Below are 54,429 nucleotides of genomic sequence, written 5' to 3'. Positions count from 1 at the left end.
CGATGCCAACACTTATCTGCTGATGACCAAGGCGCTCGACTACTTCGACCCGGCCGCCGATTACGGCCACAACCTCACGCGTGCCGTAGAGAATGTGCAGGCCAAATTTTTTGTTGCCAGCTTTAGCACTGACTGGCGCTTCTCGCCGCAACGTTCGCATGAATTGGTCAAGGCATTAATCGCCGCGCAAAAATCCGTGCAGTACATCGAAGTCAAATCCAATCACGGCCATGATGCTTTCTTGATGGAAGACGAAGCCTATATCCGCGCTGTTGCCGCTTATATGAACAACGTTTACAAGGACTGCCAAAAATGAATCTGCGCGATGATTTGCAACTCATTTACGATTGGATACCCGAAGGCAGCCGCGTACTCGATTTAGGTTGCGGCGACGGCGAGCTGCTGGCCGCGTTGGTGGCGCATAAAAACTGCGCCGGTTACGGTATTGAAATCGATACCGACAGCGTGATTGCCGCCATGACCCGCGGTGTAAACGTTATTCAGGCCGACTTGGAAGAGGGCTTGGCGGCGTTTGGCGATCAAAGCTTTGATGTGATTGTCTTGAGCCAAACCATTCAAGCCATGCAGAACACGGAAAAAATCCTGCGCTGCCTGATGCGCGTGGCCAAACAGGCTATCGTCAGCTTCCCTAACTTCGGCTACTGGCGCAACCGTTTTCAAATCGCCGTCGGCGGCCATATGCCGGTTTCCGAGCGTATGCCGTATCATTGGTACGATACGCCCAATATCCATTGGTGTACCCTCAAAGATTTTGATTTGCTGTGTGCCAAAAACAAAATCCGCGTGCTTGAGCGTGCGGTCATGACGGGCAACCGACAGGTCAAACATCTGCCGAATTTATTGGGTAGCCTGGCGTTTTACCGCGTAGGTTGATGTGGTGATTAATAAAGGCCGTCTGAACAGGTCATCACGAAAGCATGGCTTTTGCGGATACCTGTTCAGACGGCCTTTTATTGTTCCAGCCGGTTTAAGCCTGTTTCAATTTTTCCAACAAGGCCAAACTGCCGGCATCGACCAGGCGGTAGGTTTCGTCAAAGTCGCCTGTGTACCACGGATCGGGAACGTGGTTATAACCTGAGTCGGGGATAAGGTCGGTCAGTTTGAAGATTTTGCCGGGGTGGAAACCGAGCTGTTTTTCGGTTTCTCTGAGGTTGTTGTCGTCCATCACGATGATGTAGTCGAAATGTTCGGCATCGCTGGGTTTGATTTTGCTGCTGGTAAAACCTGACGGGTCGATGCCGTGTTGTTTGAGCACGCGGCGCGTGCCTTCGTGCATGTTTTCGCCGTCGTGCCAGCCTGATGTGCCTGCGCTGGATGTCATGACGGCATTGCCCATGCCTGCTTCGTGGGCGCGGTGGCGCAGGACGTATTCGGCCATGGGGGAGCGGCAGATGTTGCCGAGGCAGACGAAAAGGATTTTGTGGGTTTTCATGTTTGTGAAAATGAGCGGTAAGGTTTGAAAATCAATGCAACACGCTGAACCGTTTTCAGATGGCCTTGCGTGTTGCATTTTCAATTTAGTTTACATTGCTGAAGAAAGGATTGTGGCCTTCCAGTTTCAACGCTTGGGCATAAGTCGGGATGTTTTCGTTTTCACCCAGTGGGTTGTGCAGCAGGTAGAGGTGCTCGATGCGGCATTCGGCCATCAGGTCGAGGAAGTTTTGCTGCACGATGGCGATATTGTCGGTTGAGGCCAGCTCCCAAGTGAAGGTCTGCGGAACGATTTCAAACGCGCTGTCGGTCGCGTTGAAGCTAAACTGGAGCTTGCCGTCCGCCTTGGCTGCGGCAACAACGCCGACGCGCGGGCTTTGCATACGGATGGCGCGGATGGCGTTGGTGGCAAAAACGTCCATGGCCATGCGTTGGCGGGTATGGCTGCCTTCGGTCAGGGTGTCAAGCGGCGTATTGGGCGAGAGCGGGTTGGTAAAGAGGGTAACGCCGTCGAGGGCGAGATGCTCTTGCCAAACCTGCATCAGCGGCAGGCCTGCCTGTTGCAGGTTGAGGCCCAAGGCCGTCTGAATGCTTTTATCGCCGTAGCCCAGCGCGTAAACAACATGGACGGATTGGCCTTCGGGCAGCACCAATGGTTTGTATTCGAATTTTTGCAGGAATGCGCCTGCCGCTTCATCGTTTTGCTTGGCTTGGAACCATTCGCCCGGGGTAACGCTGCTCAAATCGGTCGATTGAACGAGGTAGGGCAGCCATTGCGTGTTTTGCGTGAGGGCGCGCAGGTTGGGGTAGTTTTGCAGGCAGGCGAAGAGGGCTTCGGTAGGCAGCGTGAGCGGTAGGGTTTGTTCTTTTTTGCAACCGGCAACCAAAACGACAGGCAGGGCAAACCATTGGGCTTCGTTATCGTTTTCTGCCTTCAGGACTTCGCCCACGCTTTGAATCAGGCTGGTGTAAGTGCCGACATCGGGCGCCATGGTCATTGCCAATGAAAGGTTGATGTAATGGTTTTGGCTGAGCATGGTGCGGATTTCGGTTTGCAGTTGGCCGGCCGAAAGTTTGCGTGATGCGGAGGAGGAGTTGTGCGCCAGCTGATAGGCATTGAGCAGAAGGTGGTTTTTGATAGGGCTTTGCGGATAAGGGCGGGTATCGGGAAGAACAAAGGTTTTCATGACGGTTTGAAGTGTTGTGTTGTAAGTGTGGCGATTATAGCAATTTAGTCGGTTGGTGTGCTTGTTAATACATGAAATTCAAATGACGGCAGGGTGTACGCTTCATTTTTACGCAGTTTCAGTGTCGGTATTTTGAGGCTGAAGAGGATGGAACCCGATGTGTTATAATTCATGACCAAACATAATTCAGAAAGGAACAAAATCATGCGTTTGCTTCATACTATGCTGCGTGTCGGCAATCTCGAACGCTCTTTGGATTTCTATCAAAACGTATTGAATATGCAACTGCTGCGCCGCCGCGATTATCCTGAAGGCCGTTTTACTTTGGCTTTTGTCGGTTATGGCGATGAGGCGGACCATACTGTTTTGGAGCTGACCCACAACTGGGATACGGAGTCTTACGACTTGGGCGATGCTTACGGCCATATCGCGATTGAAGTCGATGATGCTTACGCCGCGTGCGAACGTGTCAAAGAAAAGGGCGGCAAAGTGGTACGCGAAGCCGGTCCGATGAAACACGGCACGACTGTGATTGCGTTTGTCGAAGATCCGGACGGCTACAAAATCGAATTTATTCAAAAGAAAAGCGGTAGCGATTCGGTACAATATTCATCTTAAGACATAAGATAATGGAAAAGGCCGTCTGAATATTCAGACGGCCTTTTGTTTGATCAGCCCAACTGTTTTTGCTTTTCACTCAACAGGGCGTGTACTTGAAGCGCGGTGGCATAGCGGTCTTCTCCCGCTTCAATCGGATCGAGGAAATGCAGCTCGACCGTGCTGGAAGGCTGGCTGATGACCATGCAGATAGATTGCCAGAGGCTGATGTCGCCGTAGTAGGCGGTGTGCGGATTGGGGCTGCTGCCGTCCGGATTCGGATAGCGGCAGAGTGCCGGAATAATCGGTACGCCTGCATCGTAGGCCGTCTGAAAAAAGCTGGGTTTGAACGGCAGGATTTCACGGCCTTCGGTACTGGTGCCTTCGGGGAAAATGGTGACGGTATCGCCGTTTTTCAGCGCTTCGGTTACGCCGGCGATTTTGGCGGAATTGCCTTTGATGCCGCGGTTGCGCGAGACGTAAACCGTTTGTGCCTGTGTAGCGAGATAACCGACCGCCGGCCATTTGGCCACATCGTCTTTAGCCACGAAACGGCCGGGGAAAGCGCCGTTGACCGCCATAATGTCCAACCATGAAATATGGTTGCTGATAAGCATTTGGCCGCGGCCTTCTTGCGGCGGCGTGCCGAAAGTTTGCAGTTTCATGCCGCAGGAAGCAAGCACGCGCAGCGACCATAATTGGATCGCACGCAGTTTGCGTTTGCTGCTGTAAAAGGGAAACAGAAAAAACATTTCGGCCATGCCGTACAAAAGGCAGCCGGCAATGCAGAGAAGACGGAAGATAAAACGGATTTTGGCAGTCATTGTGTGTGTTTTTATAAAAGATGAGGCAGGCCGTCTGAAGTTTCAGACGGCCTTTTATTATGAATCGGTTTTAGGGGCAAAACGTTGCAAGTAGCGGTCGGAAAGATGGCTGATGTCCATCATGATCAGCACATCCGCGCAGTTGAACGCTTCATCGACGCAAGGTTCGCCGCAAAACCACGCGCCTGCTTTGAGATAGCCTTTGATCAGTGCGGGCACGGGCGGGTTTTCAGACGGCGTGATGCTGTCCCATTTGAGCGGGTTGAGCGGTTTGACGCGCCATTGTTCCGGAGCAAGGTATTTGCCTTTCAAGGCATGATACAGACCGGCCGCATCGCTGCCGCCGTCGCGCATTTCGATACTGCCGCAACCAATCATAAAGCGCAGATTTTCGTCTTTCATGAATTTGACCAAACCGGTCCACAACAGCATGACCAAGCCGCCGTTGCGGTAGTCCGGGTGGGTGCAGGCGCGGCCGAGTTCGACGGTTTGCGGCAGGATGTCTTTCAAAGGCTTAAGGTCGAATTCATGCTCGCTGTACCAGCCGCCGACTTTTTTTGCGGTTTCTTCGGTAATCAGGCGGTAGCAGCCGATAACTTCGCCGGTTGCATCGTCAAACGCGAGCAGGTGGTGGCAATGCTCATCATAAGGATCGACATCGCGGCCGTCATTGCTTTCGATTTCCGCACCCAATTCTTGGGCAAAAACCTGATAGCGCAATCTTTGGGCGGCTTCGATTTCAGCTTGGGTTTCTGCAAGGCGTACGCTCAGGCCGATTTTGGGGCCCGTTTGATTGAAACGGCTGGGGGACATGATGTTTCCTGTTTGAAGAAAATGGCTGATTATAGCGGATATACGGACAGATTTATATTGGTTTGCTTTGCGGTAGGGCAAATTATGTCGGGTTGTTGGAAAAAGGCTTCAGGCCGTCTGAATTTGGCATGCCAAGCGGTAGAAGCGTAAAATCAATGTTTTTGCCGCTTTTTTTGTTATGGAAACCTCTTTTCTGCTTGCCGGAAAAATTACCGAGCTGACGCTGATTGTTTTGATGGGCGTGGCTTTGGTGAAGGCCGGGCTGTTGAAATCGGAAAACAGCTACACGCTCTCCGTCATCGCGCTTTACCTAATCAGCCCGTCTGTCATGATTCATGCTTTTCAGATGGACAATACGCCGCAGATTATCGAAGGGCTGAAGCTTTCCGTTATGCTGGCGGTGTTTTTCCATGTGGTGTTGATTGTTTTGGGCAGGGTGTTTAAACACTTGTTCAAACTCGATGCGCTCGAACACGCGGCGACGGTGTACAGCAATTCGGGCAACCTGATTATCCCTTTGGTAATGTCGGTATTTGGGCCGGAATGGGTGATTTACACCACTGGTTTTATCTTGGTGCAGACGTTTTTGTTTTGGACGCATCTGCGCCTGTTAATTTGCGGTCGAGGCAATGTGGCTTGGAAAACCATTTTCACCAATATCAACATCTTATCCATGTTGGTCGGGCTGCTGATGTTTGCCTTTCAAATCAAGCTGCCGCACATTGTCGATAATACTTTGGCGACGGTGGGCAGTATGATTGGCCCAGTTGCCATGTTGGTGGCAGGTATGCTGCTGGCCTCTTTGCCGTTGCGTTCGATTGTGTGGATGCCGAGGCTTTATCTCGTTGCTTTTTTAAGGCTGATTTTGATTCCGGTATTATTGCTTTTTGCCGTTAAAGCCTGCGGTTTTGCCCATCATGATGCGCATGCGGATACGGTTGTGTTAATCAGCTTTTTGGCAACGACTTCGCCTGCCGCTTCGACAGTTACCCAAATGGCGGTTGTTTACGGCAAAAATGCCCAAAAAGCCAGTGCGATTTATGGGTTGACGACCTTGCTTTGCGTGGTAACCATGCCGGTAATGATTGCCTTATATCGTTGGATTATTTAAGAAAAGGGCAGGCCGTCTGAAACTTTGACTTTATGTTTCAGACGGCCTGTTTGGTATTTTAATTTTGAAAATAACTTTTATTATCAATTAATTAAGCAATTAAAAAAACTATACAAAGCCTCAAGCAGCGTGTATCCTTATGCCTAACATTCATCCAATATCAATCTTTAAAGGAACACAGCCATGACCGACTTTACCGTTTGGGAAACCGCACCTTTCAATTCCACCATCGACCATATCCTGCAGCGTTACCACAATGTCCACCGCGCCCAGTTTGAAGAGTTGGTTCCGCTGGCGCAAAAAGTGGCGCAGGTTCATGCCGACACTTTTCCTGCCGAAGTACCTGATTTGTTGGCCTATATGCAAAACGAGCTGTTGATGCACATGATGAAAGAGGAGCGCATGTTGTTCCCGATGATTAATCAGGGTGTGGGTCGCGGCGCGGCCATGCCCATCAGCGTGATGATGCATGAACACGAAGACCACGATCAGGCCATCGCGCGTTTGGAAGAATTGACCAATAATTTTGAGCTTCCCGAAGGCGCTTGCGGCAGCTGGACCCGTTTGTACACTTTGGCCAAAGAGATGGTGGATGATTTGAAAGACCATATCCATTTGGAAAATGAGATTTTGTTCCACCGCGTTTTGGCTTCTTAAAATTTGAGCTTAATCAAGGCCGTCTGAATGTTCATACGGCCTGTTCTTTAATCCCTTGCTAAGTTAGTATAATAGTTCTAAAATTTTAATAAAGAAACAAAATTAGGCAGTAAAGGCACACATCCGTTCTTTTGTTTACTTGAGAAGGAGTTTATGAATGAAACATTCTAAAGTTTTACTATCGGGTATTCTGTTTGTTGCTCTGACTGCATGCGCCCAAACGACGGACGGCAGCTGGAGCGCCCTGCAGGATACGAAAACAGGTGTGCAGTCGCGACCTTATTATGAATTTGGCAATGTGGTTCAGAAGATTTCTTTTAAGAAAACTGGCAATCCGGAAAATGGTCTGAAAAAGCCTGTCTTGACGGTGTATCGCCAAGGCAAGCTGTTGGGCGAAGCATATAATTTGGAAGCCTCTCATGGCAGCCCCTTGTTGCCAACCCTGTTTCTGGTAAACGGCAAGTCATTAAATGTAAATGACGGCAACGATAGAAAACAATTGGCTTCTGCGAAGAGAATCGATTTTTACGATTTCGGCCACGGCCGTATCGGCCACGCAGTCTTTACCGCGCCTAACGGCATCTGTCAGGATATGAAACACGGCAAAGGCGTTTCCTATAAGCTGATTACCAACTATATTGATTTTCCGGATTATCCTTCGCCTGAAAATATCTTGATTATTACTGCACAAGGTAAATATCTGCAGGACGAGTTTATATTGGATTCTACCGAGTCAAGGGTGACCAGTGCCAATAAAGAATTTGCCAGAAAATATGGCGAAGCCCTGAAATCCAAGAATGGCCCTGAGACCAGACAGGTAAATATGGCTAATGCAGCCAGTGCGGAAAAAGGCAGACTGTTGGCTGATTATGTATGTAGGTGATGAAATCAAAGGCCGTCTGAAATTCAGACGGCTTTTTTGAATCATGAATGCATCTCTTGTTCAAACGACAGCAGAATCTGTTTTACTTCATCCGCTTCTTTGACGGCACGGATACGGTCGAACAATACCTGCGCCTGTTCAAACTCTTTTTTCATCATGCCCAGCCATTGTTTCAAACGGGCAACCGGATATTTGTTGTTGGCCTCTTTGGTAAGGCATAAGTCGAAGAACTGGACTATCCATGAGGAGACTTCGGCAAAGTCAGTGTCTTTCACTGTTTCGCCGTTTTCATATTGCTTGATTTGCCGCGCCAAGTCTGGACGGATAACCGCTCCGCGCCCGAGCATCACGCTGTCGCAGCCGCTGACGGTTTTAATGTCGAGATAGTCTTGAAGGCTGAACACATCGCCGTTGGCAGTAACGGGAATACTGACTGCATCGCGGATTTTGCGCACCCATTCCCAATGAGCCGGCGGTTCGTAGCCTTCGACTTTGGTGCGCGCGTGGACGGTCAACGCGCATGCGCCGCCGTTTTCAATCGCGGAAGCGCATTCCAATGCCAGACTTTTGTCTTCGTAACCGAGCCGCATTTTGGCCGTCAGCGGAATGTGTTGCGGCAGGCGTTGGCGCAGGGTGCGGACGATGTGGTAAATCAAGTCCGGCTCTTTGAGCAAGACCGCACCGCCTTTGTGTTTGTTGACCGTCGGCGCGGGGCAGCCGAAGTTGAGGTCGATTTTGTCCGCACCGAAACGCACGGCTTCCAAAGCATTGACGGCCATGTTTTCCGCATCGCTGCCCAAAAGCTGGACAGTACAGGGCGTGCCAGCCGGCGTGCGGTTGGCATGGGCGATTTCGGGAACATATTTAAGCCAAGTGGCGCGTGAGTGGACCGTGTGCGTAATGCGGACAAATTCGCTGACGCATTCGTCAAATCCGCCGATGCGTGTCAACAGGTCGCGCATCACATCGTCCACCAGCCCCTGCATGGGGGCAAGAATAAGCTGCATGAGTCAGGCCGTCTGAAAAAAGGAGGACATATTGTAGCGGTATATCGGTTAAAATACAGCTTCCTTTTTCAGACGGCCTTTTTATGATGCACACAATTCCGGCAACCGCCGCCATGTTGGTAAAAAATTCAGAACGTTATCTTTCAGAAGTTTTGAGTGCGCTGAAAGACTTTGACGAAGTCCTGCTGTTGGACAACGGCTCGACCGACCGTACTTTTGAAATTGCCAAGGGCTTTCCCAATGTCAGCTATTACAAGCATGAGTTTATCGGGTTTGGCCCGATGAAAAATCTGGCGGCCAGGCTGGCGCAAAACGATTGGATTTTCAGCATAGACAGCGATGAAGTGGCGGATAAGGCTTTAATTGAATCCATTCGTGCGGCCGTTTTGGAAAATGAGAAGGAACATATTTTTTCGCTTTCCCGTCTGAACCATTACCACGGCCGCTTGATTAAAGGCTGCGGCTGGTATCCGGATATTATTCCGCGTCTTTACCATCGCAGATTTACCCGTTTTTCCAACCGTCAGGTGCATGAGTCTTTGGTGTTGCCACAGGAAGCCAAGGTTAAACAACTCGATGGCCGTCTGAAACATTATTCTTTTGAAAACGCCGAAGGGTTGATTCAAAAAATGCAGCAGTACAGCTCGCTGTATGCGGAAGAAAACCGCTTCAAGAAAGACAGTTCGCCGTTTAAGGCTTTGTTGCATGGCGGCGTATCGTTTGTGAAAAATTACCTGCTCAAACGGGGTTTTGCCTATGGCGCGGACGGGCTGACGATTTCGGTGTCCAACGCGCAAGGTTCGTATTACAAATATGTCAAACTTTACGAGCGCAACCGCACGATAACCGTCTCCCTCATCATCACTACCTATAATCGTCCCGATGCTCTGGAGCTGGTGTTGAAATCGGCTTTATCGCAAACCCGTCTGCCGGATGAGATTATTGTCGCGGATGACGGCTCAAGACAGGAAACCGCCGAAGTGGTTGATTTTATCCGCCGCAGGGCAAGTATTCCGGTCAAACATTCATGGCAGCCGGATAGAGGCTTTCGTGCCGCAGAATCGCGCAACCGTGCACTGGCGCAGGCGAAAAGCGATTATATTGTGTTGATTGACGGCGATATGGTCTTGGATCCGTCTTTTATCGCCGATCATTTGAAGATTGCCCGCAAAGGCCGTCTGATACAGGGTTCCCGCGTGATTTTGACTGAGGACAAAACGCAGGATATTTTGGACGAAGGCGATTTGCCTGCCTTGTCTATGTTCAGCTCGGGAATAGAAAAACGGCTTTCAGCCCTGCGCTGCCGTTGTTTGGCCAAATTGGCAGGCCGCAAAGGTAACCGCAAACACAAAGGCATCAAAACTTGCAATATGGGCTTTTTCCGCAGCGATGCGCTGGCCGTTAACGGGTTTGACAATAGCTTTGTCGGTTGGGGCAGGGAGGACAGTGAATTTGTCGCCCGTTGCTATCATAATGGGATGAAACGCCATAATTTGAAATTTGCCGGCATTGCGTACCACCTCTGGCACAATGAGGCGGAACGCGATTCCTTGCCGCAAAACGATGCTTTGTTGGAGGCAACCTTGTCGGAACGCAAAATCCGCTGTGTCCATGGCGTATCGGATTTTATAAAAGATGAAGAAGTAGCCGGAAAATAGCCTTATCATTTCATCTGAATCATAGAGGCCGTCTGAAAATCTTCAGACGGCCTTTTTTATGCTTTTGATGAGTCTATTGGTTAAATGAGAATATTATTTATTTGATGTAGATCAGTATGTATAATTAGGTAAAGTATGGTTAGGAAAGAGAGTTTACTCTATAATCCAACCGTTTGTAATTTTATTTCGGCGAAGGCCGGATTTTGGGAGTTGTGATGTCAACTATGTTTTTTATCCAGTTTGCCGTTGTGCTGCTGTGTATCCTGATTGGTGCGCAGGTTGGCGGTATTGGTTTGGGCGTGCTCGGCGGTATCGGCTTGGCCGTATTGTCTTTTGGTTTCCATCTTCAGCCGACCAGCCCGCCGATTGATGTGATGCTGATGATTATGGCGGTAGTGTCTGCCGCGGCGGCCATGCAGGCCAGCGGCGGTTTGGACTATATGATTAAAATTGCTACGCGCGTGTTGCACCGCAATCCGAAATACATCACCTTTATCGCGCCGGCGGTAACGTACATCTTTACCGTGTTGGCAGGTACGGGCCATGTGGCTTACTCGGTCTTGCCCGTGATTGCCGAAGTCAGCCGCCGTAATGGCATCCGTCCTTCCCGTCCTTTGACAATGGCGGTTATCGCTTCCCAATTTGCGATTGTCGCCAGCCCGATTGCCGCTGCCGTTGTTGCCTGTGTCTCCATGCTTGAGCCGCAGCACATCACGATGGCGGATGTGTTGAAAGTCACCGTTCCGTCTACGATTTTGGGTATCGGTTTGGCTTGCGTGTTCGTAAACAAACTGGGCAAAGAATTGAAAGACGATCCGCATTATCAGGCTTTGTTGCAAGACCCGAACTATGTGAAAGAATACATCGATGTGGAGGAACAACAAACCGATGTTGCCATTTCGCCGAAAGCCAAATTGTCGGTCGGTATTTTCTTGACTGCGGCATTGCTGGTGGTCGTGATGGGTGCGCTGCCTGAGTTGCGTCCGGCTTTTGAACACGATGGCGCGATCAAGCCTATGGGCATGGCGCATACGATTGAAATCGTGATGCTGTCTGCTTCTGCGCTGATTATTTTGGCGTGTAAACCCAATGGCGATGCGATTACCCGAGGTTCGGTATTCCACGCCGGTATGCGTGCCGTGATTGCAGTGTTTGGTGTGGCTTGGTTGGGCGATACCTTGATGAACGGCCACTTAACAGAAGTGGAATCGACCGTCAGCCATTTGGTTGAATCTGCACCATGGACCTTTGCCTTTGCCTTGTTTATCTTGTCGGTATTGGTCAACAGCCAAGGCGCGACAGTGGCAACGCTGTTCCCAATCGCTATCAAACTGGGTATTCCTGCGCCCATCATTATTGGCACATTTGTCGCGGTAAACGGCTATTTCTTCATTCCAAACTACGGTCCGATTATTGCCGCTATCGACTTCGATACAACCGGCTCAACCAAAATCGGCAAATTCATCTTCAACCACAGCTTCATGATTCCGGGCTTGTTGAGTATGGCATTTAGTCTGGTTTTCGGTTTGTTGTTGGTTCAACTGTATTATTGATGGACTGAAAAATGAAGGCCGTCTGAAATTAAATTTCAGACGGCCTTTTTGATATTGTCATTTGAGAGCTTAATTGCAGTATTTATTGACGTCGTTTTGGTATTGCTTAATTAGGCTGTCGCGATTGGCCAAGCGTGCGCTTTCGGCGACTTGGCGGTTGATTTTGGCGATTTTGCAGTTTTCCAGCTTGTTTTGGCGGTTTTGTTCTTCGATTTTTTTATTGCGCTCTTCGATTTGTTTGTTTTGTTCCGCAACCTGTTCGTTGGGCTGCTCGGCAACCGGTTCAGATGCCGCAACAGCAGGTGCAACGGCAGGTTTAACGTTGTGCGTGCGGATGTTGACCACGCCGGAACGCTTCGGTTGCAGGCGGTTTGGCGTATCGGAATAGCTGTTGCCCGATGAGCCTTTCCAAGTGTAAACCTTGGCCGCGCCGGTCAGAGCGGCGGAAGAGAGAAGGGCTGCTATCAGACAGGTTTTGAGTACGGAAGATTTCATGGGTTTCCCTTATGTAAATGATGTTCTCATGCGGCTTATTTTACTTGAAACTGCAATGCGTTGGCATATTTTTGTACGCCAAATCAAATCATGTAAAAAAATAACGTTAAAACGTGTATTGCCAATGTTAGCATCAAGCCGGTGTGATATAATGCCGTGCATCTTGCACAAACTGAAAGACCGAGCATCATGCGTATTGTAGAAAAAGCCTATACTTTCGACGACGTTTTGTTGGTTCCAGCGCACTCAAACGTGCTGCCTCGAGATGTCAAACTTCAAACCAAACTCACCCGCGATATCACGCTCAACCTCCCTCTACTTTCTGCTGCAATGGATACCGTTACCGAAGCGCGTCTGGCTATCTCTATGGCTCAAGAAGGCGGCATCGGCATCATCCATAAAAACATGACGCCGGAGTTGCAAGCGCGTGCCGTTTCCAAAGTGAAGCGCCATGAGAGCGGCGTGGTGAAAGATCCCGTTACCGTTGCGCCGACCGCATTGATCCGCGACGTATTGGAAATGCGCGCACAACGCAAACGCAAAATGTCCGGTCTGCCTGTTGTTGAAAACGGCAAAGTGGTCGGTATCGTGACCAACCGCGACCTGCGTTTTGAAAACCGTGTCGATTTGCCGGTTTCTGCCATCATGACCCCCCGCGACCGTTTGGTTACCGTTCCTGAAGGTACCAGCATCGATGAAGCCCGCGAAATCATGCATGCGCACAAAGTTGAGCGCGTTTTGGTATTGAACGACCAAGACGAACTCAAAGGTCTGATTACCGTTAAAGATATTCTGAAAACAACCGAATTCCCTAATGCTAACAAAGATGCCGAAGGCCGTCTGCGCGTCGGTGCTGCGGTGGGTACCGGCGGCGATACCGAAGAGCGTGTCAAAGCATTAGTGGAAGCAGGCGTGGACGTGATTGTGGTCGATACTGCCCACGGTCATAGCCAAGGCGTTATCGATCGTGTGCGCTGGGTCAAAGAAACTTACCCGCACATTCAAGTCATCGGCGGCAATATCGCGACTGCCCAAGCCGCTTTGGATTTGGTGGCCGCCGGTGCGGATGCCGTTAAAGTCGGTATCGGCCCGGGCTCGATTTGTACGACCCGTATCGTGGCAGGCGTGGGCGTGCCTCAACTGACTGCGATTCACAATGTTTCCGAAGCCTTGAAAGGTACAGGCGTTCCCCTGATTGCCGACGGCGGTATCCGCTTCTCCGGCGATATTGCTAAAGCTCTGGCAGCAGGTGCATACAGCGTCATGCTCGGCGGTATGTTTGCCGGTACGGAAGAAGCACCGGGCGAAATCGAACTCTACCAAGGCCGCTCTTACAAGTCTTACCGCGGCATGGGTTCGTTGGGTGCGATGAGCCAAGGTTCTGCCGACCGCTACTTCCAAGACAAAACCGACAGCACAGACAAATATGTTCCTGAAGGCATTGAAGGCCGCGTGCCTTACAAAGGCCCGATTGTGAACATCATCCACCAATTGACCGGCGGTCTGCGCTCCAGCATGGGTTATCTGGGTTGCGCCAATATTGCTGAAATGCACGAGAAAGCAGAATTTGTGGAAATCACTTCTGCCGGTATGAGCGAATCCCACGTTCACGACGTACAAATTACCAAAGAAGCGCCTAACTACCATCGTTAAACCACTATAAAAAGGTCGTCTGAAAATATTTCAGACGGCCTTTCTGTTTTTATAAGGTTTTAAAAATGAAGCAAATATTGCTTGCCGCCGTTATGCTTAGTATTTGGGGCGTGGTATTTGCAGAATAATTGCGAAGACAAACGCTTCATGCGCTCAAACCAGAGTGCATCTGTTGAAATGACATGTATCAAATAGTACGTTCTGCTCAGGGCGATTAAACCAAGTTTCAGACGGCCTTTTAAAAATCGTATTACAATAAGCCAAAATTAAAAACACATTCCATTATGTCCAAAAAAATCCTGATTATTACCCCAAGCTGGATTGGCGACTGCGTCATGACCCAACCGCTTTATCGCCGTTTGCATGAGCTGCATCCCGGCTGCACTATTGATGCTTTTGCGCCCAAATGGTCGATGGCCGTATTTGAGCGTATGCCTGAAATCAACCGTGTGATGGAAAACCCGTTTGGACATGGTGCATTGGAATTGAAAAAACGCTGGCGTATCGGGCGTGAATTGGGAAAAGAAGGCTATGATCAAGTGATTGTTTTGCCCGGTTCGCTCAAATCCGCCATTATTGCTTTGGCTACGGGGATTAAACAGCGTACGGGCTACGTCGGCGAGTCGCGCTATTTTTTGCTGAACGATATCCGTAAGTTGGATAAGGCCGCATTGCCGTTGATGGTTGACCGCTATACTGCGCTGGCGCACCCGACCCAAGCGGATTTTAACGGGCATTCTGATAATCCCTGTTTCACGATTGATCCCGAAAGCCGTCAAGCCGCTTTGGCAAAACATGGTTTGGCGACGGATAAACCGATTTTGGCATTTTGTCCCGGTGCGGAATATGGCCCGGCCAAGCGTTGGCCTGCGCGTCATTTTGCCGAACTCGGCCGCCGCTATTTGGCTGAAGGTTGGCAGGTTTGGCTGTTTGGTTCACAAAAAGATTTCGATATTGCAGATGAAATCAACCGACTTTCAGACGGCCTGTGTACCAATCTTTGCGGTAAAACCAATCTTCCGGAAGCGATTGATTTGTTGTCTTGCGCTGATACGGTCGTGTGCAACGACAGCGGTCTGATGCACCTTGCGGCCGCGCTTGATCGGAAATTGGTTGCGGTTTACGGTTCATCCAGCCCTGACCATACGCCGCCTCTAAGCCCAAAGGCAAAAATCGTCAGCTTGAATTTGGATTGCTCGCCTTGTTTCAAGCGAGAATGTCCGTTGGGGCATACGGATTGTTTGAACAAACTGACGCCGGATAGGGTGCAAAAAGCGGCGGAAGAGCTGGCTCGTTCGGCGTAATCCAATAAAGATTAGATGGAAAGCAGCAAAGGGCAGATTTGAGTCTGCCTTTTGATTTTTTGTTTTTAACGAAAGGCCGTCTGAAAATCATATTTCAGACGGCCTTTTGGGGTTTGAAATCAATACATCTGATTATTTTTGATGTAGATTGTAAACGTATTCGACTTCTTCGCGGCTGCCCATGAATACGGCAACACGTTGGTGCAGGCCGGTAGGTTGGATGTCGAGCATGGCTTCGATGGCGTTGTTTGATGCGCCGCCGGCCTGTTCCATAATCAGGCTCATCGGGTTGGCTTCGTACATCAGGCGCAGTTTGCCCGGTTTGGATGGGTCGCGTTTGTCTTGCGGATACATGAATATGCCGCCGCGCATCAGGATGCGGTGGATTTCGGCAACCATGCTGGCTACCCAGCGCATATTGTAGTTTTTGCCGCGTACGCCGGTTTCGCCTGCCAGCAATTCGTCAATGTATTGTTGAACAGGGGCGAACCAATGTCTTTGGTTGGACATATTGATGGCGAATTCTTTAGTGGATTCGGGAACGCGCGGATTTTCTTTGGTCAGCAGGAATTGGTTGGCATCGTCCAGAGTGAAGACGAATACGCCGTGACCGACAGTCAGTACCAGTTGGGTTTGCGGACCGTATAAAACATAACCTGCAGCCACTTGGTCGCGGCCTTTTTGCAGGAAGGACTCGGTAGTCAATGTGCCTTCTGGTTTCGCCAAAATGGAGAAAATTGTGCCGACGGAGATGTTGACGTCGATATTGGAAGAGCCGTCCAGTGGGTCAAACAATACCAAATAGCCGCCGTTTTCGTGTGTAGCGACATAGGTGTCTTCTTCTTCGCTGGCAAGGCCTGCGATGTTGGCATTGGCTTTTAAAACATCAATCATGATGTTGTTGGCGATGACGTCCAGTTTCTTTTGGTCTTCGCCTTGGATGTTGCCGGTACCGGCCATGCCTAAAACGCCGGAAAGCGCGCCGAGGCGGACTTTGGCGTTGATGTCCAAACAGGCGGCGGCTACGGATTCCAGTACGCCGGCCAGCTCCTGCGGCAGTTTGTGTTCGGGCAGGTGTTGGGCTAAGAATTGGTTCAATGTCTTCATGGTTTCACTCTTTTCCTAAGTTTGAATCGAATATTTTTCAATTTCAGGCCGTCTGAAAACGGCGTGTTCATTTGGTTTTGCTGTCGGCCATGCCTAAAACTTCTTTAGTGCAGGCGATGCTGGTGTCTTTGATGCGTTTTTTCAGCTCGTCGCTCATGGTGTTGCTGCCGCCCAAAAGCGAGGTCGCTTCTTCAGGATTGATTTGGTCGACTGTTTTTTCGCCGATGCAGCGGCAGATTTTTTCAGTGGTCGCGGAATCAAACGGGCTTTTTCCGGAGGCTTTTTCCACGCAGGCTTCGGTCGCCGAACGGATAAATTCGGTGCGGAAACTTTGGGTAAATTCTTCTTTAAATTCGTTTTTTACTGATTCGCTGCACGCACAGAGCAGGAGCGTGCAGGCTAGGGGTGTGCGTATATTCATGAGTGACGTCCGTTAATTGTTATGTTGTGAATTGTAGTGGAAAAAGGCTTAAGTATAAAGGGTTAAGGCCGTCTGAACAGGTATGGCGGCAAAATCGAAGCGCTTGGGTATGCGTTCAGACGGCAACGTTTATTTCGTTTTGCTTTCCAATACATAATGCGCGCCGGCATCTTGCGCCAGAATTTTGGAAAGCTCGGGCAGATTGTTTTGCAACTGTTCGGCAAGCATATAGGGCGGGTTGATGATGAACATGCCGCTGCCGTGCATGCCGAAGCCGTCGCTGCGCGGCGTATGGACATGAAGCTCGGCGTGCAGATAATTGTCGGGAGCGATTTTTTTGAGTTCGTCCGGCAGTTTGCGGCTTTCTTCGCGGCTCAAGCAGGGATACCAAACCATGTAGCAGCCGGTTTCAAAGCGTTTTAAAGCATCTTTCAAAACTTGGACGACACGGCGGTAGTCTTGTTTTTCTTCGTAGGGCGGATCAATCAAGACGGCGGCGCGGCGGGGCGGGGGAGGCAAGAGCGAAATCAGGCCTTGATAACCGTCTGCTTGGCTGACTTGCACTTTGCGCGGCGGACGGATTTCGCGCATATTGTTTTGCAAATGGACAAAATCGGCAGGATGCAGCTCAAAGAGGCGCATTTTGTCGCTGTCGCGCGTGAGCGCCTGTGCCAGCCAAGGCGAGCCGCAGTAAAGGTTGTCTTGCGGCAGGATTTGTTTCAGACGGCCTATAAATTCGGCCAATTCGGCAGGCAGCTTGTCAGCTTGTTCCAAGAGCGCAATGCCTTGTTTGTATTCGCCAACTTTTTGCGCTTCGTCGCCGCCCAAATCATACAAACCGGCACCGCTGTGCGTATCGATATACCAATAAGGCTTGTCTTTGCGGTTGAAATATTCGAGGACAAGGAAGAGGGTAAAGTGCTTGAGCATATCGGCATGGTTGCCGGCATGGAAGGCGTGGCGGTAGCTGAGCATGATCGGGCGGCGGAAATAAAAATCCGATTATACCCCAAACCATCGCCACCACCGCTTTCAGACGGCCTTTGTGCCTGGAAAATGCTACAATATCCGCCTTATCGTACCATCGGAAAGAAGACATCATGTTTACAGGCATCGTACAAGGCATGGGCAAAATTACAGACATCGCTCAACCTTCGCCCGACTTTCGTACCCACACTGTCGAGCTGCCCCCCGAAATCGCCGACAATCTGCAAACCGGCGCCTCTGTCGCCAACAACGGCTGCTGCCTGACCATTACCCGAATCGACGGCAACAAAGTCAGCTTTGATTTGATGGACGAAACCTTACGCAAAACCAATCTCGGCAGCTTGAAAGTCGGCGACCGTGTCAATTTGGAACGTGCGGCACGGTTTGGCGATGAAATCGGCGGTCATGTGATGAGCGGCCATGTGATGGCGATTACCCGAATTTCCCGTATCGAATCCAGCGAGTTCAACCGTACCGTTTGGTTTGAGCTGCCGGAAAACCTCAAGCCCTATATCCTGACCAAAGGCTTTGTCGGTTTGGACGGTTGCAGCCTGACCATAGGCGAAGTCGGCGACAGCGAATTTTGCGTACACCTGATTCCGGAGACTTTGGAGCGCACCCTGTTTGGCAGCCGTAAAGAAGGCGACCTCATCAATATTGAAATCGATCCGCAAACCCAAGCCGTTGTCGATACCGTGATGCGTGTGTTGGCGCAAAAGGCCGTCTGAAAGAAGAAAGTAAAAATGAAATTATCCGAATTTTTAAAAAAAGCCTATTCCGTTTTAAACCGTTTGGATTTAATCCTACCTGACGAGCCGGGAAAAACCGATTGGCAGGCACTTGCCTACCGTTGGCACAGCGTGGGCAAAAAAGGCATTTTAGAAAGCCTGCCGCGTCCTCATACGTTTCCTTTGAGCCGATTGGCAGCAGTCGGTTCGCAAACCGACAGGCTGAAACGCAATACCGAGCAATTTTTGGCAGGCCGTCCGGCCAATAATGTCTTGATGACCGGCGCACGAGGTACGGGTAAATCTTCCTTGGTTAAAGCGTTGTTGCACGAATACGCCGAACGCGGCCTGCGACTGATTGAAGTGGACAAAAGCGATTTGGTCAGCTTGCCGGCTTCGTTGACACTGTTGTCCGAACGTCCCGAGAAATTTATCGTCTTCTGCGATGATTTGTCGTTTGAAACCGGCGATGAAACCTATAAAGCCTTGAAAACCGCTTTGGATGGCGGACTGTCGCAACGTTGCGCTAATGTTTTGGTTTATGCCACTTCCAACCGCCGCCACCTGATTCCCGAATATATGGATGAAAACATTGGTACTACAGGGATTCGCGGTGAAATCCATCAGAAGGAAGCCGTCGAGGAGAAAATTTCCCTTTCCGACCGCTTCGGCTTATGGCTGAGTTTTTATCCTTTCGACCAAAACGATTATTTGACCGCCGTAGCCAACTGGTTGGACGATTTCAATGTGCCTTTTGACGATACCGCGCGCCAAGCCGCGTTGCAATGGGCGCAAATGCGCGGCAGCCGTTCAGGCCGCTCGGCGTGGCAGTTTGCCTGCGACTGGGCAGGACGCTTGCCGGAAGAAAGAGTGCTAGATTAAGGCTGAAAAAAGCAAAGGCCGTCTGAATATGGTTTCAGACGGCCTTTTGTATTTTTATTTATCCATTAGCGCAAACATGAAGACAACCATTGTTGGCGTTGGCGCGGATTGAGCAGATGATAGAGGCGGTATTGGATTTCCATTTCATCCACCGCATAGTCCATGCTGGAGAGGTAGCGGCTTTCAACATAGTCGCGGGCGGCGTTTGAATCGAATGAGTCGCCGGAGAGAATTTTGATGATGGTTTGACGGCGGTTGCGGTCGGAGCGTACGGTTTTGCGGTAGGCTTTATCGTTGATTTGTTTGAAGTCGGTACGCAAGCGGCGCAGGGCGGCGTGTTGGTCGGCGGATAAATTGAGCTGTCGGATGTCGCAATTCGGATGGAAGTCGTCCAAAGTGGCCAGAAACGGACCGGCATGTGCAGGCAGACTGGAACAGAGTAGGGCGAGTGCTAAGAAAGTAAAAGTCGGATAGCGGGAAAGTGCGACAGACACGGTGTTTTCCTAATGTTTCATCAGGTTTGGAAATATAACCGATTAGCGTGTGAAAGGCAGTATCAAAGCAGTTAACTTTTGTTAATGATGTTAGATTTTTCTGCACGTGTATGTATTCAAATAATTTATTTTCAAAGCCTTACAATTTAATTTTAAGTTTCATTAATGTATGTGAAATGTAAATTCATAAAAATGACAGTAGAGACGTTGTCGGCAGCATACAACATAGGGGCAAAAATGCGATAATGACAAAGGAACACACTTTAGGAGAACAAACATGACCGACTACCGTATCGCCCCCAGTATTTTGTCTGCCGATTTTGCCCGTTTGGGCGAAGAGGTAGCCGAAGTTATCCGCGCGGGTGCGGATTTGATTCATTTTGATGTAATGGACAATCATTACGTGCCGAATCTGACTTTCGGCCCTATGGTTTGCGCGGCTTTGAAACCGTATGCAACCGTGCCGGTCGATGTGCATTTGATGGTTGAGCCGGTGGACGATTTAATTCATGCGTTTGCAAAAGCCGGTGCCAATATCATTACCTTTCATCCGGAAGCCAGCCGCCATGTCGATCGCAGCTTGGGTTTGATTAAAGAATACGGCTGTCAGGCCGGTTTGGTATTGAATCCTGCTACGCCAGTCAATATTCTGGAAAACGTTTTGGACAAACTGGATATGGTATTGCTGATGTCGGTCAACCCGGGCTTTGGCGGGCAAAGCTTTATTCCGAATACGCTGGTGAAAATCCGCAAAGTGCGCGAGATGTTGGACGAGTATGAACGGCAAAGCAGCCGCCATATCGCATTGGAAGTCGATGGCGGCGTGAAGACAGACAATATTGCTGAAATTGCGGCGGCAGGTGCGGATACGTTTGTCGCCGGTTCGGCGATTTTTGGCAAACCGGATTACAAAGCCGTTATCGATGAAATGCGTCAACAGTTGGCGCAAGTCGGATAACAAAGCAGGGATACTCTTGGTTTTTTAAACTTTGGAATAACAATATTGAATATTAAAGGCCGTCTGAAATAATTTTCAGACGGCCTTTTGTTTTAGCCTAAACCCTTACAGCGGCCATTTCAATGCAGGATTGCTTTCAATGACTGCTTTGAATTGGTTTTGAATACGCTCAATCGCTTCTTGTGTATCCGCTTCAAAACGCAATACCAAAATCGGTGTGGTATTGGAAGCACGCATCAGGCCGAAGCCGTCAGGTAATTCAACGCGCAAGCCGTCGATGGTGATGATTTCGGTCGCACCTTCAAACTTGGCATTGGCAGCCAGCTCTTCAATCACTTTGTGGCCGTTGCTGCCTTCGGGCAGGTCGATGTTGAGTTCCGGAGTGGAAATGCTTTGTGGCAGCTTGTTCAATACTTCGGACGGATTGTCGAAGGCAGACAGGATTTCTAAGAGGCGTGCGCCGGCATACATACCGTCGTCGAAGCCGAACCAGCGTTCTTTAAAGAAGATGTGTCCGCTCATTTCGCCGGCAACCAGTGCGCCGGTCTTTTTCATGGTGGATTTGATGAAGCTGTGGCCGGTTTTCTCCATGACAGGATCACCGCCGTGTTCTTTAATCCAAGGCGCGAGTAGGCGGGTGGATTTGACGTCGAAAATCACTTTGGCTTTAGGATTGCGGCTCAACACGTCTTGCGCGAAAAGCATCAGTTGGCGGTCCGGATAGATGATGTTGCCGTCTTTGGTGACCACGCCCAAGCGGTCGGCATCGCCGTCAAATGCCAAGCCGATTTCGGCATCGCCGTTTTTGAGTTCGACAATGAGGTCTTGCAGGTTTTTCGGTTTGGAAGGGTCGGGGTGGTGATTAGGGAAGTTGCCGTCCACTTCGCAGAAAAGTTCGGTTACTTCGTTGCCCAAGCCTTTGTAGAGTTTGCCCGCGAATGCGCCGCCGACACCGTTGCCCGCGTCGATGGCGATTTTCATCGGGCGTTTGAGCTTGATGTGGCCGACGATGTTGTTGTGGTATTCGCCAGAGATGTCTTTTTCGGTTACGCTGCCTTGTTTGTCGGCGGCAACAAAACCGTCTTTTTCAACAATGGCTAAAAGTTCTTGAATGGCTTCTCCTGCGAGCGTGTCGCCACCGAGCATCATTTTGAAACCGTTGTAATCGGGCGGATTGTGGCTGCCGGTAATCATCACACCGCTGCCGCCACATTCGTTGATGGCCGCGAAGTAGAGCATAGGGGTGGCAACCATGCCGACGTTGAGGACGTCGATGCCGCTGTCTGTGAAACCGCGTTGAATCTGCGCCATCAGGCCGGGGCCGCTCAAGCGTCCGTCGCGGCCGAGTGCGATACGGGTAATGCCTTTTTCGGAGGCTTTGGTGGCAATGGCTTTGCCGATTAAATAGGCTGCTTCATCGGTCAGGGTTTTGTCGACGATGCCTCGGATGTCGTAGGCTTTGAAAATGTCGCGGGCGATATTTGCCATGTGGATTTCCTTTAAATTTAAGGGGAAATAATGAGGCTTATTCTAACACGGCTAAAAGGCCGTCTGAAAAAATCAGACGGCCTTTTGTCGTTACATCAAAGAACAGTGTTGTTTGGACGAATCAATTGTTGAAAGTGTTGCACTGGTTGATGTCGCCGCTTTCCAAACCGCGCTTGAGCCAAGTCATGCGCGCTTCAGACGAGCCATGGGTAAAGCTGTCGGGAACGACATAGCCCTGAGCTTGTTTCTGCAAGCGGTCGTCGCCGACGGATTCGGCGGCCAGCATGGCTTTTTGAATGTCTTCGGCTTTGAAGATATTGTTGTTGACGGCGTAGTGTCCCCAAATGCCGGTGAAACAGTCGGCCTGCAATTCGAGTTTGACGGAAAGGGCATTGGCCTCTTTTTTGCCGACTTGCTGTTGCATTTTGTGGACTTTAGGCAGAATGCCGAGCAGGTTTTGAACGTGATGGCCGACTTCATGGGCAATAACGTATGCAAACGCGGCATCGCTGGCGGATTCGAGCTTGGTGCGCATGTCTTCGTAGAAACTCAAATCCAAATAAACTTTTTGGTCGCCCGGGCAGTAAAATGGACCCATGGTAGATTGGCCTGTACCGCAGGCGGTGGATGTACCGCCTTCATACAACACCATGGTTGTCGGTGTGTAGCGTTGGCCGTGTTGTTGGAAATATTTGCTCCATGCTTTTTCCGTCTCGGCAAGGACGACACGGGACATTTCGTTCAATTCGGCTTCTTGTTGGCTGTCGAGTCGGGTAGCTTGCTGGGTAGGAATGCCCATCGAAGATGAGCCGCCAACCAAACCGCTCAAATCCACGCCGTAATATGCGCCGACCAAAACCACGATAATGCCGAGTATGCTTGGCGTTTTGCCGCCACCGCCGCCGCCACGGCTTCCGCGGCGATCTTCGACGTTTTGGCTTTGTTCACGGCCTTTCCAATCCATAATGCGCATCCTGTGTAGTTTTCATGCGGCGGATTATACTATGGAATGTCAAATGTGTTTGATCGAATTGCGAATATTGCTTGAGGTCGTCTGAAAATGCGACATCGGGAAAGTGAAAACGGCAGTATCTTTCAGACGGCCTTGGGGTTTGTTAGAATGAGCCAACCTACTATTGGGAGATATAAGATGAAAGTCAGCAGTAAAGCTATTGTCAACGGCGAATTTGAAGACAAATACGGCAAGCGCGGCAGCCAGTTCAGCCCGAATGGTATGCCTTCTTATTCGATTCCTTTTGAGATTGAAGATGCGCCGGAGGGAACAAAATCGTTTGCCGTGGTGTTGGAAGACAAAGATGCCATTTCAGCATCGGGTTTCGTATGGACGCATTGGTTGATTTCGGATTTGAAACGTACTTCCGTGGCAGAAAATGAAAGCATTTCTGCAACGGATTTCACGCAAGGCGCGAACACTTGGGCGAGCGCGTTGGGTAAATTTGAAATCGAAGAGGCTTCGTTTTATGGCGGTATGGCGCCACCGAACAACCGCCATCGTTACGAGCTGATTGTGTACGCGCTGGACACTGTTTTGGATTTGCCGCGCGGTTTCCGCTTTAATGAGCTGCATTTTGCCATGCAGGGCCATGTGTTGGATTCGGCATGTGTGGTCGGTACTTATGATGTGTGAAGGTATGCGTCATTAACGATTGAAAAACAGCCTGTCCGTTTTGAATTCGGACAGGCTGTTTTTATGGGAAATCAAATCAATTAAACCACTTCGGCTTTGGTGATGATGACAGGCTCGGTCGGTACATCGTCGTGGTAGCCGTGGCGTTTGGTAGAAACGCCTTCGATGGCATCAACCACGTCAAAACCGTCAACGACTTTACCGAATACGGCGTAGCCCCAGTCTTGGACGACGGTTTTGCCGTACAGTTCTTTAGAACGGAAGTTCAGGAAGGCGTTGTCGGCGGTGTTGATGAAGAATTGTGCGCTGGCAGAGTGCGGATCGGAAGTACGCGCCATGGCGATGGTGTATTTTTCGTTAGGCAAACCGTTGGACGCTTCGTTTTGAATCGGATCGCGGGTTTCTTTTTCGTTCATGTTTTCATCCATGCCGCCGCCTTGAATCATGAAGCCTTTGATGACGCGGTGGAAGATTACGCCGTCGTAGAAGCCGTCTTTAACGTATTGCTCGAAGTTTTTAGCTGTAACGGGGGCTTTGTCGAAATCAAGTTCGATTTTGATGTCGCCTTTGTTGGTGTGCAGGATAATCATGGGTTTCCTTTCGTTAGAATCCGGTTTTAATCATTCGTTAAATTGTGTCTGAACGACAAACTTCAAGGCCGTCTGAAAAATATTCTTTCAGACGGCCTCGACTATGTTTACGGGTTTACGGCATCAGGACGAAATAAGCCCACAGCGCAACCAATACGATACAGAGGACGTTCAGCAATAAGCCGACGTTCATCATTTCGCGTTGTTTAATCAAGCCCGTACCGAACACAATCGCGTTAGGCGGCGTAGCAACCGGCAGCATGAACGCGCAAGACGCGCCGATGCCGATGACGAATACCAAGACTTGTTCGGGCAGCCCCATTTGTGTGGCGATGCTGGCAAAAATAGGCACGAGCAGCGCGGCGGAGGCGGTGTTACTGGTGAACTCGGTCAGGAAGATAATGAAGGCGGCAACCACGAAAATCACCAGCAATGCAGGAGAGTGGGAGAAGGTGGAAGCAACCTGTTGACCCAATGCTTCGGACGCGCCGGAAGATTGCAGCAACGCGCTCAAGCTGATACCGCCGCCGAAGAGCATCAATACACCCCAGTCGGTATTGCGCGCGACTTCTTTCCATTGCGCCACGCCGAATACGACGACGGCAACGGCGGCAATCAGGGCGATGACAGTGTCGGGGTTGGAAATACCGAATGCAGCTTTGATTTTGGAGCTGAATACCCAAGCAACGGCGGCAGCCAAGAAAATCAACAATGCGATCACACGGTGCAGCGTCCAAGGGATAGATTCCTCTTTAACTTCCACGCGTTCGTTCAAATTAGGTTTGAGGATGACGTACATGGAGAACAGCATTAACGGCAGAATCAACAGCATCATCGGCAGGCCGAGCTTCATCCAGCCGACAAAGTCCAAGTTCAGGGCTTTGGCAGCAATCATGTTCGGCGGAGAACCGACCACGGTACCCAAGCCGCCGATACTGGCGCAGTAGGCGATACCGAGCAGGACGAAAACGTAGGTTTTGCGTTCTTTTTCTTGGTCGAGGTGGCTCATCATACCCATTGCCAAAGGCAGCATCATGGCGGCGGTCGCGGTATTGCTGATCCACATGGACAGGAAGGCGGTAACGGCAAACAGCATCAACACGGCCACTTTCATATTGCCGCGCGACAGGCGCAACAGGCTGACGGCGATTTTACGGTCGAGGCGCTGCATGTGCAGGGCTGTGGCAAGCGCGAAGCCGCCGAAGAAGATGTAAATCGTCGGATCGGCAAAGCCCGCCATCGCCTTTTTGATGTCCATGTCGGGGAAGCCGAGTACGACGGCGAGAATCGGCACCATCAATGCGGTTACCGTGATGTGGACGGCTTCGGTAAACCAAAGCGCGGCAACGAAAATCAACAGCGCAATGCCTTTGTTGGCGTCAGGGCTGTAGGGAAGGACGCTGTAAATGCCGAAACAGACGACGGCGGAGATGATGGTGGTCAGCAGGCCTTTAAAGTCGGTAATCGGCTTTTGTGCACTGAGCAGCTCGACGTTTTCCGGGTGCTGGGTTTTGTCCTTTGCGTGCAGATCCATAGAATGTTCCTCTGAAGTTTGCTGGTTTTTCTTTTACGCTTGTGCCAGCCGTTTTCAGACGGCCTGACAGCGACAGTATATTTGTAATTTAATGTAGTGTAAATAAATTGTAAATTATTTTTTAAAATAAAATAAAAAACGGACAAGCAGCAGGAGGGCTGTTTGTCCGTTCGATTAGGAAAGTGATTGGATTTTAAACGTTTTGTGTCGGGTTGGCTTGTGCTTTAACCAGTAGGCTGCACACGGCCAAAGCGGCTGCAGCCAAGAGTGCGCCTGCAATGCCGATATTGGAAAGGCCGAACCAAGTGGTCACGTAATGCCCCAAAAGCGCACCACCGCCGATACCGACATTGTACAAACCTGAATAAATCGAGTTGGCCACATCTGTCGCATCGGAAGCAAACGTCAATACTTTGGAGACCATGCCCAAGCTGACGATGACGATGGCTACGCCCCAAATAAACACCAGCGCATATACCGCATACGGGAAAGAGGCAAGCGGCAGAAGCAGCAGGGCGGAGAGCAGGATGACCGCCACTGCGCCGAGCATAAACAAACGTTGCGCTTTGGCAAACCATTTGCCGAACAGATAAGACGCGGCAAATCCTGCCAAACCGTACAGGCTCAAGACTATTGTTACTTGTTCGGCTTTAAAGTGGCCGATTTGCAAAACGAAAGGCTCGATATAGCTGTATGCCGTGAAATGTGCCGTAATAATCAATACCGTCATGGCATAGAGCAACATCAGGTTGCGGCGTTTGAACAAACTCGGCAGGCTGCTTAAAGAACCGGTATTCTGGCTGGGTAAAGCAGGTAGGTTTTTGGACAACACCAGCATTACGCCGGCAGCGCAGACCCCGATCAGTAGGAAGCTGAGCTGCCAGCTGAAATATTGTCCGACCACGCGTCCCAACGGTATACCCAACACCATCGCCAAAACCGTACCCGTACTGAGCAAGCCCAAAGCCTGATTGGTTTTGCCGGTGGGCGCAAGCCGTACCGCCAAAGAAGCCGTAATCGACCAAAAGACCGCGTGTGTCAGCGCAATCCCGATACGGCTGACCAAGAGGATGTTGAAGTTCCAAGAAAAGAACGACAGCGCGTGAAACAGCGCAAACAGTGCAAACAGCATCAGCAATAATTTGCGCCGTTCGATGTTTTTCGTCATCAGCATCAGCGGCAGCGATAGGAGCGCAACAATCCACGCATACACCGTAATCATCATGCCCACTTCCGTTGCCGCTTTGCCAAAGCTCTGACCGATGTCGCTCAAAAGCGCAATCGGAATGTATTCGGTGGTATTGAAAATAAACGCACCCACCGCCAGCGCGCATACGCTAACCCATTGTTTGAATGTTGAAGTCATTATTATGTCCGTTTGATGAAGCAAAGGTCGTTATTGTACGCCTATCTGCATTTTTCAGACGGCCTTAATGAAGAATTTGCAAGCTGTTTGCGTAAGGAGTAAAGTATTTGACAACCATATTTGTTTGAATGAAAGGAAATATAAATGCAAACTGTTACCCTCAACATCGACGGCATGACCTGCGGCGGCTGCGTGAAAAGCGTAACCCGTCTTTTGGAAGGCGTAGAAGGCGTGGAAAAAGCAGAAGTCAGCTTGGAAAACAAAAATGCAGTGATTACTTTCGATGAAAGCAAGACAGATGCCGACGCGCTGATTGATGCCGTAGAAGACGGTGGCTACGACGTGGCTTTGTAACCGACAAGCGTATTTTGAATAAAGGCCGTCTGAACCGTTTCAGACGGCCTTTGTCTCTTGATAACTTACTTTTTGCCATTATGTCGTTTTCGTTTGATAATACATAAATACAAAAAACACGCGCCAAACAATCAATAGGAGGCTTTGCCATGCAACAAAAAGTCCGTTTCCAAATCGAAGGCATGACCTGTCAGGCCTGCGCTTCGCGTATTGAAAAAGTGTTGAACAAAAAAGATTTTGTCGAATCGGCGGGGGTGAACTTCGCCAGCGAGGAGGCGCAGGTTACGTTTGACGACAGCAAAACCTCTGCAGCCGACATAGCCAAAATCATTGAGAAAACCGGTTATGGTGCAAAAGAAAAAACGGAAGACGCGCTGCCGCAGCCCGAAGAAACCGCGCATGTAAGCTGGCGGCTGTGGCTTTTGCTGGCCATTAATATTCCGTTCCTTATCGGCATGGCAGGGATGATGATTGGTCGGCACGATTGGATGATTCCGCCGTTGTGGCAGTTTGCGCTGGCAAGCGTGGTGCAGCTTTGGCTGGCAATCCCGTTTTACAAAAGCGCGTGGGCGAGCATCAAGGGCGGGCTGGCGAATATGGACGTGCTCGTTACCATCGGCACGGTGTCGATTTACCTGTATTCCGTCTATATGTTGTTTTTCAGCCCGCACGCGGCGCACGGCATGGCACACGTGTATTTTGAAGTAGGCGTGATGGTGATTGGTTTTGTGTCGCTGGGCAAATTTTTGGAACACCGCACCAAAAAATCCAGCCTCAACAGCTTGGGCCTGCTGCTGAAACTCACGCCGACCCAAGTCAACGTGCAGCGCGAAGGCGAATGGCGGCAGCTACCCATCGACCAAGTGCAAATCGGCGACCTTATCCGCGCCAACCACGGCGAACGCATTGCCGCCGACGGCATCATCGAGAGCGGCAGCGGTTGGGCGGATGAGAGCCATCTTACCGGCGAATCCAACCCCGAAGAGAAAAAAGCGGGCGGCAAAGTGTTGGCGGGTGCGTTGATGACCGAAGGCAGCGTGGTGTACCGCGCCACACAACTCGGCAGCCAAACATTGCTCGGCGACATGATGAATGCGCTCTCTGAAGCACAAGGTAGTAAAGCACCGATTGCGCGTGTGGCGGATAAAGCGGCGGCGGTATTCGTGCCTGCCGTCGTGGGCATCGCGCTTCTGACTTTTATCGCCACTTGGCTGGTGAAAGGCGATTGGACGGTTGCGCTGATGCACGCCGTTGCCGTTTTGGTGATTGCCTGCCCGTGCGCGCTCGGTCTGGCAACCCCTGCCGCGATTATGGTCGGCATGGGCAAAGCAGTGAAACACGGCATTTGGTTTAAAGACGCGGCGGCAATGGAAGAAGCCGCCCACGTTGATGCCGTCGTGCTGGACAAAACCGGCACGCTGACAGAAGGCAAACCGCAGGTTGCTGCCGTTTATTGCGTTCCCGACAGTGGCTTTGACGAAGACGCTTTGTACCGCATCGCCGCCGCCGTTGAACAAAACGCCGCTCATCCGCTTGCCCGCGCTATCGTTTCTGCTGCCCAAGCGCGCGGCTTGGATATTCCCGCCGCACAAAACGCGCAAACCGTTGTCGGTGCAGGCATTACCGCCGAAGTGGAAGGCGTGGGTTTGGTGAAAGCAGGCAAAGCCGAATTTGCCGAACTGACCTTGCCGAAGTTTTCAGACGGCGTTTGGGACATTGCAAGCATTGTTGCAGTCTCGGTCGATAACAAACCTATCGGCGCATTCGCACTTGCCGACGCATTGAAAGCCGATACCGCCGAAGCCATAGGCCGTCTGAAAAAACACGGCATCAACGTTTACATCATGAGCGGCGACAACCAAGGCACGGTCGAATACGTCGCCAAACAACTGGGCATCGCACACGCCTTCGGTAATATGAGTCCGCGCGATAAAGCTGCCGAAGTGCAGAAACTCAAAGCCGCCGGCAAAACCGTGGCAATGGTCGGCGACGGCATCAACGACGCGCCCGCACTCGCCGCCGCCAACGTCAGCTTCGCGATGAAAGGCGGTGCGGACGTTGCCGAACACACCGCGTCCGCCACGCTGATGCAGCATTCGGTCAACCAACTCGCCGATGCCTTGCTGGTATCGCAGGCGACTTTGAAAAACATCAAGCAAAACCTGTTTTTCGCCTTCTTCTACAATATCTTGGGCATCCCGCTTGCCGCGCTCGGCTTTCTAAACCCTGTCATTGCAGGCGCGGCAATGGCGGCAAGCTCGGTTTCGGTATTGAGCAATGCGTTGAGGTTGAAGCGGGTGAAGATTGAGTGAAACGTGGCAAAGGCCCTCTGAAAACCATACGCCCAGTTTCATTTTTCAGGTAGCCTCAAATTAGGAATCAAACGATGAAAAGCTATACGCTCGATATTCCCCACTTTGAATACCCTGAATCATTTGAAAAAATCGTCGAACTGAATTTAGTCGATTTCGATATTTGGCATCTGCTCGATAGCGATTGGGCCGCCAAGCTATACCAAGGCATGCAAACGCGTTATCCCAATAGAAAACTGATTCCCTTCGCCAAACGCAGCGATTGCGATGACACTGCTTGCTTCGAAATCGGCAAAGGCGGCATAGTCCAGCTTATCCACGACTTTGCTGACCCCGGCTGGGAGCAGCGTCAAGAATTCCCCGATTGCTGGGCATGGCTCGCCCAAGCGGTAAACGATATGATCGAACACAATCGGGAAGACGATATCCTGTAAACATCAGGCATGTTGGTTTTGGCCAAGGAAATGCAACGTTGAGCTTCAAGCTGAGGCGGTCTGAAGATTGTTTTTCAGACGGCCTTTAATCCATATTTTCTGATTTCGAGACTTAAGCGGGAGTATGTCGTATGGACATGATGTTGTTTACCAATATTGTATTGATTGTTTTATGTATTTTTACCATGTTGCTGGTGTGGTCGCGTAACTGGAAACGCAAGCAGGCGTATTTTGAGAAAATCAAAAGCAATCCGGAAAACCTCAAATGGGTTGGGCAGAATCTGACTGGTCAGGAATGGAAGGATTTGAAAGCCGTGAGCGACCGTTTTGGGCTGCCCATGTTGCAGGCCAAGCAATTAATTGATTTTTATAAAAACAGTCAGCTCTAATTGATGATTTAACGATAGAACTTGACTGAAGTTAAGGCCGTCTGAAATAGCACTCTTATAATAATATAAGTGATATTTCAGACGGCCTTGCTGTTGATTCAAATAAAGGGAGGAGAACAAAAATGACCGTTTACTTAATCGGCGATTCCGTTCGGCTTGCTTCGGAGCCTTACACGCGCGCCGCTTTGCCTGAGGTGGATATTGTTTCTCCATCGGAAAACTGCCGTTCGTCGCATGATGTGTTAGAGCATATCAGGCAATGGACAGAGGGCGCGACTGTGGGAGACATTATCCACATCAATTGCGGTTTGCACGACATCCGCCATAATCAAGGCTGTAATGAGCCGGTGGCCGATATAAAAACCTATCGCAGCAACCTGATTCAAATTTTCGATTATCTGAAACAGACAGGGGCAAAAATTATTTGGGCGAGCAGTACGCCGTTTTTGGAAAGCGTACACAATATCGTCAAACCCTCGCGCCGCTATCTGGCCGACTTGAAGGCCTATAACCGTGTGGCGGAGGATTTGGCAAGGCAATATGGTTTTACCGTCAATGATTTATACAGTCTGATGTTTGAGCAGGATTTGACCGATGTGATGCTGTGCGATGGACTTCATTTCAATGAGTTCGGCAGCAAGATGATAGGCGAGGCAGTAGCCGAAGCGATATTGAAACAGTTGTGCTAACTTGACGTAATCCATTTTTATTATGTTTTTAATATTGAGACAGACTTTAAGTTGCAACCCAATATCTATTGGGGTATAGTGATTACTCTTATCAACATGAAACTAAGAAGGAATAAATGATGACTGGCAAATTAGATCAAATCAGCGGTGAAGTAAAAGAGAAAGCCGGCGAAGTTCTTGACGATTCCAAACTCAAAGCTGAAGGCGTAGTTCAACAAGGCGTCGGTAAGACAAAAGAAGTTGCTGCGGATGCTAAAGAAAAAGCAGAAAACTTTGCAGGCGAGGCTAAAGAAAAAGTAGAAAACTTTGCAGGTGAAGCTAAAGAAAAAGCAGCTCATTTAGCCGGTGAAGCCAAAGAGAAAGTAGCACACTTGGCTGAAGAAGCCAAAGAAAAAGCTGAAGGCTTGATTAATGATATTAAAAGCAAATTTTAATATTTAAAGAATAAAAGGCCGTCTGAAAGATTTTTCAGACGGCCTTTGTTTATGGTTTTAAAGTTTAGGCAAACTGTTTGCCAAATTCGATAAACTCGTCTTTTTTGGCTTTGGCTTTGCCGGAGTCGATGGCTTCTTGCGCGGCTTTGACACCGTCCGCCAGCGATGCGACCACATTTCCTGCGTAGAGCGCGGCGGCTGCATTGAGGACGACGATGTCGCGTGCGGCACCGACTTTGCCATCCAGCACTTCGTTCATTTTTTGCAGGGATTCTTGCGCGTTTTCGACTTTGATTTCGTCCAAATTGCGGCGGATTTCCATGCCGAAATCGGCCGGGCTGATATCGTATTCGGTGATTTTGCCGTCTTTCAGTTCGGCAACGCGGGTTTTGCCGGTCAGCGTGATTTCATCCAAACCGCCTTCGCCGCACACAACCAAAACATGTTTGGAACCAAGCTGTTGCAATACGCGGGAAAGAATGCCGCACAAGTCGATGTGGAACACGCCCAAGAGTTGGTTTGCCGCGCCGGCAGGATTGGTCAGTGGGCCCAAGATATTGAAGATGCTGCGGAATCCGAGCGAACGGCGGACAGGGGCAACATAGCGCATGGCGCTGTGATGGTTGGGCGCGAACATAAAGCCGATGCCGGTTTGCTGAATGCTTTGGGCAACCTGTTCGGGGTTGAGATTGAGGTTGGCGCCCATTTGTTCCATGACATCGGCAGCGCCGCTGGATGAAGAAACGGAGCGACCGCCGTGTTTGGCAACTTGCGCGCCTGCCGCAGCCGCGACAAACATAGAAGTCGTGGAAATATTGAAAGTTTTGGCACCATCGCCGCCCGTGCCGACAATATCGACCAAGTCATCGGCGTTTTCCAGCGGCACTTTAGTGGCAAATTCGCGCATCACGCTGGCTGCGGCGGTAATCTCGGAAACGGTTTCAACTTTAATCCGCAGGCCGGTCAGGATGGCGGCGATTTGCTCGGGCGGAACTTGGCCGCTCATGATTTGGCGCATGAGGTCGGTCATTTCATCGTAGAAAAGTTCGTTATTGCTGATGAGGCGTTCAATCGCTTGTTGAGGGGTAATCATGATTGTTCCTTTGTTCGTGTCCGATGTGATTCAGGCCGTCTGAAAGGAGTTTGAACACTGTCAAACTCCTTTCAGACGGCCTTTCATTAAGATTTTTGCGGGCGATAGTCTTTGAATTCTTCCAAGAAGTTTTTCAGCATATCGTGGCCGTGTTCGGTCAGTAGGGCTTCGGGGTGGAACTGTACGCCTTCGACAGCATATTCTTTGTGGCGTACTCCCATGATTTCTCCGTCTTCCGTCCATGCGGTAATTTCGAGGCAGTCGGGCAGGGTGGCGCGGTCGATGGCCAGGCTGTGGTAGCGCGTGCAGTTAACCGGATTGGGCAGGCCTTTAAACATGCCTGTGCCGTGATGGAAAACGGGGGAGACTTTGCCGTGCATCATTGTTTGCGCGCGCACGACATTGCCGCCGAACGCTTCGCCCATGGTTTGATGGCCGAGGCACACGCCCATGACGGGCAGCCTGCCAGCAAAGTGCTGCATGGCCGCAACAGAAATGCCTGCTTCTTTCGGTGAGCAAGGGCCCGGGCCGATGACCAGATATTGCGGTTTCAGGGCTTCGATTTCTTCGAGGGTGATTTCATCGTTGCAGCGTACCAAAACTTCCTGCCCCAGTTCGGCAAAGTATTGAACGATGTTGTAGGTGAAGCTGTCGTAGTTATCAATGAATAAAAGCATTTGCAAACCTTTAATGACATTTCGGCAGACAGGGTAAGGCCTGCCAAAAGTGTAAAAACCGTTTATATTTGCATAATATCACAATCTTCCCCTAAAGGCCGTCTGAAACGGCGGATAAGACAAAACAGCTAAAAAATGCTATGCTTTACGCTTTGAACCTAATCTGTTTGAAGTGATGAAAAAGTATCTTATCCCGACTGCCGCCGTCGTTATCGCCGCTGCGCTCGGCACGCCTTACTATCTCGGTGTCAAAGCGGAAGAAAGCCTGACCGAGCAACAAAAGCTGTTGCAGGAATCCGGTTTCCTGACCGTTGAATCCCACCAATACGATCGCGGCTGGTTCAGTTCGACCGAGACGACCGTCATCCGCCTCAAGCCGACCCTGCTTCAAAATACGCAAAAATACCTGCCGGACAATTTGAAAACCGTCCTGCAAGAGCCGATTACGGTCATCAACCACGTAACACACGGCCCGTTTGCCGGCGGCTTCGGCACGCGCGCACACGTGGAAACCGAGTTCCAATACCATCCGGAAACCAAAAAAGTTTTAGACCGCTTCTTCGGCCAGCAAACGCCGTTGACCATGACCAATACGGTTTACCTTTCCGGCGACGGCAAACTCAGCCTCAATATCCCCGCCTTCGACTACGAAGAGCTTTCCGGTATCAAGCTCAATTGGAAAGGCTTTAGCGGCAATACCGATTACAGCCAAGGCTTCAAAAGCTATCGCCACGATTACCTTGCGCCGTCTTTGCAAGTCAAATTGGCCGACAAAGGCGATGTGTCTTTGGAAAACCTGCGCTTCGAATCCGAAACAGAAGACGGCCTGACCAAACTTTCTTTGGGCAAGAGCAGCATTACGCTGGATAAATTCCTGCTGCAATGGAAAGAAAACATCGATTACAACGTTAAGTTGAACGAGTTGGTCAACCTCGTAACCAACCTGCAAATCGGTGCATTCATCAATCCGACCGGCACGATTGCTCCGTCTAAAATCGAAGTCAACAAACTGCGTTTCGATACCCAGACCGGCGAAGTCGATAAATTCATCAACAGCGAAGGCCGCTTCCAATTTGAAAGCCTGACCTATGGCGAAGACAAATACGGCCCTCTGGATATTAATGTCTCTGCCGAGCATTTGGATGCCGCATCACTTCTGGCATTGAAAAACAAAATTGCCGAAGTGTCCGTGAAGAAAATGAGCGAAGAGGAAATTCAGGCTTCTTTGCTTCAGACGGCCAAAAACGAGGCTTCAGGCCTGTTTACCAACAATCCGGTTTTAAACGTCAAAACTTTCAAATTTACCATGCCTAATGGTGATGTCGATGTCAGCGGAAAGCTTGCCTTTAAAGGCTTGACGGCCAAAGACCTCAACAGCCTGGGCGATATGCTGAAGAAAACCGAAGCTGACTTCAACATGAGCGTACCTCAAAAATTGTTGGAGCAGCTCGCCGTCAACCAAGCCAGCAGCCTGTTTAGCGTCAATGCCGAAGATGAAGCCGCAGGCCGTGCCAGCATCGACGATATCAACGAGACCTTGCGCCTGATGGTAGACAGCACCATTAAAAGCATGGCAAGAGAAAAATATTTGACCTTAGAAGACGATAATGTCAAAACCCATCTGACTCTGCAAAACAGCGAGTTGAAATTAAACGGAAAAGTCCTTCAAAGCGACCCGGAACCCGAGTTTGACGAATCAGACTTTCCCAATAACTAATCCTCAATCACACAAACAGCGGTTTTAGCTTCACTGAAGTTAAAACCGCAAATCAACCCACAATCAAAAAGGAAACCCATGTTCCGTACCATGCTCGGCGGCAAAATCCACCGTGCCACCGTTACCGAAGCCGACCTCAACTACGTCGGCAGCATTACCGTTGACCAAGACCTGCTGGATGCGGCAGGTATTTGCGTGAACGAAAAAGTCGCCATCGTCAATAATAACAACGGCGAACGTCTTGAAACCTACACCATCCCCGGCGAACGCGGCAGCGGCGTTGTTTGCCTCAATGGCGCGGCCGCGCGTTTGGTTCAAAAAGGCGACGTCGTGATCATCATGTCTTACGTCATGTTGTCCGAACCCGAAATTGCAGCGCATGAGCCGAAAGTCGTCCTCGTCGATGAGAACAACAAAATCCGCGACGTGATTTCTTATGAGCCGCCGCACACCGTGTTGTAATATTCAAACAAAGGCCGTCTGAAACGTTTCAGACGGCCTGTTTCCCAAATTCAACTTATCTGAAAGGCTTTGCCGTGAATATCCAAATCAACAACATCACCGTCAGCAACGATGCGCCCTTTACCCTTTTCGGCGGCATCAATGTCCTTGAAGACCTCGACTCTACGCTGAAAGCCTGTGAGCAATACGTTAAAGTAACCGATAAACTCGGCATCCCTTACGTGTTCAAAGCCTCTTTCGACAAGGCAAACCGCTCTTCCATCCACTCTTTCCGCGGTGTGGGTTTGGATGAAGGTATGAAGATTTTTCAAGCGGTAAAACGCGAGTTTAACGTTCCCGTGATTACCGACGTTCACGAGCCTTACCAATGCCAGCCGGTTGCCGAAGTCTGCGATGTCATCCAGCTGCCAGCATTCTTGGCACGCCAAACCGATTTGGTGGTGGCAATGGCGAAAACCGGCAATGTCATCAACATCAAAAAGCCGCAATTCCTCAGCCCGTCTCAAATGAAAAACATTGTGGAGAAATTCCAAGAAGCAGGCAACGAGCAAATCATTTTGTGCGAACGCGGCGCAAACTTCGGCTACGACAACTTGGTGGTCGATATGCTCGGTTTTGGCGTGATGAAAAAAACGTGTCACAACCTGCCCGTTATTTTTGACGTAACCCATTCCCTGCAAACGCGCGAATCCGGTGCCGCCGCATCAGGCGGCCGTCGCGCCCAAGTATTGGACTTGGCGCTTGCCGGCATGGCAACCCGATTGGCCGGTTTGTTCCTCGAATCCCATGCCAATCCCGACCAAGCCAAATGCGATGGCCCAAGCGCACTGCCGCTTGCGCAATTGGAAGATTTCCTGACCCGTGTTAAAGCAATCGATGAAACCGTGAAATCGTTTGCACCTATGGATATTCGTTAAGGGTCAATCAATAAAAAGGCCGTCTGAAAGCAGTTTCAGACGGCCTTTTTATTGGCATTACTGTCCGCGCAAAAACAGTGCGTCCAATTCTTTTAAAGTCAGTTTGACCCAAGTCGGACGGCCGTGATTACACTGGTTGCTGCGCGGCGTATTTTCCATATCGCGCAGGAGGGCGTTCATTTCCGGCAGGGTAAGCTGGCGGCCGGCACGGACGGAGCCGTGGCAGGACATGGTGGCGAGGATGTGGTTTTCGTGTTCTTCGATGGTTTGGCTGCTGCCGACTTGGGCGAGTTCGCCCAAAACGTCTTTCGCCAGCGAAACGACGTCGGCTTTGCCGAGCATGGCGGGAACTGCACGGACGGCAAGGGTATTGCCGCCCATGTCGGACAATTCCAGCCCGAAGCCTGCCAGCGTTTCGGCATGATCGGCGAGGGCGGCGCATTCTTCGTGGGACGCGGCAAAGGTTACGGGAATAAGCAGGCGTTGGCTTTGCAGGTTGCCGTTTTCCTGACGTTGGCGTTTCATTTTCTCGTAGTTGACGCGTTCGGCGGCAGCGTGCATATCGATGAGCAACAGGCTGTCTTCGGCTTGGGCAAGGATGTAGATGCCTAATAATTGGGCAATGGCAAAGCCGAGCGGCGGCAGTTCGGATTGTGATGGAAGGCCGTCTGAAAGCGGCGTATCTGTTTTTTGGGTAGGGAGTTCAGACGGCATATTGCCGAAACGTGCCTGCTCGAATTGGCTCAACTCAAGGTCTATGTCGTCGGTTTTTTTGTAGAGCTCAGCATAAGTATTCATGGCCGCGCGGCTTTCGCGCAGGGACAGGCTGCGTTGTTGCGGCGAGCGTGCGGCTTGGTAAGGCATGGGCGCGGTTTTGCCTGATGAACCAAAGGCATTGCGTGTGTCGGATTTGTTGCCTGTCGGGTAGTTGGATGCGCCATCAAACAGATTTTCACTGTCGTTTTCAGACGGCATTGGTGCAGGCGTAACGCCGGTAATGTCATGCAACACTTCGCCTGCGTTGCTGACGCTTTCGGTCAAGTCGGCACGCGTGTCGGCAAGGACTTTGTTGAGCGTGTGGAACACGAGTTGGTGCACCTGCTGGCTGTCGCGGAAGCGGATTTCGGTTTTGGTCGGGTGGACGTTGACGTCAACGGCTTCGGGCGGCAGGTCAAGAAAGAGGACGAAAGCAGGCGTCAGTGCGTTGTGCAATACGTCACGGTATGCCTGCTTGACGGCATGGAGCATGACTTTGTCGCGAACAAAACGATGATTGACGAAGCAGTATTGTTTATCGGTTTTGCCTTTGGCGAAAGTCGGCTTGGCAATCGCGCCATAGAGCCGCAGCGCGCCATTGCCGCTGTCAATTTCCAATGAGGCCGTCTGAAAATCATCGCCGACAATGGCAGCAATACGCTCGTGCAGGCTTTGTGCAGGAAGTTTGAATACTTGTTTGCCGTCGCGTTTGAGTGAGAAGGCAATGTGCGGATGCGCCAGCGCGAGGCGTTCGAGCATGGTGGCGCAGTGGGCGTATTCGGTGTTTTCGGATTTGAGGAACTTGCGCCGCGCGGGGGTGTTGAAGAAGAGTTCGGCAGCTTCGATGGTGGTGCCGACGGGGTGGGCGGCTGCGGTGGGGCTGCTGAGTTTGCCGTCTTCGGCTTTAACTTGGGTCGCGTGCGTGCTGTCTTCTTGACGGCTGGTCAGGGTCAGGCGGCTGACGGAGGCGATACTGGCCAAGCCTTCGCCGCGAAAGCCCATGCTGGCAACGTGTTCCAAATCGTTTAAGGTTTTGATTTTGCTGGTGGCGTGGCGGTGGAGCGCGAGTTCGATGTCGTCCGGATGGATACCGCTGCCGTTGTCGCTGACGCGGATCAGGCGGATGCCGCCACCGGCCAGCTCAACATCAATCGCTGTCGCGCCTGCATCGATACTGTTTTCAACAATTTCTTTCAAGGCGTTGGCAGGGCGTTCGACCACTTCGCCGGCGGCGATTTGGTTGACAAGATGGTCGGGCAGGGCGGCAATTCGGGACATCGGTTTCTTTCAAAAAAGCAACGGCGGAAGGGGAAATTACAGGTATTTGCGCATCAATTCGCATTCGACGCGGACGGTTTTGTTTAACTGCAACACGGCAGTGCCGAGCGATTCGTAGCGGTTGAGGCGATAGAAAGGCACGGAATTGAGCGAGGCATACAGTTTGAGAAAGCTGAGGCCTGCATTTCGTGCCATTTCTTCGGCGCGGCTGAGCAGGGCCGTGCCCAAGCCGAGATTGTGGAAGAGCGGATGGACGTATAAGGCATCCAGTTGCGCTTCTTTGAAATCGACTTGGAAGAAGCCTTGAATCAGCCCTTTGTATTCGACCACCCACAAGGCTTTGTTTTTATCGGAGATGGTTTCCAAATAGCTGTTGATGTCGAGCAGACTTTCCCATGCGTGCATAATGGTTTCATCGTAACTGCGGATGCAGGCATATTGAACGGCATGCAGATGGGCGTTGTGTATGGCTTGGCAGTCTTTTTCGGTTGCCGGACGGAGGATGGTCAGAAGGCTCATGGCGGATGGTCGGAAAAATTGATTTCAGACGGCCTTTAGCAATCAAAGGCCGTCTGAAAAAAGTGGGAAAGGTTACAGGCTTTGATGCAAGGTTTGTGCGGTTTGGAACGCGTTGTCCGCATCGTTGGCCAAGACGGTAAAGTGGCCCATTTTTCGGCCTTTGCGCGCGGCTTTTTTACCGTAAAGATGCAGATGTGCATTCGGGTTGCTTTGCAGCGGCAGCCATTCGGGTTCGCCGCCGTTTTCTTTCCAAACGTCGCCCAAAATATTCGCCATACAGCAAGAACTCAGCAGTTTGGTGTCAGCCGGAGGCAGGTTGCACATCAGGCGGACCTGTTGCTGGAATTGGTCTGCCGCGCAGGCATCGATAGTGTGGTGGCCGGAATTGTGCGGACGCGGTGCGATTTCGTTGACGACCAATTCATGTGTGTCGCCGACAACAAACATTTCTACCGCCAATACGCCGACGTAGTTCAATTCATCGGCCAAACGTTGTGCCATCTGCCGCGCCTGTTGCTGAATGTCGGCACTCAGTCGGGCAGGGACGATGGAATAGGCGAGGATGCCGTTTTCGTGAATGTTTTCGGCAGGATCGAAGGTTTGCACGTTGTCATTGTTCAGACGGCATACGATAACGGAAATTTCACCACGCAAGTCCACCATTTTTTCCAAAACGCAATCCACACCACCGTGTTCAGCAAATGCGGCTTTGAGTTCATCCAATGTTTTAACGCGGATTTGGCCTTTGCCGTCATAGCCCAAAGTGGCAGTTTTCAAGATGCCGGGCAGAAATTGTACGCTTTCTTCAGTGATGTCTTCGGTTTTGCAAACTGCTTGATACGGCGCGGTTTGCAGGCCTGCTTTGCGTATCCATGCCTTTTCCTGAATGCGGTTTTGCGCGATGGCAACGCAGTCGCCGCTGGGGGAAACATTGGTGTGTTTGGCGAGAAAACGCATCGCATCGGCATTGACGTTTTCAAACTCGGTCGTAACCGCCGCACATTTTGCCAATTCTTCCAAAGCGGCCGAATCATCAAACGGTGCGCACAAATGGCGGTCGGCAAATTCCGCTGCCGGCGCGTTCGGGTCGGGATCGAGTACGGTTACTTTGTAGCCCATGGTTTTGGCAGCAACAGTAAACATTCTGCCTAATTGTCCGCCGCCGAGGATGCCGAGCATGGCAGGAGGGAGGATGGGGGATGTGTTCATGGATAATCGCTTTATGAGGAAATTGGGTAGGGTGTTTGCAGGCCGTCTGAACATGGTTTATGGCTTCAGACGGCTTGATGTTTTAAAGCTTGCCGATAAATTGCGGCGGAACGTTTTCAGTTAACCATACGCCGTTGTCCGCCAGATAAAATTGATGTTCTGCCGCAAGCATGGCGACAGTGTCGATGGTCAATACAACCGGCTTGCCGTGGCGGGAGCCGACTTTGACGGCTGTTTCGGCATCGGCAGACAGATGAACAAAATGGCGCGAGGCAGAATGCAGGCCTTGCTCCAAAATAGACGGAACAGAGCGTTCAGCCGTACCGTGATACAAAATCTGAGGAGGCGTCGCCACTTTGTGTTCGACCTGAACTTGTGCCGTCGAATGACCTTGCGCCGCGCGGATGCGTTTGCCGTCTTCAGAAAGGGTAAACCGTTTTTTATCGTTGTTTTCGACCACTTCCAACAATATTTCGTAGGTCAGCGGATTGCCCGTAAAGCCGCGCTCAGGATGGTTTGCCTGTGTCAGTAGGCTATCAATATCCACCCAGCCGTCTTTATCCAAAGTAATACCGATTTGCTCGGGATGATGACGCAAGATAAAGCTGAGAAATTTGCTGATGGATTTTAGTTGTTTTTCGTTGAGTATCATAATCTTGTTGTTTAGTCATTTCAGAGCGCAGGCCGTCTGAAAATTATTTATCCAACCCTTCCTGCACCATTTGCGCTGCGCGGATTACTGCCCGGGCTTTGTTTTGGGTTTCCTGCCATTCGGATGTCGGGTTGGAATCGGCAACTACGCCTGCGCCGCTTTGGACGAAGAGGGTATTGTTTTTAATCACAGCGGTGCGGATGGCAATGGCCAAATCCATGTCGTTGTTGAAACTCCATACGCCGACTGCGCCGCCGTAGATGCCGCGTTTGCTCGGTTCGACTTCTTCGATGATTTCCATGGCGCGGACTTTGGGGGCGCCAGAGAGTGTGCCGGCGGGGAACGTGGCGGCGAGGATGTCCATGTTGGTGATGCCGTCTTTCAGACGGCCTTCGACGTTGGAGACGATGTGCATCACATGGGAGTATTTTTCAATCACCATTTTGTCGGTGACTTTGACTTCTCCGGTTTTACTGATACGGCCGACGTCGTTGCGTCCTAGGTCAATCAACATGACGTGTTCGGCAATTTCTTTGGCATCGCTCAGCAGGTCTTGTTCGTTGGCAAGGTCTTCGGCGGGTGTTTTACCGCGCAGGCGCGTGCCGGCGATAGGGCGGACGATGACGTCGTCACGTTCGCGGCGGACGAGGATTTCGGGCGAAGAGCCGACAATATGGAAATCGCCGAAATCGTAGTAGAACATATACGGCGATGGGTTCAGTGTACGCAGGGCGCGGTAGAGGGCAAGCGGATTGTCGGTAAATTCCATGCTCATGCGTTGGCTGGGGACAACCTGCATGCAGTCGCCTGCAAAGATGTAGTCTTTGATTTTGTTGACGCAGGCTTTGAAAGGTTCTTCTCTAAATTCGCTGACTGCTTGGGTTTGTTTGCTGCCGAGCGAGAGCGGGATGGCGCAGCTTTGGCGTAACTGGGTACGGATGTCTTCAAGACGTTCGCGCGCGTGTTCGTAGCCGTTGGCTTGAGACGGATCGGCGTAAACAATCAGGTAGATTTTGCCGCTTAGGTTATCCACTACGGCAAGCTCTTGCGAGAGCATCAGGAGGATGTCGGGCGTACCGAGCGGATCGGCTTTGGCCGTATGTTTCAGGCGGTGGGCAAAATGTTCGAAATTGTAGATGGTTTCATAACCGAAGTAGCCGACCAGGCCGCCGGTAAAGCGCGGCAGGCTTGGGATTTCGGGCGTTTTGAAGCGGTTGTGGAAGGCTTCGATAAAGGGCAGGGGATTGCCGTCGTGTTGTTCGACGATTTCGCCGTTTTGATACACATCGACATGTTTGCCGCTGGTTTTGAGATAGTGGCTGCAAGGCAGGCCGATGAAGGAATAGCGGCCGAAGCGTTCGCCACCGACAACGGATTCGAGCAGGTAGGTGAAAGGCTTGTTGGCTAGTTTGAGGTAGATTGAGAGCGGTGTATCCAAATCGGCAAGCAGCTCTTGAACGAGTGGAATGCGGTTGTAACCTTGTGCGGCTTGTGCTTGGTATTCTTGTTTGCTGATCATCTTGATAAGTCTTTCAGACGGCCTGTTTCAGGGTGTTAAATCGTGTGAAGAGTATAGCATTTTATTGGAATTGTTGACAGTCTGAGCGCCATGTCAGATATGGAAAACGCCGTCTGAAAAAGACGGCGTAAGGTATCAGGCAAGGGGATCGGAAATTTTGTTTTTCCGGCTCCGCTTCCACTTGAAGATATAAGCGGCAATAACGGGAATCAGGGCGATAATGGATTTGAATGTCCAGCCTGAATACCATGTGCCTTCGGGAACGTCGCTTGCAAGCCAAGTGAAGTAGGGCCACCAGCAGGCAACCAGGCTACCGAGAAACAGCGGCCAAATATGACGGCTTAAGTTGCGTTGCCACAAGAAGAAGCATGCAATCGCCCAAATAAAGGTCAATACGGTAATCAGGAGGATGGTGTAGGCATCTGAAATCAGGATGGCGGCGAAGTAGTAGCTGAGTGCGACCCATAATAGGGCAAGTACCAAAACAATAATTTCTTCCGGGCGTTTAAACATGATTTTTCTCTTTGTAAGACTGACAAGGCGACAATACTATACCCTAAACAAGAAGCGATGATAAGAGTCTTTCAGACGGCCTTGTAATTGGGTTTGCTATAATGTGTGCAATCTATTTTTTGGAAAGGACAAACCATGACGGCAAACTTTCAAGAAACGCTGAAGGCTTTGGGCAAACAGGCGAAAAAGGAAGCTGCGGAGCGGGAGGCGGAAGCGAAGGCTAAAAAGCAGGCGGAAGATGTGGATTTCAGCAAGTCGGTTGGCAAGGTTACGCCGTTGAAAAATGCCGGCAACTATTATGAACAGCTCCGCGATAAATCGCCTATCAAACCGCGACCTAAAGAAATGGCGACTTTGGAGCAGGAAGATTATTTTTATGTGGGCAGCGGCGGCTGGGATGAACCGCCGGCTTCGTTCAGTAAAAACGGACAGGGAAAAAATGATTTGATGCGTTTGCGAAACGGCCATTATCCTGTGGTAGCGGATGTGGATTTGCATGGCTATACGCAGGAAGAGGCGCAGCAGGTATTGAACGAGTTTATCGAGTTTACGAAAAAACGCGGCGTTTGCGGCGAGATTGTCCACGGCAGCGGCTTGGGTTCTTCAGGCTATAAACCGGTTCTGAAAAATATGACGCGCCGCTGGTTGATGCAGCATCCTGACGTATTGGCTTATGTCGAGCCTCGACAAGGCAATGATGGCGCAGTTAGAATCTTGTTGAAACGCCAACGCCGAGATGATGATTGGAAGCAGTAAAATAAAAAAGCAGTGTCAGTAAGATGACACTGCTTTTTTATGGTTGTCAGACTAAGAAGATTTCTTTTTGGAAACCGATTCGCAACCTTTTCCATTGGTCATTGTGGTTTTAGAATCTTTGGCAGAATTAATATCAGTACATTTGTAAGCATTGCCCAAGCTATCCATCCAAACGGAAAGAGTATAGCCTGTTTTTGTGGGAATGGCTTTCAAACGATAGGCACGAGTGTTGGCATCAATCATTTCGGCAGAGTATTGGTATTTGTCTGCCAAATCTTTATGGCCTTTATATGAGGAAATAAAGTCATCCAATTTCTTTTTAATCTCATCAGTTTTCCACTTTGGATTTTTAACCATCTGGTTTTTAAAAGCAGAATTGATGGCGACTAACTCGGCATGCGCTTGTGATTGGTAGCCGCGTTCAATGTAGCGGTTGTAAGAGGGAATGGCAATCACGCTCAGGATGGCTAAGATGGCGACGGCAATCATCATCTCAACCAGCGTAAAGCCTAGTTGTTGGGTAGAGGTGGTATTCATTATATTATTCGCTGGCAACGTAAGACTGAAGAACGACTTGGGTATTAGCATTCTTACCCCATGCTTTGGCAGTAACGCGGTAGGTAATTCGACCCTCAGTAGTTTTACCTAAATATTCGATAATGTAGCGGGGATTTTTTGCAATGCCGCTATTTTTACCTAGAGAGTATTCTTTACCGTTGGTATCGATGCAAAGATTTTGATTTTTATCACATTTTCTTTTCCAGGCATCTTCAGTAGCGGTTTCTTCGATGGCTTCGCTGTCAGATTTTACGTTAGGTGTGGCGCAAAAACCATCTTTACACTCTTTGGTAAAATTAGTCTTTTTCCCTTCAATATCAAAAATTTGATTTTCACCTTCACGCAATGCGGCTTCGGCCAAGGTGGTTGCCAGTTTGCGGTCAGCATCGTTGGTGCTGATACGCTGTTCAGTATTGTAGGACTGGGTGGCTGTGACCACGAGCAGGGCGATGACGATCATCATCATTAAGACGATAAACAAAGCATAGCCTTGTTGCCGGTCAGGTTTTATTAGAGTGATCGGTCGGCGCATACGTTTCCTCCACGGATGGTGGCATTAATATTGTAGATATCGACTTTATTGTCTTGTTCTTTCGATGGGTCGATACTGCCGTTATTCAGTACGATTTGGATTGAGGCAGGAGACTTGGCTTCAGCTGAGCTATCCAATGCGGTTTTGTAATCAAAGGATTCTGTATTTACTCCGCTGGCAGAGGCATTTTCAGAATGAGGACATTCTGCATAGATATAGTGGATATCCATAGCAGTGATGCCTTTAATCAGTAGCTGCGGATTACCCCATGAGCCATCATCTGATAATTGGAAACGGAATAAGCCACTCTCTTCACCAAGTTTACCGACGGCATAGGCAATCATTTCATGCTTCATGATGGCGATACTGCCGTTTTGATCAGAGTAGGTCATTTTCAAAGCCGTTTTTGCCGCATTCAAATCTTTAATTTCTGTTTGAGGTTTGGCAATACCGAAACAGCTGCTGACAATGGCAGTTTTTGCAGCAGGGTTTGCTTTGTCGATTCCATATTGAAACAGCAGGGCTTTGCCGGTTTGAGCAAAGCCTGCATAGCCTAATTTATTGATTTCTTTAATCGGTAACAGATTATTCACACCGGCTGTTTTCAATGTGTATTCATCTGAGCTTTTGTCTTCTGTTACTGCAGAGGCAGGAAAATTCGACATATTGAAGCAGCCGAAATTGCCTGCCATACGCGCATCGCGGACGATCATGTTGGCGGCGTTGCGCAAATCTTGTTGGATACCGATACGGGTGTTGGCAGATTTGTTCAATCCGCGTGCAGTAAAGTAGGTGGAGCTGACAGCCATTAAGACAATCATACTGAGCAGGCTGGCAACCAGAAATTCAAGGATGCTGAAACCGCGAATGGCGGTTTTATTGGGAATATGGTTGAGTAAGCGTTTATTGTTCATTATTAGTCTCTTACGCGTGATTGGTAGGTATAGACAACGTGATGCCCCGATGTGTTGAGATTTTTTGAAGTATTCTCTTCTTCGACATCTTGCAACCATAAAACTTTCACGATGGTCGTGTCGCCTTTGCCATCGCATTTTGCGTTAAACCCCTTTTCGTAAGTCGGCTCTGTACCGGAAGAATCTTTGCAGATGGTCGAGAAGACTTGGGCTTCGGGAAGGGCTTTGGCTAAATCGGCTTTAAATTGGGCAATTTGAGCTTGCGCAAGTTGCGCTTTCGTCATTTTGTCTTTAAATTCCGTAGCTTGCTTTGAGCCTTTCAGCTGTTCAGAGCTTGATGTGATGTAAGCATCGTAGGATTTTTTATAACGGGAGGTTTTGTCGCCTGCTGAATTGGTTTCTTCAGAGAGCGTCGGGTTAATGAGCATGCCTTCGATTAGATTTTGCGTAATTTGGGCGACTGTAGTCTGATTTTCAGACTCACGCACGTTGGATACGGTACGCAATTGAACAGCCAGAAGAGCCAGCACACCGATGGCAAGTACAAACATAGCAATTAAAACTTCAATCAGGGTCATGCCTGATTGAAGTTTTGGAGTAAAGTTTGTTGAGCTCGCTTTCAGACGGCCCTTAAATGATCTGAGATGAGTAGGATTAGTAATGTTCATAAGATACCGTTGTTATTATTTGGAAGTGTATTCGCATATTTTGCGCTCATCGTTTTTAGCACAGATTTCGACATGCCCATTGCCATTGATTAAAAGTACGGTAGCACGGGCTTTCTTGGTTTCAGCATCGGCGGCGGATTTATCCGTCAGGCTGATTTTGATGTGGCCGTCTGAAAATTGATAATTCTTGCCATCGGTTGAATGGCCAAATGTACCATTGGGCAGGAATCTCCACCAGACTTCTTTTGAAGCTGAGGTCGAGAGGGCGGAACGGCCATTACCGATAGGGATATAGTTGAAGCTATATTCCACTTTGTCGGTATCCCCATTAAGGATAATGGAGCGGACGGATAAATCGACTGTATCGTTTTTATAGTTGGAATCTCCGTTTTTATCGGCGTAGGCCAACATACCATTACCGGCATATTTGGAATCGCAACCATTATTGGGCGAGCCATCGGATTTGATTTTGACCGGGCAGATGTAAACGGGAAGATTGAGACGGACCGCCTCATTTCGCGCGAAACGCAGCAGATTGGCAATTTGCTCTGCTTGCGATGCCGCACGTCTGGAGGCAATCCATTGATTCATATTTGGAAATGCGATGACGGCCATTATTGCTGCAATAGTAATGACGATCAGCAACTCAATTAGGGTGAAGCCTTTTTGTGTCTGATACATGAGTGATTTTTGGGTAGTAATGTGTTGGGGTAACCGACGTTTTCTCTTTTTGCATTTGCCTGTGGCAATGCTTTTGCTTTTATTGGATTTATTCTAAACGATTTTGTAATGCGTGACTAATAAAATATGAAATTCGGTTAGTTTTTCAGATAACCTGTCTCAATCTTCCATCAACATGGATTCTGGAACATAGGCAGCATTATCAAATTTGGTAAATTGGCCCATCCAAGTGAGGAACACTTTCCCGACGGGACCGTTACGGTGTTTGCCGATAATACATTCCGCCAAGCCTTTTGCGGGTGATTCTGAGTTGTAGTATTCATCACGATACATGAACATAATTAAGTCGGCATCTTGTTCGATGGCGCCGGATTCACGTAAGTCGGACATCATCGGGCGTTTGTCGGTACGCTGTTCAACGGTACGGCTCAACTGCGACAGGGCAATGACGGGAACTTGCAACTCTTTAGCCAATGCTTTGAGGGAGCGGGAAATTTCGCCAAGCTCGGAAGCGCGGTTGTCAGAACGGCCGGAGCCTGACATTAATTGCAGGTAGTCGATGACGATCAAGCCCAGTTTGCCGTTGAACTGGCGCGCAAGGCGACGGGCGCGGGTGCGCAGTTCGAGCGCGGTCAAGCCCGGAGTTTCATCGATATACATGGGTGCATCGGAAAGTTTAACGACCGCTTCGTTCAGACGGCCCCAGTGTTCGTCTTGCAATCTGCCGGTTTTTAAAACGCTTTGATCCAAACGTCCGACTGAACCCAGCATACGCATAACCAGCTGCGCGCCGCCCATCTCCATCGAGAATACGGCGACAGGCAGCTTGCCCTCTACGGCAACGTGTTCGGCAATGTTGATCGAAAAGGCGGTTTTACCCATAGACGGACGGCCTGCGACGATGATCAAATCACCCGGTTGGAGGCCTGATGTTTTTTTGTCGAGGTCGATAAAACCAGTCGATATGCCGGTTACTTCGTCAGGATTGTCGCGCGAATAAAGCATATCGATGCGCTCGACCACTTCTTTCAGCAGGTCGGGCATCTCAAGGAAGCCTTGTTTGGATTTGGCGGTACTTTCGGCAATTTGGAATACTTTGTTTTCTGCCTCGTCCAAAAGTTGGCCTGCATCGCGCCCTTGCGGATTGTAGGCGCTGCGTGCAATTTCCGTGCCGACTTCGGCAAGCTGGCGCATGATGGAGCGTTCGCGCACGATTTCGGCGTAGCGGCGGATATTGGCTGCGGATGGCGTGTTTTGCGCCAGCGTAATCAGATAGTTGAATCCGCCTGCCGCTTCCAATTCTTCATTGCGTTCCAAACTTTCTTGAACGGTAATGACGTCGGCAGGGCGGCTTTCGTTAATCAGGTTGGCAATGGTACGAAAAATCAGGCGGTGTTCGTGGCGGTAGAAATCTTCGCCGGAAACTACATCGGCAATACGGTCCCAAGCCGAATTTTCCAGCATCAGGCCGCCCAAAACGGATTGCTCCGCTTCTGTGGAATGCGGCGGCAAGGATAATGCGCTGATTTCACGGTCTTCAGACGGTATGTCGGAATAATTGCTCATGACGGGCATCTCTGGCTGGAAAATTGTAATCCGCTATTATAACGCAGTGTAAGTTCAATTGGTTTGTTTAGGCTAAAGCAGGTAAAATAGTCATGTTGTCAATATGACGACGCACACTACCAAAATATAAATATCAACAATCAGGAGCACAAAAATGGAACATAAGCTGCCACAACTGCCTTATGAACTGGACGCATTGTCCCCACATCTGACCAAAGAAACTTTGGAGTTCCACTACGGCAAACACCATCAAACCTACATCACCAACTTGAACAATCAAATCAAAGGCACTGAGTTTGAAGAAATGCCTTTGGAAGAAATCGTGAAAAAATCTTCCGGTGGTATGTTCAACAACGCTGCCCAAACTTGGAACCACACTTTCTACTGGCTGGGCTTTACCCCTAAAGGCCAAGGCAAACCTGCCGGTGAATTGGCTGCGGCCATCGACTCCAAATGGGGCAGCTTCGAGAAATTCCAAGAAGCGTTCAATGCCTGCGCGGCCGGTACTTTCGGTTCCGGTTGGGCATGGTTGGTGAAAACGCCTGCCGGCGAATTGGATCTGGTTTCTACTTCCAATGCAGGTACTCCGCTGACTACTGAAAATACTCCGCTGTTGACTTGCGACGTATGGGAACACGCCTACTACATCGACTACCGCAACAGCCGTCCTAACTACCTGAAAGGTTTTTGGGAAATCGTTAACTGGGATGAAGTTGCCAAACGCTTTGCCGCATAAAACGATATGAATGAAAAGGCCGTCTGAAAGATTTTCAGACGGCCTTTTTGTTGATATTGGATGAGGAAAATGGTTTAGATGAATGTTTTTTCTGTCTGATGCGCAAAATTATCATGGAGCGGACAAAAAGGAAAATGGGAGATTAATGTTACAATATTGTTAACAATTTTTCGATTCCACATGATATGGAATCAGCGTTTGACATACATAAGATAAGAGGATTTTATGAAGTTTTTAGACCGTGAGGCGACCATTGCCCAACCCGGCTTTAATCGTTGGCTGGTACCGCCTGCCGCTTTGGCCGTGCATCTTGCCATCGGACAGATATACGCTTATTCCGTGTTTAATGCGCCTTTAACCAAGCTTATCGGTATCACTGAGTCGGCTGCCGGAGATTGGAAGCTGACCACGGTGGGCTGGATTTTCAGTATTGCCTTGGCGATGTTGGGCGCGTCTGCGGCCATGTTCGGTACATGGATGGAACGCGTTGGGCCGCGTAAGGCGATGTTTGTTGCCGCCTGCTGCTTTAGCTTGGGCTTTTTTGTGTCGGCAATCGGCGTCCATACGCACAATCTGTTTTTGCTTTATTTGGGCAACGGCGTGATTGGCGGGATTGGTTTGGGCTTGGGCTATATCGGGCCTGTATCGACATTGATGAAATGGTTTCCCGATAAACCGGGCATGGCGACAGGCTTGGCGATTATGGGTTTTGGCGGCGGCGCGATGTTGGCTTCGCCTTTGTCGGTATCGCTGATGAGTTTTTTCTCCAGTGAAACTTCGGTTGGCGTTGCGCAGACTTTTGTGGTTTTAGGGTTGTTTTATTTGGTGTTGATGATGTTCGGCGCGTTTACGATCCGTGTACCTGCCGATGGCTGGAAACCTAAAGGTTATGTTGCGCCGAAAAACAAAAGCAAATTGGTCAGCAGCAATCATGTCAATGTCTCACAAGCCATGAAAACGCCGCAATTCTGGCTCTTGTTTTGGGTGTTGTGCTTGAATGTGACGGCCGGTATTGGTGTGTTGGGACAGGCTTCCGTCATGATTCAGGAGCTGTTTTCCGAGGCATCTGTAGGAAAACAAGCGGCCATTGGTGCGGGCGCGGCGGCAGGTTTTGTGAGCCTGTTGAGCCTGTTTAATATGGGCGGCCGCTTTTTGTGGTCCAGTGTGTCCGATAAAATCGGCCGTAAAAATACTTATACCATTTTCTTCGTGCTCGGCTCGCTGTTGTATTTTGCCATTCCGTCTATTGGCGGGAGCGGTAACAAGGCTTTGTTTGTCATTGGTTTCTGCGTCATTATTTCCATGTATGGCGGTGGTTTTGCAGCGATTCCGGCGTATTTGAAGGATTTGTTCGGCACTTATCAAGTCGGTGCAATCCACGGCAGGATTTTGCTGGCATGGTCAACTGCGGCCGTTATTGGTCCGGTATTGGTCAACTATATCCGCCAAAGTCAAATTGAAAGCGGCGTTCCGGCTGCTGAAGCTTATAGTATTACCATGTACATCATGGCGGGTTTGTTGATTGTCGGTTTGCTGTGTAACTTGAGTGTCCGTTCGGTTCATGAAAAGCATCACGAGAAAGACATTAAAGTAGCGGCACATAGCCGCAATCCCGATGATGAAACCGCTGTATCCGATGCCTATCTGATTAGCAAAAAAGTATCAGCGGGCGGTATCGGCGTATGGTGGCGCTGGGCTTTGGTCTGCATTCCTTTGGGCTACGGCGTCATTATGGTTTTTGTGAAAGCCTTAAGTTTGTTTAATTGATTGTTGAAAATGAAAGGCCGTCTGAAAGTTTCAGACGGCCTTTTAAAATGTTAAACAATTAATCTTTCGATACGCTGATGGTATGTTTAATATGTTTTAAATTCGCAACGATGGTAAAAGTCATCATCACCAGTAAAGCCCATGAGCTCCATTTGCTGATGTGTACCGATGCCCACGCGCCGATTTGGTTGGGATAGCGCCAAACGCCGAATAAAGTTCCTAAATTTTCCGCCAGCCAAATGAAAAATCCAATCAGGACGAAAGCGAGCAGGAGCGGCATTTTGCGAGTGGTGTCATAGGGCGTGTATAAGACCGTTGTCCGGGCGTATAGGCCGAGAGCAAAGGCTGCGAGATACCAGCGATAGTCGCCGATATAGTGATGAGTGAAAAAATTGATATAAATCGCCAGCGCGCACAAAGTGCCTAACCAATATGGCGGATGGCTTTTGATTTTGAGGTCAAACAGCCGCCATGCTTGGATAATATAGCTGCCGACCGCGGCATACATAAAGCCCGCAAACAGCGGTACGCCGCCGATTTTGGTATATGCTTCTTCCGGATAGCTCCAGGATTGGATACCGCCTGATGTCTTGAACCACTCTAAAGCAAAGCCGACCAAGTGAAACAGCGTAATCGATTTTACTTCGTCCCAAGTTTCCAGCTTGAAATACAGCATGGCTGCTTGCACGGAGACGGCAAAAATCAGCAGCAGGTCATAGCGCGAAATTCCCAGCCAACCTGTTTTGGGAATAAGAAACATGGCAATGAAAAACAAGCCTGCAAATAAGCAGGCTCGTGCTTCTTTTAAACCAAAAAACCAAAATTCAACGATAAAGCGTCGCCAACCATGCAAATCCTTGCGTTTGGGATGCTCAGTCAGCCAAGTATCCAGTTTGCCCAGCATATTTTCAGACGGCCTCTTTATCTTGATAATGTTTTAGGCAGACTGAATTGGAATGACACGGTTTTGCTTACGTTTTGCGCCACCTTCACAATAGTTGGTTTTGACATAATCTTCAACGATCTGCAAAAACTCGGCAGCGATATTGTCGCCTTTGAGGGTCACTTTGCGTTCGCCGTCTACATAAACCGGCGCAACCGGAGTTTCGCCTGTACCTGGCAGGCTGATACCGATATCGGCAAGCTTGCTCTCGCCCGGGCCATTGACTACGCAACCCATTACGGCAACGTTCAATGATTCAACGCCTGGATACTCAGTGCGCCAAACAGTCATTTTTTGACGTAAATAGTTTTGTACGTCTTGCGCCAATTCTTGGAATACGGTACTGGTGGTACGGCCGCAACCCGGGCAGGCTGTAACCATTGGTGTGAAGGAACGCAAGCCCATGGTTTGCAGGATTTCCTGACCGACAATGACTTCCTGAGTGCGCGAACTGCCGGGCTCGGGGGTTAGGGAGATTCGAATGGTGTCGCCGATACCTTCTTGCAGCAATACAGCCAAGGCAGCGGTAGATGCCACAATACCTTTGCTGCCCATACCGGCCTCAGTCAGACCGAGATGGAGCGGATAGTGGCAACGGCTACCCAATTCGCGGTAAACCTGAATCAAGTCTTGTACGGCGCTGACCTTGCACGACAAAATGATTTTGTCTTCAGGCAAGCCCAAAGCTACGGCTTTTTCTGCCGACTCTAGCGCCGAAACAATCAAAGCCTCTTTCATGATTTCTTCAGGCGGCTTCGGTGTGGCAGAAGCTAGGTTGGCATCCATCATGCGCTTGGCAAGGCTTTGATCAAGCGAACCCCAGTTCACGCCGATGCGTACGGCTTTATTGTTTTCCGCCGCTGTACGAATCATAAAGGCAAATTTCTCATCGCCTTTTGCACCTTTGCCGACATTGCCCGGATTGATGCGGTATTTAGACAGGGCTTTGCCGCACTCGGGAAATTCAGCCAATAAGCGTTCGCCATTGAAATGGAAATCGCCGATCAGGGGCGTGGTATAACCCATATCGTCTAAGCGGCTACGGATTTCGGCGACTTTGGAAGCCGCTTCCGGAGTATTGACCGTGATGCGTACCATTTCCGAGCCGGCATCGCTCAACTCTTTGACTTGTCGGGCGGTTGCTTCTGCATCTGCGGTGTCGGTATTAGTCATAGATTGTACAACGACGGGCGCATCCGAACCAACGATGAGATGATCGATTTGTACTTGATGTGTCAGACGGCGTTTAGGTGTGGTCATTTTAGTTTTTTCCTGCAACAAAAGAGGCGGATTTTTCACCGGCAACACGGTGTTTTAAAGGTTCGATTGGCGTGCCGCCGTAATTGGCTTCCGAACCGGCTGCAATACCGATCCAAACATTATAAGGCGCGCCGCCTCTCAGACGATGTTCGCTTCCGGCCGGAACAATGCGGCTGAATACTACTTTTCCATCTTTGTCTGCAATAATCAGATTGCTTCGGTATTGGACTTTAATCCACAGTTCGTCTTTCTCGACTTTGACGGCAGGTTTTTCTTCTACAACGGCGGAAGCTGCTGAAGCTGCTTGTTCATTGGCTGCTTCAGGCTTATTGGTAATTTCTTTTTTGCCCTCTTCGGTCATTTCGCTAACGGCAACATTATCCGTTTTCAAAGCAGGCGTTTTCATCGTATCGGCAACATCTTTGCTGTTTTGAATATTTGCCTGTTCGTTTTCATAGCTGGATTTACTTTGCCAAAAGTAAACACCGCCTATTGCTAAAGCCAATGCGGCTGCACCCAATATCCATTTTGGGAAACCCTGTTTTTCAGCATCCTCGTAGCTTAAGCCGCTGTTGGTGCTGCGTGTTACTGCATATACATGGTCTTCAAGTTGCGGAGTAATCGAGTGTAAATGTTTGGTGATGGTTTGTTCATCGATTTTGAGGAATCGTGCATATGAACGAAGATAGCCTGAGACGAAGACCAGGCCCGGAAAATTTGAATATTC

General features: G+C 49.9%; 58 protein-coding genes (2 of these 58 cut by a window edge). 26 read left to right on the top strand and 32 right to left on the bottom strand.

Annotated elements, in window-relative coordinates; all coding sequences use genetic code 11:
• Together metX and metW are read left to right on the top strand one after the other, a co-directional pair.
• Positions 1-316: the end of a homoserine O-succinyltransferase MetX gene (metX, locus tag ACTHUG_RS04150; RefSeq protein ID WP_440386264.1), read on the top strand. 824 nt of this gene lie to the left of the window's left edge; the window shows 316 of its 1,140 coding nt (coding positions 825-1,140); its start codon lies off the left edge, out of view; it ends in the stop codon at positions 314-316.
• Positions 313-894, top strand: a complete 582-nt coding sequence (gene metW / locus ACTHUG_RS04145) for a methionine biosynthesis protein MetW (protein ID WP_049322294.1) — start codon at positions 313-315, stop codon at positions 892-894. Before metX ends, metW begins: the two co-directional genes overlap by 4 nt.
• A 94-nt stretch (positions 895-988) precedes the next feature.
• On the opposite strand, the gene ACTHUG_RS04140 is transcribed toward metW, so the two are convergent.
• Together ACTHUG_RS04140 and ACTHUG_RS04135 are read right to left on the bottom strand one after the other, a co-directional pair.
• A complete protein-coding gene (locus ACTHUG_RS04140; RefSeq protein ID WP_440386265.1) occupies positions 989-1,453 on the bottom strand; it encodes a low molecular weight protein-tyrosine-phosphatase in 465 nt (154 codons plus the stop codon).
• An 85-nt stretch (positions 1,454-1,538) separates the two neighbouring features.
• Complete coding sequence (locus ACTHUG_RS04135) at positions 1,539-2,639, bottom strand: conjugal transfer protein (RefSeq protein WP_440386266.1); 1,101 nt, start codon at positions 2,637-2,639, stop codon at positions 1,539-1,541.
• A gap of 204 nt (positions 2,640-2,843) precedes the next feature.
• Between ACTHUG_RS04135 and gloA the strand changes: the two genes are divergently transcribed.
• Positions 2,844-3,257 (top strand): lactoylglutathione lyase, encoded by a 414-nt coding sequence (gene gloA, locus ACTHUG_RS04130; RefSeq protein WP_049348681.1) that lies wholly within the window; start codon positions 2,844-2,846, stop codon positions 3,255-3,257.
• A gap of 53 nt (positions 3,258-3,310) precedes the next feature.
• Here gloA and ACTHUG_RS04125 read toward each other — a convergent pair whose 3' ends face one another.
• On the bottom strand, positions 3,311-4,060 hold the full coding sequence (locus ACTHUG_RS04125) for a lysophospholipid acyltransferase family protein (RefSeq protein WP_440386267.1): 750 nt from the start codon (positions 4,058-4,060) through the stop codon (positions 3,311-3,313).
• A 57-nt stretch (positions 4,061-4,117) separates the two neighbouring features.
• Positions 4,118-4,873, bottom strand: a complete 756-nt coding sequence (locus ACTHUG_RS04120; RefSeq protein ID WP_440386268.1) for a GNAT family N-acetyltransferase — start codon at positions 4,871-4,873, stop codon at positions 4,118-4,120.
• A gap of 178 nt (positions 4,874-5,051) precedes the next feature.
• On the opposite strand from ACTHUG_RS04120, the gene ACTHUG_RS04115 reads away from it, so the two are divergent.
• The 3 genes from ACTHUG_RS04115 (at position 5,052) to ACTHUG_RS04105 (ending at position 7,524) form a co-directional block, all read left to right on the top strand.
• Positions 5,052-5,984 (top strand): AEC family transporter, encoded by a 933-nt coding sequence (locus ACTHUG_RS04115; protein ID WP_440386269.1) that lies wholly within the window; start codon positions 5,052-5,054, stop codon positions 5,982-5,984.
• A 183-nt stretch (positions 5,985-6,167) separates the two neighbouring features.
• On the top strand, positions 6,168-6,641 hold the full coding sequence (gene dnrN / locus ACTHUG_RS04110) for an iron-sulfur cluster repair protein DnrN (protein WP_107697094.1): 474 nt from the start codon (positions 6,168-6,170) through the stop codon (positions 6,639-6,641).
• A 157-nt stretch (positions 6,642-6,798) separates the two neighbouring features.
• Positions 6,799-7,524, top strand: coding sequence for a hypothetical protein (locus ACTHUG_RS04105; protein WP_440386271.1), 726 nt, complete (start codon positions 6,799-6,801; stop codon positions 7,522-7,524).
• A 41-nt stretch (positions 7,525-7,565) separates the two neighbouring features.
• Here the strand turns inward: ACTHUG_RS04105 and ACTHUG_RS04100 are convergent, their stop codons facing one another.
• The gene (locus ACTHUG_RS04100; protein WP_440386272.1) at positions 7,566-8,531 is read right to left on the bottom strand and encodes a tRNA dihydrouridine synthase; all 966 of its coding nucleotides are present in this window, start codon (positions 8,529-8,531) and stop codon (positions 7,566-7,568) included.
• An 83-nt stretch (positions 8,532-8,614) separates the two neighbouring features.
• Here ACTHUG_RS04100 and ACTHUG_RS04095 point away from each other — a divergent pair, with 83 nt between their 5' ends.
• Both ACTHUG_RS04095 and ACTHUG_RS04090 read left to right on the top strand, forming a co-directional pair.
• Complete coding sequence (locus ACTHUG_RS04095) at positions 8,615-10,189, top strand: glycosyltransferase family 2 protein (protein ID WP_440386273.1); 1,575 nt, start codon at positions 8,615-8,617, stop codon at positions 10,187-10,189.
• 224 nt (positions 10,190-10,413) lie between these two features.
• Positions 10,414-11,742: an anaerobic C4-dicarboxylate transporter family protein gene (locus tag ACTHUG_RS04090; RefSeq protein ID WP_440386423.1), complete on the top strand. Its 1,329-nt coding sequence runs from the start codon at positions 10,414-10,416 to the stop codon at positions 11,740-11,742.
• Between the two features lie 69 nt (positions 11,743-11,811).
• Here ACTHUG_RS04090 and ACTHUG_RS04085 read toward each other — a convergent pair whose 3' ends face one another.
• Positions 11,812-12,237 carry a DUF4124 domain-containing protein gene (locus ACTHUG_RS04085; protein ID WP_440386274.1) on the bottom strand — a complete coding sequence of 142 codons (426 nt, stop codon included), beginning with the start codon at positions 12,235-12,237 and terminating at the stop codon, positions 11,812-11,814.
• Between the two features lie 189 nt (positions 12,238-12,426).
• Between ACTHUG_RS04085 and guaB the strand changes: the two genes are divergently transcribed.
• Together guaB and waaF are read left to right on the top strand one after the other, a co-directional pair.
• Positions 12,427-13,890 carry an IMP dehydrogenase gene (guaB, locus tag ACTHUG_RS04080; RefSeq protein WP_049348691.1) on the top strand — a complete coding sequence of 488 codons (1,464 nt, stop codon included), beginning with the start codon at positions 12,427-12,429 and terminating at the stop codon, positions 13,888-13,890.
• A 284-nt stretch (positions 13,891-14,174) separates the two neighbouring features.
• On the top strand, positions 14,175-15,194 hold the full coding sequence (gene waaF, locus ACTHUG_RS04075; protein WP_440386275.1) for a lipopolysaccharide heptosyltransferase II: 1,020 nt from the start codon (positions 14,175-14,177) through the stop codon (positions 15,192-15,194).
• Between the two features lie 132 nt (positions 15,195-15,326).
• Here the strand turns inward: waaF and ACTHUG_RS04070 are convergent, their stop codons facing one another.
• The 3 genes from ACTHUG_RS04070 to ACTHUG_RS04060 form a co-directional block, all read right to left on the bottom strand.
• Positions 15,327-16,301: a class 1 fructose-bisphosphatase gene (locus tag ACTHUG_RS04070; RefSeq protein ID WP_440386276.1), complete on the bottom strand. Its 975-nt coding sequence runs from the start codon at positions 16,299-16,301 to the stop codon at positions 15,327-15,329.
• Positions 16,302-16,368: 67 nt separating this feature from the next.
• The gene (locus tag ACTHUG_RS04065; RefSeq protein WP_440386277.1) at positions 16,369-16,722 is read right to left on the bottom strand and encodes a hypothetical protein; all 354 of its coding nucleotides are present in this window, start codon (positions 16,720-16,722) and stop codon (positions 16,369-16,371) included.
• A 129-nt stretch (positions 16,723-16,851) separates the two neighbouring features.
• A complete protein-coding gene (locus tag ACTHUG_RS04060; protein ID WP_440386278.1) occupies positions 16,852-17,697 on the bottom strand; it encodes a 23S rRNA (adenine(2030)-N(6))-methyltransferase RlmJ in 846 nt (281 codons plus the stop codon).
• A gap of 125 nt (positions 17,698-17,822) precedes the next feature.
• On the opposite strand from ACTHUG_RS04060, the gene ACTHUG_RS04055 reads away from it, so the two are divergent.
• Positions 17,823-18,437, top strand: a complete 615-nt coding sequence (locus ACTHUG_RS04055; RefSeq protein ID WP_440386279.1) for a riboflavin synthase subunit alpha — start codon at positions 17,823-17,825, stop codon at positions 18,435-18,437.
• Positions 18,438-18,452: 15 nt separating this feature from the next.
• A complete protein-coding gene (locus ACTHUG_RS04050; RefSeq protein ID WP_440386280.1) occupies positions 18,453-19,319 on the top strand; it encodes an ATP-binding protein in 867 nt (288 codons plus the stop codon).
• A gap of 65 nt (positions 19,320-19,384) precedes the next feature.
• On the opposite strand, the gene ACTHUG_RS04045 is transcribed toward ACTHUG_RS04050, so the two are convergent.
• Complete coding sequence (locus tag ACTHUG_RS04045) at positions 19,385-19,813, bottom strand: Spy/CpxP family protein refolding chaperone (protein WP_036490577.1); 429 nt, start codon at positions 19,811-19,813, stop codon at positions 19,385-19,387.
• Between the two features lie 277 nt (positions 19,814-20,090).
• Between ACTHUG_RS04045 and rpe the strand changes: the two genes are divergently transcribed.
• Positions 20,091-20,771, top strand: coding sequence for a ribulose-phosphate 3-epimerase (rpe, locus tag ACTHUG_RS04040; protein WP_070608225.1), 681 nt, complete (start codon positions 20,091-20,093; stop codon positions 20,769-20,771).
• Positions 20,772-20,876: 105 nt separating this feature from the next.
• Here the strand turns inward: rpe and ACTHUG_RS04035 are convergent, their stop codons facing one another.
• The gene (locus ACTHUG_RS04035; protein ID WP_440386281.1) at positions 20,877-22,259 is read right to left on the bottom strand and encodes a phosphomannomutase/phosphoglucomutase; all 1,383 of its coding nucleotides are present in this window, start codon (positions 22,257-22,259) and stop codon (positions 20,877-20,879) included.
• 121 nt (positions 22,260-22,380) lie between these two features.
• Positions 22,381-23,223 (bottom strand): KPN_02809 family neutral zinc metallopeptidase, encoded by an 843-nt coding sequence (gene ypfJ, locus ACTHUG_RS04030; protein ID WP_440386282.1) that lies wholly within the window; start codon positions 23,221-23,223, stop codon positions 22,381-22,383.
• A gap of 186 nt (positions 23,224-23,409) precedes the next feature.
• On the opposite strand from ypfJ, the gene ACTHUG_RS04025 reads away from it, so the two are divergent.
• On the top strand, positions 23,410-23,907 hold the full coding sequence (locus ACTHUG_RS04025; RefSeq protein ID WP_440386283.1) for a YbhB/YbcL family Raf kinase inhibitor-like protein: 498 nt from the start codon (positions 23,410-23,412) through the stop codon (positions 23,905-23,907).
• Between the two features lie 80 nt (positions 23,908-23,987).
• Here ACTHUG_RS04025 and ACTHUG_RS04020 read toward each other — a convergent pair whose 3' ends face one another.
• The 3 genes from ACTHUG_RS04020 to ACTHUG_RS04010 all read right to left on the bottom strand — a co-directional run bounded on the left by ACTHUG_RS04020 (position 23,988) and on the right by ACTHUG_RS04010 (position 27,397).
• Positions 23,988-24,497 carry a peptidylprolyl isomerase gene (locus tag ACTHUG_RS04020; RefSeq protein ID WP_003747093.1) on the bottom strand — a complete coding sequence of 170 codons (510 nt, stop codon included), beginning with the start codon at positions 24,495-24,497 and terminating at the stop codon, positions 23,988-23,990.
• Between the two features lie 115 nt (positions 24,498-24,612).
• A complete protein-coding gene (locus ACTHUG_RS04015; RefSeq protein WP_003747091.1) occupies positions 24,613-26,031 on the bottom strand; it encodes an SLC13 family permease in 1,419 nt (472 codons plus the stop codon).
• Positions 26,032-26,224: 193 nt separating this feature from the next.
• Complete coding sequence (locus tag ACTHUG_RS04010) at positions 26,225-27,397, bottom strand: sugar transporter (RefSeq protein ID WP_440386284.1); 1,173 nt, start codon at positions 27,395-27,397, stop codon at positions 26,225-26,227.
• A 144-nt stretch (positions 27,398-27,541) separates the two neighbouring features.
• Between ACTHUG_RS04010 and ACTHUG_RS04005 the strand changes: the two genes are divergently transcribed.
• The 6 genes from ACTHUG_RS04005 to ACTHUG_RS03980 all read left to right on the top strand — a co-directional run bounded on the left by ACTHUG_RS04005 (position 27,542) and on the right by ACTHUG_RS03980 (position 32,009).
• On the top strand, positions 27,542-27,751 hold the full coding sequence (locus tag ACTHUG_RS04005; RefSeq protein WP_049344680.1) for a heavy-metal-associated domain-containing protein: 210 nt from the start codon (positions 27,542-27,544) through the stop codon (positions 27,749-27,751).
• A 149-nt stretch (positions 27,752-27,900) separates the two neighbouring features.
• Complete coding sequence (locus tag ACTHUG_RS04000; protein ID WP_440386285.1) at positions 27,901-30,063, top strand: heavy metal translocating P-type ATPase; 2,163 nt, start codon at positions 27,901-27,903, stop codon at positions 30,061-30,063.
• A gap of 74 nt (positions 30,064-30,137) precedes the next feature.
• Entirely contained in the window at positions 30,138-30,497 is a 360-nt protein-coding gene (locus ACTHUG_RS03995; RefSeq protein ID WP_440386286.1) for a hypothetical protein, read from the top strand.
• 131 nt (positions 30,498-30,628) lie between these two features.
• The gene (locus tag ACTHUG_RS03990) at positions 30,629-30,886 is read left to right on the top strand and encodes a hypothetical protein (RefSeq protein ID WP_049333330.1); all 258 of its coding nucleotides are present in this window, start codon (positions 30,629-30,631) and stop codon (positions 30,884-30,886) included.
• 122 nt (positions 30,887-31,008) lie between these two features.
• Positions 31,009-31,575 (top strand): SGNH/GDSL hydrolase family protein, encoded by a 567-nt coding sequence (locus ACTHUG_RS03985; protein WP_070460885.1) that lies wholly within the window; start codon positions 31,009-31,011, stop codon positions 31,573-31,575.
• Positions 31,576-31,691: 116 nt separating this feature from the next.
• Entirely contained in the window at positions 31,692-32,009 is a 318-nt protein-coding gene (locus ACTHUG_RS03980; protein WP_371460129.1) for a CsbD family protein, read from the top strand.
• Between the two features lie 64 nt (positions 32,010-32,073).
• On the opposite strand, the gene trpD is transcribed toward ACTHUG_RS03980, so the two are convergent.
• Positions 32,074-33,102 (bottom strand): anthranilate phosphoribosyltransferase, encoded by a 1,029-nt coding sequence (gene trpD, locus ACTHUG_RS03975; RefSeq protein ID WP_107723128.1) that lies wholly within the window; start codon positions 33,100-33,102, stop codon positions 32,074-32,076.
• Positions 33,103-33,188: 86 nt separating this feature from the next.
• Entirely contained in the window at positions 33,189-33,779 is a 591-nt protein-coding gene (locus ACTHUG_RS03970; protein WP_250615290.1) for an aminodeoxychorismate/anthranilate synthase component II, read from the bottom strand.
• A 175-nt stretch (positions 33,780-33,954) separates the two neighbouring features.
• Between ACTHUG_RS03970 and ACTHUG_RS03965 the strand changes: the two genes are divergently transcribed.
• The 3 genes from ACTHUG_RS03965 (at position 33,955) to kdsA (ending at position 36,875) form a co-directional block, all read left to right on the top strand.
• A complete protein-coding gene (locus ACTHUG_RS03965; protein WP_440386287.1) occupies positions 33,955-35,496 on the top strand; it encodes a YdgA family protein in 1,542 nt (513 codons plus the stop codon).
• Positions 35,497-35,574: 78 nt separating this feature from the next.
• On the top strand, positions 35,575-35,958 hold the full coding sequence (gene panD / locus ACTHUG_RS03960) for an aspartate 1-decarboxylase (RefSeq protein WP_128582724.1): 384 nt from the start codon (positions 35,575-35,577) through the stop codon (positions 35,956-35,958).
• A 74-nt stretch (positions 35,959-36,032) separates the two neighbouring features.
• The gene (gene kdsA, locus ACTHUG_RS03955) at positions 36,033-36,875 is read left to right on the top strand and encodes a 3-deoxy-8-phosphooctulonate synthase (RefSeq protein WP_003747068.1); all 843 of its coding nucleotides are present in this window, start codon (positions 36,033-36,035) and stop codon (positions 36,873-36,875) included.
• Positions 36,876-36,932: 57 nt separating this feature from the next.
• On the opposite strand, the gene mutL is transcribed toward kdsA, so the two are convergent.
• From mutL to ACTHUG_RS03925, 6 genes are all read right to left on the bottom strand, one after another.
• Positions 36,933-38,909 (bottom strand): DNA mismatch repair endonuclease MutL, encoded by a 1,977-nt coding sequence (gene mutL / locus ACTHUG_RS03950; RefSeq protein ID WP_440386288.1) that lies wholly within the window; start codon positions 38,907-38,909, stop codon positions 36,933-36,935.
• A gap of 36 nt (positions 38,910-38,945) precedes the next feature.
• Complete coding sequence (locus ACTHUG_RS03945) at positions 38,946-39,428, bottom strand: GNAT family N-acetyltransferase (RefSeq protein WP_003747064.1); 483 nt, start codon at positions 39,426-39,428, stop codon at positions 38,946-38,948.
• A gap of 72 nt (positions 39,429-39,500) precedes the next feature.
• On the bottom strand, positions 39,501-40,637 hold the full coding sequence (locus ACTHUG_RS03940) for a 5-(carboxyamino)imidazole ribonucleotide synthase (RefSeq protein WP_440386289.1): 1,137 nt from the start codon (positions 40,635-40,637) through the stop codon (positions 39,501-39,503).
• 82 nt (positions 40,638-40,719) lie between these two features.
• On the bottom strand, positions 40,720-41,289 hold the full coding sequence (locus ACTHUG_RS03935; protein ID WP_440386290.1) for an RNA 2'-phosphotransferase: 570 nt from the start codon (positions 41,287-41,289) through the stop codon (positions 40,720-40,722).
• Between the two features lie 43 nt (positions 41,290-41,332).
• Positions 41,333-42,808 carry an anthranilate synthase component I gene (gene trpE, locus ACTHUG_RS03930; protein WP_440386291.1) on the bottom strand — a complete coding sequence of 492 codons (1,476 nt, stop codon included), beginning with the start codon at positions 42,806-42,808 and terminating at the stop codon, positions 41,333-41,335.
• 135 nt (positions 42,809-42,943) lie between these two features.
• Positions 42,944-43,321: a hypothetical protein gene (locus ACTHUG_RS03925; RefSeq protein WP_003747049.1), complete on the bottom strand. Its 378-nt coding sequence runs from the start codon at positions 43,319-43,321 to the stop codon at positions 42,944-42,946.
• A gap of 135 nt (positions 43,322-43,456) precedes the next feature.
• On the opposite strand from ACTHUG_RS03925, the gene ACTHUG_RS03920 reads away from it, so the two are divergent.
• Positions 43,457-44,077, top strand: a complete 621-nt coding sequence (locus tag ACTHUG_RS03920) for a Smr/MutS family protein (protein WP_440386292.1) — start codon at positions 43,457-43,459, stop codon at positions 44,075-44,077.
• A 51-nt stretch (positions 44,078-44,128) separates the two neighbouring features.
• Here ACTHUG_RS03920 and ACTHUG_RS03915 read toward each other — a convergent pair whose 3' ends face one another.
• The 6 genes from ACTHUG_RS03915 to dnaB all read right to left on the bottom strand — a co-directional run bounded on the left by ACTHUG_RS03915 (position 44,129) and on the right by dnaB (position 49,005).
• The gene (locus tag ACTHUG_RS03915; protein WP_440386293.1) at positions 44,129-44,614 is read right to left on the bottom strand and encodes a PilX family type IV pilin; all 486 of its coding nucleotides are present in this window, start codon (positions 44,612-44,614) and stop codon (positions 44,129-44,131) included.
• A gap of 4 nt (positions 44,615-44,618) precedes the next feature.
• Positions 44,619-45,167, bottom strand: a complete 549-nt coding sequence (locus ACTHUG_RS03910) for a pilus assembly PilX family protein (RefSeq protein WP_049322681.1) — start codon at positions 45,165-45,167, stop codon at positions 44,619-44,621.
• Positions 45,146-46,081 carry a PilW family protein gene (locus ACTHUG_RS03905; protein WP_440386294.1) on the bottom strand — a complete coding sequence of 312 codons (936 nt, stop codon included), beginning with the start codon at positions 46,079-46,081 and terminating at the stop codon, positions 45,146-45,148. The genes ACTHUG_RS03910 and ACTHUG_RS03905 overlap by 22 nt, the downstream gene beginning before the upstream one ends.
• A 2-nt stretch (positions 46,082-46,083) precedes the next feature.
• Entirely contained in the window at positions 46,084-46,749 is a 666-nt protein-coding gene (gene pilV, locus ACTHUG_RS03900) for a type IV pilus modification protein PilV (RefSeq protein WP_440386295.1), read from the bottom strand.
• A gap of 15 nt (positions 46,750-46,764) precedes the next feature.
• Positions 46,765-47,430 carry a GspH/FimT family pseudopilin gene (locus ACTHUG_RS03895; protein WP_440386296.1) on the bottom strand — a complete coding sequence of 222 codons (666 nt, stop codon included), beginning with the start codon at positions 47,428-47,430 and terminating at the stop codon, positions 46,765-46,767.
• 159 nt (positions 47,431-47,589) lie between these two features.
• Complete coding sequence (gene dnaB / locus ACTHUG_RS03890) at positions 47,590-49,005, bottom strand: replicative DNA helicase (protein WP_440386297.1); 1,416 nt, start codon at positions 49,003-49,005, stop codon at positions 47,590-47,592.
• A 145-nt stretch (positions 49,006-49,150) separates the two neighbouring features.
• On the opposite strand from dnaB, the gene ACTHUG_RS03885 reads away from it, so the two are divergent.
• Together ACTHUG_RS03885 and ACTHUG_RS03880 are read left to right on the top strand one after the other, a co-directional pair.
• Positions 49,151-49,732 carry a superoxide dismutase gene (locus tag ACTHUG_RS03885; RefSeq protein WP_440386298.1) on the top strand — a complete coding sequence of 194 codons (582 nt, stop codon included), beginning with the start codon at positions 49,151-49,153 and terminating at the stop codon, positions 49,730-49,732.
• A 225-nt stretch (positions 49,733-49,957) separates the two neighbouring features.
• Entirely contained in the window at positions 49,958-51,499 is a 1,542-nt protein-coding gene (locus tag ACTHUG_RS03880) for an L-lactate MFS transporter (protein WP_049322676.1), read from the top strand.
• Positions 51,500-51,557: 58 nt separating this feature from the next.
• Here ACTHUG_RS03880 and ACTHUG_RS03875 read toward each other — a convergent pair whose 3' ends face one another.
• The 3 genes in view from ACTHUG_RS03875 to ACTHUG_RS03865 are tightly spaced (at most 33 nt apart) and all read right to left on the bottom strand, a layout consistent with a single transcriptional unit that may run on beyond the window.
• Entirely contained in the window at positions 51,558-52,403 is an 846-nt protein-coding gene (locus tag ACTHUG_RS03875; protein ID WP_036490627.1) for a DUF817 domain-containing protein, read from the bottom strand.
• A 33-nt stretch (positions 52,404-52,436) separates the two neighbouring features.
• A complete protein-coding gene (ispG, locus tag ACTHUG_RS03870) occupies positions 52,437-53,702 on the bottom strand; it encodes a flavodoxin-dependent (E)-4-hydroxy-3-methylbut-2-enyl-diphosphate synthase (RefSeq protein ID WP_070813963.1) in 1,266 nt (421 codons plus the stop codon).
• A 1-nt stretch (position 53,703) separates the two neighbouring features.
• A protein-coding gene (locus ACTHUG_RS03865; protein ID WP_440386299.1) for a helix-turn-helix domain-containing protein crosses the window boundary here: on the bottom strand, positions 53,704-54,429 show its 3' portion. The gene runs 156 nt beyond the window's last position; the window shows 726 of its 882 coding nt (coding positions 157-882); its start codon lies beyond the right edge, outside the window — the gene reads right to left on this strand; it ends in the stop codon at positions 53,704-53,706.

This window comes from Neisseria sp. P0022.S009, from assembly GCF_051956675.1.
In the GTDB taxonomy this organism is placed as follows: Bacteria; Pseudomonadota; Gammaproteobacteria; order Burkholderiales; family Neisseriaceae; genus Neisseria.
This window is presented reverse-complemented; position numbering and strand designations above follow the sequence as displayed.

What these genes read in the sequence shown, in the direction of transcription:
- metW (WP_049322294.1), top strand. Translation starts at nt 313, where the DNA reads ATGAATCTGCGCGATGATTTGCAACTCATTTACGATTGGATACCCGAA.
- ACTHUG_RS04140 (WP_440386265.1), bottom strand. Translation starts at nt 1,453, where the DNA reads ATGAAAACCCACAAAATCCTTTTCGTCTGCCTCGGCAACATCTGCCGC.
- ACTHUG_RS04135 (WP_440386266.1), bottom strand. Translation starts at nt 2,639, where the DNA reads ATGAAAACCTTTGTTCTTCCCGATACCCGCCCTTATCCGCAAAGCCCT.
- gloA (WP_049348681.1), top strand. Translation starts at nt 2,844, where the DNA reads ATGCGTTTGCTTCATACTATGCTGCGTGTCGGCAATCTCGAACGCTCT.
- ACTHUG_RS04125 (WP_440386267.1), bottom strand. Translation starts at nt 4,060, where the DNA reads ATGACTGCCAAAATCCGTTTTATCTTCCGTCTTCTCTGCATTGCCGGC.
- ACTHUG_RS04120 (WP_440386268.1), bottom strand. Translation starts at nt 4,873, where the DNA reads ATGTCCCCCAGCCGTTTCAATCAAACGGGCCCCAAAATCGGCCTGAGC.
- ACTHUG_RS04115 (WP_440386269.1), top strand. Translation starts at nt 5,052, where the DNA reads ATGGAAACCTCTTTTCTGCTTGCCGGAAAAATTACCGAGCTGACGCTG.
- dnrN (WP_107697094.1), top strand. Translation starts at nt 6,168, where the DNA reads ATGACCGACTTTACCGTTTGGGAAACCGCACCTTTCAATTCCACCATC.
- ACTHUG_RS04105 (WP_440386271.1), top strand. Translation starts at nt 6,799, where the DNA reads ATGAAACATTCTAAAGTTTTACTATCGGGTATTCTGTTTGTTGCTCTG.
- ACTHUG_RS04100 (WP_440386272.1), bottom strand. Translation starts at nt 8,531, where the DNA reads ATGCAGCTTATTCTTGCCCCCATGCAGGGGCTGGTGGACGATGTGATG.
- ACTHUG_RS04095 (WP_440386273.1), top strand. Translation starts at nt 8,615, where the DNA reads ATGATGCACACAATTCCGGCAACCGCCGCCATGTTGGTAAAAAATTCA.
- ACTHUG_RS04090 (WP_440386423.1), top strand. Translation starts at nt 10,414, where the DNA reads ATGTTTTTTATCCAGTTTGCCGTTGTGCTGCTGTGTATCCTGATTGGT.
- ACTHUG_RS04085 (WP_440386274.1), bottom strand. Translation starts at nt 12,237, where the DNA reads ATGAAATCTTCCGTACTCAAAACCTGTCTGATAGCAGCCCTTCTCTCT.
- guaB (WP_049348691.1), top strand. Translation starts at nt 12,427, where the DNA reads ATGCGTATTGTAGAAAAAGCCTATACTTTCGACGACGTTTTGTTGGTT.
- waaF (WP_440386275.1), top strand. Translation starts at nt 14,175, where the DNA reads ATGTCCAAAAAAATCCTGATTATTACCCCAAGCTGGATTGGCGACTGC.
- ACTHUG_RS04070 (WP_440386276.1), bottom strand. Translation starts at nt 16,301, where the DNA reads ATGAAGACATTGAACCAATTCTTAGCCCAACACCTGCCCGAACACAAA.
- ACTHUG_RS04065 (WP_440386277.1), bottom strand. Translation starts at nt 16,722, where the DNA reads ATGAATATACGCACACCCCTAGCCTGCACGCTCCTGCTCTGTGCGTGC.
- ACTHUG_RS04060 (WP_440386278.1), bottom strand. Translation starts at nt 17,697, where the DNA reads ATGCTCAGCTACCGCCACGCCTTCCATGCCGGCAACCATGCCGATATG.
- ACTHUG_RS04055 (WP_440386279.1), top strand. Translation starts at nt 17,823, where the DNA reads ATGTTTACAGGCATCGTACAAGGCATGGGCAAAATTACAGACATCGCT.
- ACTHUG_RS04050 (WP_440386280.1), top strand. Translation starts at nt 18,453, where the DNA reads ATGAAATTATCCGAATTTTTAAAAAAAGCCTATTCCGTTTTAAACCGT.
- rpe (WP_070608225.1), top strand. Translation starts at nt 20,091, where the DNA reads ATGACCGACTACCGTATCGCCCCCAGTATTTTGTCTGCCGATTTTGCC.
- ACTHUG_RS04035 (WP_440386281.1), bottom strand. Translation starts at nt 22,259, where the DNA reads ATGGCAAATATCGCCCGCGACATTTTCAAAGCCTACGACATCCGAGGC.
- ypfJ (WP_440386282.1), bottom strand. Translation starts at nt 23,223, where the DNA reads ATGGATTGGAAAGGCCGTGAACAAAGCCAAAACGTCGAAGATCGCCGC.
- ACTHUG_RS04025 (WP_440386283.1), top strand. Translation starts at nt 23,410, where the DNA reads ATGAAAGTCAGCAGTAAAGCTATTGTCAACGGCGAATTTGAAGACAAA.
- ACTHUG_RS04020 (WP_003747093.1), bottom strand. Translation starts at nt 24,497, where the DNA reads ATGATTATCCTGCACACCAACAAAGGCGACATCAAAATCGAACTTGAT.
- ACTHUG_RS04015 (WP_003747091.1), bottom strand. Translation starts at nt 26,031, where the DNA reads ATGGATCTGCACGCAAAGGACAAAACCCAGCACCCGGAAAACGTCGAG.
- ACTHUG_RS04010 (WP_440386284.1), bottom strand. Translation starts at nt 27,397, where the DNA reads ATGACTTCAACATTCAAACAATGGGTTAGCGTATGCGCGCTGGCGGTG.
- ACTHUG_RS04005 (WP_049344680.1), top strand. Translation starts at nt 27,542, where the DNA reads ATGCAAACTGTTACCCTCAACATCGACGGCATGACCTGCGGCGGCTGC.
- ACTHUG_RS04000 (WP_440386285.1), top strand. Translation starts at nt 27,901, where the DNA reads ATGCAACAAAAAGTCCGTTTCCAAATCGAAGGCATGACCTGTCAGGCC.
- ACTHUG_RS03995 (WP_440386286.1), top strand. Translation starts at nt 30,138, where the DNA reads ATGAAAAGCTATACGCTCGATATTCCCCACTTTGAATACCCTGAATCA.
- ACTHUG_RS03990 (WP_049333330.1), top strand. Translation starts at nt 30,629, where the DNA reads ATGGACATGATGTTGTTTACCAATATTGTATTGATTGTTTTATGTATT.
- ACTHUG_RS03985 (WP_070460885.1), top strand. Translation starts at nt 31,009, where the DNA reads ATGACCGTTTACTTAATCGGCGATTCCGTTCGGCTTGCTTCGGAGCCT.
- ACTHUG_RS03980 (WP_371460129.1), top strand. Translation starts at nt 31,692, where the DNA reads ATGATGACTGGCAAATTAGATCAAATCAGCGGTGAAGTAAAAGAGAAA.
- trpD (WP_107723128.1), bottom strand. Translation starts at nt 33,102, where the DNA reads ATGATTACCCCTCAACAAGCGATTGAACGCCTCATCAGCAATAACGAA.
- ACTHUG_RS03970 (WP_250615290.1), bottom strand. Translation starts at nt 33,779, where the DNA reads ATGCTTTTATTCATTGATAACTACGACAGCTTCACCTACAACATCGTT.
- ACTHUG_RS03965 (WP_440386287.1), top strand. Translation starts at nt 33,955, where the DNA reads ATGAAAAAGTATCTTATCCCGACTGCCGCCGTCGTTATCGCCGCTGCG.
- panD (WP_128582724.1), top strand. Translation starts at nt 35,575, where the DNA reads ATGTTCCGTACCATGCTCGGCGGCAAAATCCACCGTGCCACCGTTACC.
- mutL (WP_440386288.1), bottom strand. Translation starts at nt 38,909, where the DNA reads ATGTCCCGAATTGCCGCCCTGCCCGACCATCTTGTCAACCAAATCGCC.
- ACTHUG_RS03945 (WP_003747064.1), bottom strand. Translation starts at nt 39,428, where the DNA reads ATGAGCCTTCTGACCATCCTCCGTCCGGCAACCGAAAAAGACTGCCAA.
- ACTHUG_RS03940 (WP_440386289.1), bottom strand. Translation starts at nt 40,637, where the DNA reads ATGAACACATCCCCCATCCTCCCTCCTGCCATGCTCGGCATCCTCGGC.
- ACTHUG_RS03935 (WP_440386290.1), bottom strand. Translation starts at nt 41,289, where the DNA reads ATGATACTCAACGAAAAACAACTAAAATCCATCAGCAAATTTCTCAGC.
- trpE (WP_440386291.1), bottom strand. Translation starts at nt 42,808, where the DNA reads ATGATCAGCAAACAAGAATACCAAGCACAAGCCGCACAAGGTTACAAC.
- ACTHUG_RS03925 (WP_003747049.1), bottom strand. Translation starts at nt 43,321, where the DNA reads ATGTTTAAACGCCCGGAAGAAATTATTGTTTTGGTACTTGCCCTATTA.
- ACTHUG_RS03920 (WP_440386292.1), top strand. Translation starts at nt 43,457, where the DNA reads ATGACGGCAAACTTTCAAGAAACGCTGAAGGCTTTGGGCAAACAGGCG.
- ACTHUG_RS03915 (WP_440386293.1), bottom strand. Translation starts at nt 44,614, where the DNA reads ATGAATACCACCTCTACCCAACAACTAGGCTTTACGCTGGTTGAGATG.
- ACTHUG_RS03910 (WP_049322681.1), bottom strand. Translation starts at nt 45,167, where the DNA reads ATGCGCCGACCGATCACTCTAATAAAACCTGACCGGCAACAAGGCTAT.
- ACTHUG_RS03905 (WP_440386294.1), bottom strand. Translation starts at nt 46,081, where the DNA reads ATGAACAATAAACGCTTACTCAACCATATTCCCAATAAAACCGCCATT.
- pilV (WP_440386295.1), bottom strand. Translation starts at nt 46,749, where the DNA reads ATGAACATTACTAATCCTACTCATCTCAGATCATTTAAGGGCCGTCTG.
- ACTHUG_RS03895 (WP_440386296.1), bottom strand. Translation starts at nt 47,430, where the DNA reads ATGTATCAGACACAAAAAGGCTTCACCCTAATTGAGTTGCTGATCGTC.
- dnaB (WP_440386297.1), bottom strand. Translation starts at nt 49,005, where the DNA reads ATGCCCGTCATGAGCAATTATTCCGACATACCGTCTGAAGACCGTGAA.
- ACTHUG_RS03885 (WP_440386298.1), top strand. Translation starts at nt 49,151, where the DNA reads ATGGAACATAAGCTGCCACAACTGCCTTATGAACTGGACGCATTGTCC.
- ACTHUG_RS03880 (WP_049322676.1), top strand. Translation starts at nt 49,958, where the DNA reads ATGAAGTTTTTAGACCGTGAGGCGACCATTGCCCAACCCGGCTTTAAT.
- ACTHUG_RS03875 (WP_036490627.1), bottom strand. Translation starts at nt 52,403, where the DNA reads ATGCTGGGCAAACTGGATACTTGGCTGACTGAGCATCCCAAACGCAAG.
- ispG (WP_070813963.1), bottom strand. Translation starts at nt 53,702, where the DNA reads ATGACCACACCTAAACGCCGTCTGACACATCAAGTACAAATCGATCAT.